The sequence below is a fragment of the Pseudomonas sp. M2(2023) genome, assembly GCF_030263955.1.
In the GTDB taxonomy this organism is placed as follows: domain Bacteria; phylum Pseudomonadota; class Gammaproteobacteria; order Pseudomonadales; family Pseudomonadaceae; genus Aquipseudomonas; species Aquipseudomonas asiatica.
Window position 1 is genome coordinate 2154620 of the sequence record NZ_CP127114.1, and the last position, 56137, is coordinate 2210756.

53 protein-coding genes (1 of these 53 only partly in view) are annotated in these 56137 nt (G+C 64.1%); 31 read left to right on the forward strand and 22 right to left on the reverse strand.

All coding sequences use genetic code 11. The features are described from left to right. Nucleotides 1-606: 606 nt before the first annotated feature. Nucleotides 607-2340: an IlvD/Edd family dehydratase gene (locus QN085_RS10015; RefSeq protein WP_285690703.1), complete on the reverse strand. Its 1734-nt coding sequence runs from the start codon at nt 2338-2340 to the stop codon at nt 607-609. A gap of 184 nt (nt 2341-2524) precedes the next feature. Between QN085_RS10015 and QN085_RS10020 the strand changes: the two genes are divergently transcribed. The 3 genes from QN085_RS10020 (at nt 2525) to QN085_RS10030 (ending at nt 6592) form a co-directional block, all read left to right on the forward strand. Next, nucleotides 2525-3832 (forward strand): MFS transporter, encoded by a 1308-nt coding sequence (locus QN085_RS10020; protein ID WP_013972014.1) that lies wholly within the window; start codon nt 2525-2527, stop codon nt 3830-3832. Nucleotides 3833-3860: 28 nt separating this feature from the next. After that, the gene (araD1, locus tag QN085_RS10025; RefSeq protein ID WP_285690705.1) at nt 3861-4850 is read left to right on the forward strand and encodes an AraD1 family protein; all 990 of its coding nucleotides are present in this window, start codon (nt 3861-3863) and stop codon (nt 4848-4850) included. Between the two features lie 167 nt (nt 4851-5017). Next, nucleotides 5018-6592, forward strand: a complete 1575-nt coding sequence (locus tag QN085_RS10030; RefSeq protein ID WP_285690707.1) for an aldehyde dehydrogenase (NADP(+)) — start codon at nt 5018-5020, stop codon at nt 6590-6592. Nucleotides 6593-6650: 58 nt separating this feature from the next. On the opposite strand, the gene QN085_RS10035 is transcribed toward QN085_RS10030, so the two are convergent. From QN085_RS10035 to QN085_RS10055, 5 genes are all read right to left on the reverse strand, one after another. Further along, a complete protein-coding gene (locus QN085_RS10035) occupies nt 6651-7415 on the reverse strand; it encodes a DUF2182 domain-containing protein (RefSeq protein WP_285690709.1) in 765 nt (254 codons plus the stop codon). Continuing rightward, a complete protein-coding gene (locus QN085_RS10040; RefSeq protein ID WP_285690711.1) occupies nt 7396-8031 on the reverse strand; it encodes a DUF1326 domain-containing protein in 636 nt (211 codons plus the stop codon). The genes QN085_RS10035 and QN085_RS10040 overlap by 20 nt, the downstream gene beginning before the upstream one ends. A 122-nt stretch (nt 8032-8153) precedes the next feature. After that, on the reverse strand, nt 8154-8954 hold the full coding sequence (locus QN085_RS25840) for a DUF6708 domain-containing protein (RefSeq protein ID WP_352230953.1): 801 nt from the start codon (nt 8952-8954) through the stop codon (nt 8154-8156). 104 nt (nt 8955-9058) lie between these two features. Beyond that, on the reverse strand, nt 9059-9859 hold the full coding sequence (locus QN085_RS10050) for a DUF6708 domain-containing protein (protein WP_285690714.1): 801 nt from the start codon (nt 9857-9859) through the stop codon (nt 9059-9061). Between the two features lie 14 nt (nt 9860-9873). Then, nucleotides 9874-13134: a T6SS effector BTH_I2691 family protein gene (locus QN085_RS10055; protein ID WP_285690717.1), complete on the reverse strand. Its 3261-nt coding sequence runs from the start codon at nt 13132-13134 to the stop codon at nt 9874-9876. Nucleotides 13135-13379: 245 nt separating this feature from the next. Between QN085_RS10055 and QN085_RS10060 the strand changes: the two genes are divergently transcribed. Further along, on the forward strand, nt 13380-13547 hold the full coding sequence (locus QN085_RS10060) for a hypothetical protein (RefSeq protein ID WP_023660823.1): 168 nt from the start codon (nt 13380-13382) through the stop codon (nt 13545-13547). A 96-nt stretch (nt 13548-13643) separates the two neighbouring features. Further along, nucleotides 13644-13823: a hypothetical protein gene (locus QN085_RS10065; RefSeq protein ID WP_169775263.1), complete on the forward strand. Its 180-nt coding sequence runs from the start codon at nt 13644-13646 to the stop codon at nt 13821-13823. A gap of 349 nt (nt 13824-14172) precedes the next feature. On the opposite strand, the gene QN085_RS10070 is transcribed toward QN085_RS10065, so the two are convergent. From QN085_RS10070 to QN085_RS10080, 3 genes are all read right to left on the reverse strand, one after another. Next, complete coding sequence (locus tag QN085_RS10070) at nt 14173-14937, reverse strand: hypothetical protein (RefSeq protein ID WP_023660824.1); 765 nt, start codon at nt 14935-14937, stop codon at nt 14173-14175. 64 nt (nt 14938-15001) lie between these two features. Continuing rightward, on the reverse strand, nt 15002-16279 hold the full coding sequence (locus QN085_RS10075; RefSeq protein WP_013972022.1) for a bifunctional O-acetylhomoserine aminocarboxypropyltransferase/cysteine synthase: 1278 nt from the start codon (nt 16277-16279) through the stop codon (nt 15002-15004). A gap of 169 nt (nt 16280-16448) precedes the next feature. Next, nucleotides 16449-18206: an OPT family oligopeptide transporter gene (locus tag QN085_RS10080; RefSeq protein WP_024086756.1), complete on the reverse strand. Its 1758-nt coding sequence runs from the start codon at nt 18204-18206 to the stop codon at nt 16449-16451. 166 nt (nt 18207-18372) lie between these two features. On the opposite strand from QN085_RS10080, the gene QN085_RS10085 reads away from it, so the two are divergent. Together QN085_RS10085 and QN085_RS10090 are read left to right on the forward strand one after the other, a co-directional pair. Then, entirely contained in the window at nt 18373-18819 is a 447-nt protein-coding gene (locus QN085_RS10085; RefSeq protein WP_015269926.1) for a DUF8462 domain-containing protein, read from the forward strand. A gap of 172 nt (nt 18820-18991) precedes the next feature. Continuing rightward, nucleotides 18992-19153, forward strand: a complete 162-nt coding sequence (locus QN085_RS10090; RefSeq protein WP_024086757.1) for a hypothetical protein — start codon at nt 18992-18994, stop codon at nt 19151-19153. 80 nt (nt 19154-19233) lie between these two features. Here the strand turns inward: QN085_RS10090 and QN085_RS10095 are convergent, their stop codons facing one another. After that, on the reverse strand, nt 19234-20205 hold the full coding sequence (locus QN085_RS10095; RefSeq protein ID WP_024086758.1) for a GlxA family transcriptional regulator: 972 nt from the start codon (nt 20203-20205) through the stop codon (nt 19234-19236). 130 nt (nt 20206-20335) lie between these two features. On the opposite strand from QN085_RS10095, the gene QN085_RS10100 reads away from it, so the two are divergent. Continuing rightward, nucleotides 20336-20977 carry an HD domain-containing protein gene (locus tag QN085_RS10100; RefSeq protein WP_013972026.1) on the forward strand — a complete coding sequence of 214 codons (642 nt, stop codon included), beginning with the start codon at nt 20336-20338 and terminating at the stop codon, nt 20975-20977. A 116-nt stretch (nt 20978-21093) separates the two neighbouring features. Here QN085_RS10100 and QN085_RS10105 read toward each other — a convergent pair whose 3' ends face one another. The 3 genes from QN085_RS10105 to QN085_RS10115 all read right to left on the reverse strand — a co-directional run bounded on the left by QN085_RS10105 (nt 21094) and on the right by QN085_RS10115 (nt 23785). After that, nucleotides 21094-22080, reverse strand: coding sequence for a 5'-nucleotidase (locus QN085_RS10105; RefSeq protein ID WP_013972027.1), 987 nt, complete (start codon nt 22078-22080; stop codon nt 21094-21096). An 84-nt stretch (nt 22081-22164) separates the two neighbouring features. After that, complete coding sequence (locus QN085_RS10110) at nt 22165-22656, reverse strand: DUF1543 domain-containing protein (RefSeq protein ID WP_013972028.1); 492 nt, start codon at nt 22654-22656, stop codon at nt 22165-22167. Nucleotides 22657-22870: 214 nt separating this feature from the next. After that, a complete protein-coding gene (locus QN085_RS10115; protein WP_041506093.1) occupies nt 22871-23785 on the reverse strand; it encodes a LysR family transcriptional regulator in 915 nt (304 codons plus the stop codon). 94 nt (nt 23786-23879) lie between these two features. On the opposite strand from QN085_RS10115, the gene QN085_RS10120 reads away from it, so the two are divergent. Continuing rightward, nucleotides 23880-25055, forward strand: a complete 1176-nt coding sequence (locus QN085_RS10120; protein WP_013972030.1) for an MFS transporter — start codon at nt 23880-23882, stop codon at nt 25053-25055. Nucleotides 25056-25208: 153 nt separating this feature from the next. On the opposite strand, the gene QN085_RS10125 is transcribed toward QN085_RS10120, so the two are convergent. Further along, nucleotides 25209-25832 (reverse strand): glutathione S-transferase family protein, encoded by a 624-nt coding sequence (locus tag QN085_RS10125; protein WP_023662501.1) that lies wholly within the window; start codon nt 25830-25832, stop codon nt 25209-25211. A gap of 197 nt (nt 25833-26029) precedes the next feature. Between QN085_RS10125 and QN085_RS10130 the strand changes: the two genes are divergently transcribed. The 3 genes from QN085_RS10130 to QN085_RS10140 all read left to right on the forward strand — a co-directional run bounded on the left by QN085_RS10130 (nt 26030) and on the right by QN085_RS10140 (nt 28165). Continuing rightward, nucleotides 26030-26332, forward strand: a complete 303-nt coding sequence (locus QN085_RS10130) for a DUF3077 domain-containing protein (RefSeq protein WP_031325298.1) — start codon at nt 26030-26032, stop codon at nt 26330-26332. Between the two features lie 78 nt (nt 26333-26410). Continuing rightward, the gene (locus tag QN085_RS10135) at nt 26411-27133 is read left to right on the forward strand and encodes a hypothetical protein (protein WP_023662503.1); all 723 of its coding nucleotides are present in this window, start codon (nt 26411-26413) and stop codon (nt 27131-27133) included. 111 nt (nt 27134-27244) lie between these two features. After that, on the forward strand, nt 27245-28165 hold the full coding sequence (locus tag QN085_RS10140) for a LysR family transcriptional regulator (RefSeq protein ID WP_013972034.1): 921 nt from the start codon (nt 27245-27247) through the stop codon (nt 28163-28165). Nucleotides 28166-29113: 948 nt separating this feature from the next. Here QN085_RS10140 and QN085_RS10145 read toward each other — a convergent pair. Beyond that, nucleotides 29114-30418, reverse strand: coding sequence for an MFS transporter (locus tag QN085_RS10145; RefSeq protein WP_013972035.1), 1305 nt, complete (start codon nt 30416-30418; stop codon nt 29114-29116). Nucleotides 30419-30683: 265 nt separating this feature from the next. On the opposite strand from QN085_RS10145, the gene QN085_RS10150 reads away from it, so the two are divergent. The 3 genes from QN085_RS10150 to QN085_RS10160 are packed head-to-tail and all read left to right on the forward strand — an operon-like array spanning nt 30684 to nt 32993. After that, nucleotides 30684-31847: an iron-containing alcohol dehydrogenase gene (locus QN085_RS10150; protein ID WP_013972036.1), complete on the forward strand. Its 1164-nt coding sequence runs from the start codon at nt 30684-30686 to the stop codon at nt 31845-31847. Nucleotides 31848-31868: 21 nt separating this feature from the next. Further along, a complete protein-coding gene (locus QN085_RS10155; protein ID WP_013972037.1) occupies nt 31869-32183 on the forward strand; it encodes an NIPSNAP family protein in 315 nt (104 codons plus the stop codon). Between the two features lie 33 nt (nt 32184-32216). Further along, nucleotides 32217-32993 (forward strand): SDR family oxidoreductase, encoded by a 777-nt coding sequence (locus QN085_RS10160; protein WP_013972038.1) that lies wholly within the window; start codon nt 32217-32219, stop codon nt 32991-32993. 82 nt (nt 32994-33075) lie between these two features. On the opposite strand, the gene QN085_RS10165 is transcribed toward QN085_RS10160, so the two are convergent. Both QN085_RS10165 and QN085_RS10170 read right to left on the reverse strand, forming a co-directional pair. Beyond that, nucleotides 33076-33618, reverse strand: coding sequence for a WYL domain-containing protein (locus QN085_RS10165; RefSeq protein ID WP_013972039.1), 543 nt, complete (start codon nt 33616-33618; stop codon nt 33076-33078). Between the two features lie 107 nt (nt 33619-33725). Then, nucleotides 33726-34712, reverse strand: a complete 987-nt coding sequence (locus QN085_RS10170; protein WP_013972040.1) for a zinc-binding dehydrogenase — start codon at nt 34710-34712, stop codon at nt 33726-33728. A 362-nt stretch (nt 34713-35074) separates the two neighbouring features. Here QN085_RS10170 and QN085_RS10175 point away from each other — a divergent pair, with 362 nt between their 5' ends. From QN085_RS10175 to QN085_RS10190, 4 genes are all read left to right on the forward strand, one after another. Then, nucleotides 35075-36268 carry an MFS transporter gene (locus tag QN085_RS10175; RefSeq protein WP_023662327.1) on the forward strand — a complete coding sequence of 398 codons (1194 nt, stop codon included), beginning with the start codon at nt 35075-35077 and terminating at the stop codon, nt 36266-36268. A gap of 30 nt (nt 36269-36298) precedes the next feature. Then, entirely contained in the window at nt 36299-37405 is a 1107-nt protein-coding gene (locus QN085_RS10180; protein ID WP_031325095.1) for an alkene reductase, read from the forward strand. A gap of 243 nt (nt 37406-37648) precedes the next feature. Beyond that, nucleotides 37649-37894 carry a type II toxin-antitoxin system Phd/YefM family antitoxin gene (locus QN085_RS10185; RefSeq protein WP_013972043.1) on the forward strand — a complete coding sequence of 82 codons (246 nt, stop codon included), beginning with the start codon at nt 37649-37651 and terminating at the stop codon, nt 37892-37894. After that, a complete protein-coding gene (locus QN085_RS10190) occupies nt 37884-38165 on the forward strand; it encodes a type II toxin-antitoxin system RelE family toxin (RefSeq protein WP_003259987.1) in 282 nt (93 codons plus the stop codon). The genes QN085_RS10185 and QN085_RS10190 overlap by 11 nt, the downstream gene beginning before the upstream one ends. A 38-nt stretch (nt 38166-38203) precedes the next feature. Here QN085_RS10190 and QN085_RS10195 read toward each other — a convergent pair whose 3' ends face one another. Together QN085_RS10195 and QN085_RS10200 are read right to left on the reverse strand one after the other, a co-directional pair. Further along, complete coding sequence (locus QN085_RS10195; protein ID WP_023662326.1) at nt 38204-38599, reverse strand: hypothetical protein; 396 nt, start codon at nt 38597-38599, stop codon at nt 38204-38206. Between the two features lie 88 nt (nt 38600-38687). Continuing rightward, a complete protein-coding gene (locus QN085_RS10200) occupies nt 38688-39596 on the reverse strand; it encodes a LysR family transcriptional regulator (protein WP_013972045.1) in 909 nt (302 codons plus the stop codon). 229 nt (nt 39597-39825) lie between these two features. Here QN085_RS10200 and QN085_RS10205 point away from each other — a divergent pair, with 229 nt between their 5' ends. The 4 genes from QN085_RS10205 to QN085_RS10220 all read left to right on the forward strand — a co-directional run bounded on the left by QN085_RS10205 (nt 39826) and on the right by QN085_RS10220 (nt 44002). After that, on the forward strand, nt 39826-41130 hold the full coding sequence (locus tag QN085_RS10205; protein WP_013972046.1) for an MFS transporter: 1305 nt from the start codon (nt 39826-39828) through the stop codon (nt 41128-41130). 30 nt (nt 41131-41160) lie between these two features. Continuing rightward, on the forward strand, nt 41161-42402 hold the full coding sequence (locus QN085_RS10210; protein ID WP_013972047.1) for a Zn-dependent hydrolase: 1242 nt from the start codon (nt 41161-41163) through the stop codon (nt 42400-42402). Beyond that, the gene (locus tag QN085_RS10215; RefSeq protein ID WP_041506092.1) at nt 42402-43424 is read left to right on the forward strand and encodes a histone deacetylase family protein; all 1023 of its coding nucleotides are present in this window, start codon (nt 42402-42404) and stop codon (nt 43422-43424) included. Before QN085_RS10210 ends, QN085_RS10215 begins: the two co-directional genes overlap by 1 nt. Nucleotides 43425-43669: 245 nt before the next feature. After that, nucleotides 43670-44002 (forward strand): EF-hand domain-containing protein, encoded by a 333-nt coding sequence (locus QN085_RS10220; protein WP_023661945.1) that lies wholly within the window; start codon nt 43670-43672, stop codon nt 44000-44002. Nucleotides 44003-44179: 177 nt separating this feature from the next. Here QN085_RS10220 and QN085_RS10225 read toward each other — a convergent pair whose 3' ends face one another. Continuing rightward, nucleotides 44180-45604 carry an aminotransferase-like domain-containing protein gene (locus QN085_RS10225; RefSeq protein ID WP_015269943.1) on the reverse strand — a complete coding sequence of 475 codons (1425 nt, stop codon included), beginning with the start codon at nt 45602-45604 and terminating at the stop codon, nt 44180-44182. Between the two features lie 197 nt (nt 45605-45801). Here QN085_RS10225 and QN085_RS10230 point away from each other — a divergent pair, with 197 nt between their 5' ends. The 3 genes from QN085_RS10230 to tam all read left to right on the forward strand — a co-directional run bounded on the left by QN085_RS10230 (nt 45802) and on the right by tam (nt 48261). After that, on the forward strand, nt 45802-45927 hold the full coding sequence (locus QN085_RS10230; protein ID WP_023661944.1) for a hypothetical protein: 126 nt from the start codon (nt 45802-45804) through the stop codon (nt 45925-45927). After that, nucleotides 45927-47336 (forward strand): amino acid permease, encoded by a 1410-nt coding sequence (locus tag QN085_RS10235; protein WP_013972050.1) that lies wholly within the window; start codon nt 45927-45929, stop codon nt 47334-47336. Before QN085_RS10230 ends, QN085_RS10235 begins: the two co-directional genes overlap by 1 nt. Before the next feature lie 148 nt (nt 47337-47484). Beyond that, on the forward strand, nt 47485-48261 hold the full coding sequence (gene tam, locus QN085_RS10240) for a trans-aconitate 2-methyltransferase (RefSeq protein ID WP_023661943.1): 777 nt from the start codon (nt 47485-47487) through the stop codon (nt 48259-48261). Here the strand turns inward: tam and QN085_RS10245 are convergent. Together QN085_RS10245 and QN085_RS10250 are read right to left on the reverse strand one after the other, a co-directional pair. Then, nucleotides 48251-48622, reverse strand: a complete 372-nt coding sequence (locus QN085_RS10245; RefSeq protein WP_031324779.1) for a DUF2784 domain-containing protein — start codon at nt 48620-48622, stop codon at nt 48251-48253. The two genes, tam and QN085_RS10245, sit on opposite strands and share 11 nt — an antisense overlap. A gap of 200 nt (nt 48623-48822) precedes the next feature. After that, nucleotides 48823-49692, reverse strand: a complete 870-nt coding sequence (locus QN085_RS10250) for a LysR substrate-binding domain-containing protein (RefSeq protein WP_013972053.1) — start codon at nt 49690-49692, stop codon at nt 48823-48825. A 244-nt stretch (nt 49693-49936) separates the two neighbouring features. Here QN085_RS10250 and QN085_RS10255 point away from each other — a divergent pair, with 244 nt between their 5' ends. From QN085_RS10255 to QN085_RS10275, 5 genes are all read left to right on the forward strand, one after another. After that, on the forward strand, nt 49937-51253 hold the full coding sequence (locus QN085_RS10255; RefSeq protein ID WP_003259277.1) for an MFS transporter: 1317 nt from the start codon (nt 49937-49939) through the stop codon (nt 51251-51253). A 15-nt stretch (nt 51254-51268) separates the two neighbouring features. Continuing rightward, nucleotides 51269-52660 (forward strand): FAD-dependent oxidoreductase, encoded by a 1392-nt coding sequence (locus tag QN085_RS10260; protein ID WP_024086771.1) that lies wholly within the window; start codon nt 51269-51271, stop codon nt 52658-52660. Nucleotides 52661-52757: 97 nt separating this feature from the next. Further along, nucleotides 52758-53468 (forward strand): YebC/PmpR family DNA-binding transcriptional regulator, encoded by a 711-nt coding sequence (locus tag QN085_RS10265; RefSeq protein WP_013972055.1) that lies wholly within the window; start codon nt 52758-52760, stop codon nt 53466-53468. Nucleotides 53469-53611: 143 nt separating this feature from the next. Continuing rightward, complete coding sequence (locus QN085_RS10270) at nt 53612-54556, forward strand: LysR family transcriptional regulator (protein WP_023661576.1); 945 nt, start codon at nt 53612-53614, stop codon at nt 54554-54556. A 181-nt stretch (nt 54557-54737) separates the two neighbouring features. Continuing rightward, nucleotides 54738-56137, forward strand: partial view of a DOPA decarboxylase gene (locus tag QN085_RS10275; RefSeq protein ID WP_023661575.1) — the 5' portion only. Its footprint extends 13 nt past the window's final position; the window shows 1400 of its 1413 coding nt (coding positions 1-1400); it begins with the start codon at nt 54738-54740; its stop codon lies beyond the right edge, outside the window.

Here is a 56137-nt window from a genome sequence, read left to right on the forward strand (position 1 = left end):
CGCGAAGCAGGCGACGCGGTGGATGGCACCGGCTGCGCCGGTGTTCGCGGCTGAAGCCGCTCCTACAGGTACAGCGTGAGCCTGAAGCCTGCGCCGTCCCTGTGGGAGCGGGTTCACCCGCGAAGCAGGCGACGCGGTGGATGGCACCGGCTGCGCCGGTGTTCGCGGCCACGGCCGCTCCCACAGGTACCGCGTGAGCCTGAAGCCTGCGCCGTCCCTGTGGGAGCGGGTTCACCCGCGAAGCAGGCGACGCGGTGGATGGCACCGGCTTTGCCGGTGTTCGCGGCCACGGCCGCTCCCACAGGTACCGCGTGAGCCTGAAGCCTGCGCCGTCCCTGTGGGAGCGGGTTCACCCGCGAAGCAGGCGACGCGGTGCATGGCACCGGCTTTGCCGGTGTTCGCGGCCACGGCCGCTCCCACAGGTACCGCGTGAGCCTGAAGCCTGCGCCGTCCCTGTGGGAGCGGGTTCACCCGCGAAGCAGGCGACGCGGTGGATGGCACCGGCTACGCCGGTGTTCGCGGCTGAAGCCGCTCCCACAGGTGTAGCGTCAACTCGAAGCCAGCGCAGTACCTGCGGGGGCGGGCATGCCCCAATGACATCAGGCCTTAGTGCGAGTGCTTGGGCACCGCCGCCCCTCGGCAACCAACCAGGAAGTCGAAGTCGCAACCCTCATCGGCCTGCATGACGTGGTCCAGGTACAGCCTGGCGTAACCACCGCTGATCAACTGCGGCGGGGCTTGCAGGTCGGCCAGGCGGCCGGCCAGTTCCTCGTCGGAAATGTCCAGGTGCAGCCGGCCTTCCTTGCAATCCAGTTCGATCCAGTCGCCTTCGCGCACGGCAGCCAACGGCCCGCCAGCTGCCGCTTCCGGCGCCACGTGCAGCACCACGGTGCCGTAGGCGGTGCCGCTCATGCGGGCATCGGAAATACGCACCATGTCGGTCACGCCCTGGGCCAGCAGCTTGGCCGGCAGGCCCATGTTGCCGACCTCGGCCATGCCCGGGTAGCCCTTGGGCCCGCAGTGCTTCATCACCAGCACGGAACTGGCATCCACATCCAGCTCGGGGTCGTTGATGCGTGCCTTGTAGTCGTCGAAGTTCTCGAACACCACGGCGCGGCCACGATGCTGCATCAGCGCCGGGGTGGCGGCCGAGGGCTTGAGCACGGCGCCCTTGGGCGCCAGGTTGCCGCGCAGGATGCAGATGCCGCCGTCGGCCACCAGCGGCTTGTCGATCGGGCGGATCACCTCTTCGTCGTACAGCGGTGCGGCCTGGCAGTTGTCCCACAGGCTCTTGCCGTTGGCCGTCAGCGCGGCAGGGTTGGGCAGCAGGCCGTTTTCGCCCAGGCGGCGGATGACCGCAGGCAGGCCGCCGGCGTAGTAGAACTCTTCCATCAGGAAACGGCCCGAAGGCTGCAGGTCGACCAGGGTTGGCGTACCACGGCCGATACGGGTCCAGTCTTCCAGCTGCAGGTCCACGCCGATACGCCCGGCAATGGCCTTCAGGTGGATCACCGCGTTGGTCGAGCCGCCGATGGCGGCGTTGACGCGGATGGCGTTCTCGAAGGCTTCGCGGGTGAGGATTTTCGACAGGCGCAGGTCTTCGCGCACCATGTCGACAATGCGCATGCCCGACAGGTGGGCCAGCACGTAACGGCGTGCATCCACCGCCGGAATGGCGGCGTTGTGCGGCAGCGAGGTGCCCAGCGCTTCGGCCATGCAGGCCATGGTCGAGGCGGTGCCCATGGTGTTGCAGGTGCCTGCCGAGCGTGACATGCCGGCCTCGGCCGAAAGGAACTCGTTGAGGTCGATCTGGCCGGCCTTGTAGGCCTCGTGCATCTGCCAGACGATGGTGCCGGCGCCAATGTCCTTGCCTTTGTGCTTGCCGTTCAGCATCGGCCCGCCGGTAACCACGATCGCCGGCACGTCACAGCTCGCCGCGCCCATCAGCAGCGCCGGGGTGGTCTTGTCGCAGCCGGTCAGCAGCACCACGGCGTCCACCGGGTTGCCACGGATCGCTTCCTCCACATCCATGCTCGCCAGGTTGCGGGTGAGCATGGCGGTGGGGCGCAGGTTGGACTCGCCGCTGGAAAACACCGGGAACTCCACCGGGAAGCCGCCAGCCTCCAGCACGCCCTTTTTGACGTGTTCGGCAATCTTGCGGAAGTGCGCGTTGCACGGGGTCAGCTCCGACCAGGTGTTGCAGATGCCGATGATCGGCTTGCCCTGGAATTCGTGGTCCGGAATACCCTGGTTCTTCATCCAGCTGCGGTACATGAAACCGTTCTTGTCGGCGGTGCCGAACCATTGGGCGGAGCGCAGTGGGCGTTTGCTATCAGACATGGGAACACCTAATTAGTATTACTATTTGTCGTTGTGCGATCGACTGTACTGATAAAAATGGTCTCTGTGAAGGCTTGTTGGCTCAATTAGTAATACTATAAGATCATTCACCCAGGTCAGAGGTCTGCCAAAAAGTCCCCGACCAGGTGCTGTACCCATTACAAGAACAATTGGAGACATCGCCATGATTCAGGAGCAGCGGCTCGTCCGCCTGATCACACTGAAACTCATCCCTTTTCTGGTACTGCTTTACCTGGTGGCCTATGTCGACCGTTCCGCGGTGGGCTTCGCCAAGCTGCACATGGGCGCCGACATCGGCCTGGGTGACGCGGCCTACGGCCTTGGCGCCGGGCTCTTCTTCATTGGTTACTTCCTGTTCGAGGTGCCGAGCAACCTGTTGCTCGACCGCTTTGGCGCGCGCCGCTGGTTCGCCCGCATCCTGGTCACCTGGGGCGCGATCACTGTCGGCATGGCCTTCGTTACCGGGCCCAACGGTTTCTACGTGATGCGCTTTCTGCTGGGGGCGGCCGAGGCGGGCTTCTTTCCGGGCGTGCTGTACTACATCACCCAGTGGTACCCGGTGCGCCATCGCGGCAAGATCCTCGGCTTCTTCATCCTCTCCCAGCCGCTGGCAATGCTGATCACCGGGCCGCTCTCGGGCGCGCTGCTGGGGCTCGATGGCATCTACGGCCTGCATGGCTGGCAATGGCTGTTCATCTGCATCGGTACCCCCGCGGTGCTGCTGGCCTGGCCGACCCTGCGCCTGCTGCCAGACAGCCCGGCCAAGGTGCGCTGGCTCAGCGACGAACAGCGCAGCTGGCTGCAGGAACAACTGGCCAACGACCTGCGCGAGTTCGGCCAGACCCGCCATGGCAATCCGTTGCATGCCCTGAAGGACAGCCGGGTGCTGTTGCTGGCGCTGTTCTACCTGCCGGTGACCCTGAGCATTTACGGCCTGGGCCTTTGGCTGCCCACGCTGATCCACCAGTTTGGTGGCAGTGACCTGGTCACCGGTTTCGTTTCAGCTGTGCCTTACCTTTTCGGCATCATCGGCCTGCTGATCGTGCCGCGCAGCTCCGACCGCCTGAACGACCGCTATGGCCACCTGGGCCTGCTGTATGCCCTGGGTGCGATCGGCCTGTTCTTCAGTGCCTGGCTTAGCGTGCCGGTCATGCAGCTGGCAGCGCTGTGCCTGGTGGCATTCGCGTTGTTCTCCTGCACCGCCATCTTCTGGACCTTGCCGGGCCGGTTCTTCTCCGGGGCCAGCGCCGCAGCGGGCATCGCCTTGATCAACTCGATCGGCAACCTCGGCGGCTACCTGGGCCCGTTCGGTATCGGCGCGCTCAAGGAGCACACTGGGCAACTTTCGTCGGGGCTGTATTTCCTGGCCGTGGTGATGCTGTTCGGGCTGTTGCTCACCGGGGTTGTCTACAACCGCCTGGAGCGCCGCCAGCGCCTGGCTTCCTCGCGGGCAGCCGAAGCCTCCCGCTAATTTTCGCAACCGAGAAGCGAGCACAAACATGCGATTGATCCAATTTGAAACCGCCACCGGCGAGCGCTGCGTGGGCGTGGTGGAAGGCGATTACGCCCTGCAGGTGCAGGGCGCAGCCAGCACCCGCGAGCTGGCCCTGCAAGCCATTGCCGCCGGCCGTGACCTGGCCGCTGAAGTGCAGGCTGCCGGCCTGGGCGAGCGCCACGACTACCTGGCCATGCTGGCCGAAGGCCGCGTGTTGCCGCCACTGGACCACCCGGACCCGGCGCACTGCCTGGTCACCGGCACCGGGCTGACCCACCTGGGCAGCGCCGCAACCCGCGACAAGATGCATCAGCAGCAGGCCGAAGGCGCGGTGACCGACAGCATGCGCATGTTCCAGTGGGGCCTCGATGGCGGTCGGCCGCCGGCAGGCGAGGAGGGCGCGCAGCCGGAGTGGTTCTACAAGGGCGACGGTGGCATCGTCGTGCGCCCTGGCGCCGACCTGCCGCTGCCGGCGTTCGCCGAGGATGCCGGCGAGGAGCCAGAGCTGGTCGGGCTGTACCTGATCGGTGCCGACGGCACGCCTTACCGCCTTGGCTATGCGTTGGGCAACGAGTTTTCCGACCATGTGATGGAGCGGCGCAACTACCTGTACCTGGCCCATTCCAAGCTGCGCGCCTGCAGCTTCGGCCCAGAGCTGCGCCTGGGTGCGCTGCCGGCCCACCTGGAAGGCACCAGCCGCATCCTGCGCGACGGCCAGGAGCTGTGGCGCAAGCCGTTCCTCTCGGGCGAGCAGAACATGTGCCACAGCTTCGAGAACCTTGAATTCCACCACTTCAAGTACACCCAGTTCCTGCGCCCCGGCGATATCCACGTGCATTACTTCGGCACTGCCACGCTGTCGTTCGCCGACGGCATCCAGGCGCGCCCGGGCGACACCTTCGAAGTCAGCCTCGACGCGTTCGGCCAGCCGCTGCGCAACGGCATTGCCGCCGCGCCCGGGCAGGTTCGCCCCGGGGTGGTGAAAAGCCTTTGAGCCCGCTGCCAGCCAGTTGCTGAATCGGGGCCGCTCTGCGCCCCTTCGCGGGCTCGCCCGCTCCCACAGGTACCCTGTAGGAGCTGGCTTGCCTGCGATGGGCTGCGCAGCAGCCCCCTTACCGCCACGAGCATCTGAACCGTCTTTCTCAATTACAGGAGCCAACCATGTCTGGAAGCAACTTCATTGGCGGCCAGCGCAGCGCTGCCGGCAGCGTGCGCCTGCAAAGCCTCGACGCGCGCACCGGCGAAGCCCTTCCGCAGGCCTTTGCCCAAGCCACCCCGGAGGAAGTGGACGCCGCCGCCCAGGCTGCCGAAGCGGCCTTCGCCGAATACAACGCCCTGGCGCCGCAGCGCCGTGCGCAGTTCCTCGATGCCATTGCCGACCAGCTGGATGCGCTGGACGACACCTTTGTCGCCACCGTGTGCCGCGAAACCGCACTGCCGGCCGGGCGCATCCAGGGCGAACGCGCGCGCACCAGCAACCAGATGCGCCTGTTCGCCTCGGTGCTTCGTCGTGGCGACTACCTGGGTGCGCGCATCGACCGCGCCCAACCCCAGCGTCAGCCGCTGCCGCGCCCTGACCTGCGCCAGTACCGCACCGGCGTCGGCCCGGTAGCCGTGTTCGGCGCCAGCAACTTCCCGCTGGCCTTCTCCACTGCTGGGGGGGATACCGCCGCAGCGTTGGCCGCTGGTTGCCCGGTGGTGGTGAAGGCGCACAGCGGCCACATGGCCACTGCCGAACGGGTCGCCGAGGCCATCGAGCGGGCGGTAGTAGCCACCGGCATGCCCGCGGGCGTGTTCAACATGATCTACGGTGCCGGTGTCGGCGAAGCGCTGGTGCGCCACCCGGCGATCCAGGCCGTGGGCTTCACCGGTTCGCTCAAGGGCGGCCGTGCGCTGTGCGAGCTGGCTGCAGCGCGCCCGCAGCCGATTCCGGTGTTCGCCGAAATGAGCAGCATCAACCCGGTGCTGGTCTTGCCTGCGGCCTTGCAGGCCAGGGGCGAGCAGGTAGCCAGGGAGCTGGCCGGTTCGGTGGTGCTGGGCTGCGGGCAGTTCTGCACCAACCCCGGGCTGGTCATCGGTATTGCCGGCGAGGCGTTCAGCAACTTCCTGGCGGCCCTTGGTGCGCAGCTGGCCGACCAGCCCGGGCAGACCATGCTCAATGTCGGTACATTGCGCAGCTATGCCCAGGGCGTGCAACGCCTGCACCAGCACCCGGGCGTGCGTCATCTGGCCGGCGCCGACCAGGCTGGCGACCAGGCGCAGGCGCAGCTGTTCCAGGCGGATGTGAGCCTGCTGCTTGACGGTGATGCGTTGCTTCAGGAGGAGGTGTTCGGGCCGGCCACGGTGGCCGTGGCGGTGGCCGACGAAGCCGAACTGCGCCGCGCGCTGCAAGCCTTGCACGGGCAGCTGACGGCAACGCTGATTGCCGAGCCACAAGACCTGCAGCGCTTCGCCGCGCTGGTGCCGCTGCTGCAGCGCAAGGCCGGGCGCCTGCTGGTCAATGGTTACCCGACCGGTGTCGAAGTGTGCGATGCCATGGTGCATGGCGGGCCATACCCGGCCACGTCCGATGCCCGTGGGACCTCGGTCGGCACCTTGGCCATCGACCGCTTCCTGCGGCCGGTGTGCTACCAGGACTACCCGGATGCGCTGCTGCCCGACGCCCTGAAAAACGCCAACCCGCTGGGCCTGCAACGCCTGGTCGACGGCCAGCACAGCCGCGAGGCGCTGGCCTGACGCCAAGGGCTTTGGCGTGGTACCGCTGGACCCCGCCCGGGTAGGCCCGGGCGGGGTGTCAGATATGCGGCCAGAACGCCAGCAGCAGACCACCAGCGATAAGCAGGGCGCCGCTGTAGCGGCGCCAGGCCGCGCCCAACCGCAACACTTTCTCCGCCAGAACCAGCATCGCCAGCGCGGCCATGCCCCACAGGCTCATGGCGCCAACCACCAGCAGCACCAGCATCAGCGCCCAGCAGCAACCGATGCAGTACAGGCCATGCTGCAACCCCAGCCTCCAGGCACCGCCAAGGCCCGGGCGTACATGGTGCTGAAGAAAGAACAGCGGGCTCTGGCAATGCTCCAGGCAAGCGGCCTTGCCCTGGCTCATCTGGTAGCCACCGGCCAGCAGAAGCAGTAGCGCACCCATGAGCGGTGGCAGGCGCAGGGTCATGGGATCGAGCCAGCCAAGCCATTCGCCAAGGGCCTGCAGCAGGGTCATCAGCAGGGCGAAGCCACACCAGAGCAGCGCATAGGCCGCGCAGAACAGCAGCAGCTTGAATGGGCCGGCGCTGTCGAGCACCAGGCAGCGTCGGTAAAGCAGGAACACCGGCAGGGCGGCCGGCAGCATCATCGCCTGCATCATCGCCAACCACATCAGCAGGGTCAGCGCGCCCTGGCGCGACCACCAGGCGGTGGGTGGCATCTGCATCTCGCCCATCGCCGCCATGGTCGTTGCCTGCTCGACGTGCCACCACCAACCCAGCGCGCTGATCATCAGCACCAGGGCGCCGGTCACCAGCGCGCCCGGGGCTGGCCAGCGGCTAGCCGCGGATGATTCCATTTGGCCCCATATCCAGGTCGTAGAGCATGGCGTTGCGCCCGGCATAGTCCAACTTCACCGCCCCGGAGCAGTTGAAGGTGGCGCTGGCGCAGTCCGTCTCGCCGAACTCGAAGCCCTCTGGCAGCACCAGCCTGGCCCGGTGCACCGATCCGTCCACGGGGTTGCGGATCGGCTCGGCCCGGCCATCCAGCACCCCGGGCACGTGGATGCTGGCGGTCAGTGCGGCACGGTCGGTGTGCACCTCAACCGGCACGAACTGCGGTGCGTGCATGGTCTGCACCGTGCTGGCAAAAATGGCGAAGAAGGCCGTGGGTTCCTGCTCCTGGCCGCTGAGAATGGTCAGCAATGCCTGGCGCTGGGCATCACTGGCGCGTTCATCGATAAAGGCCTGGCATTGCCCACCGCCCTCGTGGATGGGCCCAGGCCAGGCGAAGGTGCAGGCCACATTCAAGCCGGCCAGCGACACCTCGTCGAAGTACCCATCCTCGATGTGATAGCCCACTGCCGCTTCGCAAGTGCCATGGGTGGGCAAGGCATTGAACTGGCAGGGGCAGCCATAATCGCAGTTGCAAAGGTCGACCCCTGCGCCGCGCAATCGCCAATCGACATAAGCCATGATCCTATCCTCGCAAACAAGTGCCACTTGTTAGTTTAGTTCCGGATCATGCCGCCATATTTAGATAGATTCGGCATCTGTCACGGGCCGTATAAAACCACTGCTTCAAAGCATCGGCCTTCTCAGTCAGATGGGGCAGTGCGGGATTCACGGTCAATGTCCTCCGGCCAATGAACCTTGGGTGCCAGGCAATGCATGTGGCTCAGGCCATCGTCATCGTTCCAGTCACGGGGTGGGTGTACGAACGCTGGCAGGGCTTCTGGGCCTTGCTGCATGAATAGCCGGGCGATAGCCCAGTAGGCTTCGCCTTGGTACAGGTCATAGGTGAAGAACACACGGTCGATAACTTCGTTGGTTTCCGGGTTGCGGACCGACAGCATGACGTTTTCGATCAGGCCACCGTGGCCGGGGGCGTAGACTCGGTAGACTTCGGCGGTTACATCGTCCCAGTTGTAGGCGACCGGTTTGACGCCCCAGCGTTTGCGACTGAAGATGAAGATACGGTCATATCGAAACTCATAAATGTATATCTTTTGGCGGAGTCGATTGAAGCGAATTGGCTCATCTCTAGGCGTAACCAGATCAAGTCTGACATAGGGAATCAAAGCCCATAGTATTGCCGGAGGAAAAATTATTGATATGTTTATTAGCCAATCGCGCTGCCAACCGTCATGTAAAAGACCCCAGTAGAAGCAAAGCGTCAATCCTAGAATAAAAATCAAGCCCGGAACCCCAACTAAAAATATGACGCCTCGGAGGACGGTGCTGCTCCGTGGTAACTCGAGATATACATCATCGAAATAATTGGGTGCCGGCTTGACACTCGCCCATACGCTCCGCCATTTTGGCACTTCATCCACCTTGGGAAGGTCATGACTCCAGCCTAAAGCACGTTCGCACAAAACTTCATCATCACGTTTCACTCGTTAATCTTCTTTGCACAAACCCCAATGTACCCACTTGGCATCTAGGCAGAGCGTGTAGCAGCAGGGTGCTTACCGTGCCCTCAGCACCTCGCGCTAAGGTTTTAGACGACTTCATCTGTTGTCGGTGCGCTGCGAGACTCCAAGTCGATTTTCGCTGGCCATCGGACCCTGGGGGCGAGGTATTGCATAGGGTTCAGACCATTGCCAATCTTCTGACCCTGAAAAGGGAGTAGAGAGTCAGGAAGAGCGTCATAGCCACTTTGCATGTACAAACGTGCCAGTGCCCAATACTGCTTGCCTTGCTCTATGTCGTCACACAGGAACAGGCGGTCGATGACTTCCTCGGTGTCTGTTTTACGAACCGATATCATTACATTTTCAATGAGGCCGCCGTAGCCCATTGGGGCGTATACCCTGTAGACCTCGGCAGTTAGGTCGGCCCAGTCATAGGCCACGGGTTTTACCCCCCAACCCTTGCTGCCGAAGGGGTGTAGGCGATCAAACCTGTACTCGTAAAAATAGACTTTTTGGCGTGCTCTATTGAAGCGTATGGGTTCATCGCGAGGAAGTCGTAGGTCCATACGAAACAATGGAAAAAAAGCCCAGGTTGAAAGAGTTACAAGCATGATGCCTATGGTCGTAATTTCAATTCCCGATTGCCAGTCATGGAGGAGGGAAGTGACGATGTCGGGGACGATAAAAGTCATTGTATAAATTAAAATAATCAAGCCTCCAAAAAAAGATATCCCTCGCGCGCTGACCGATGAACGGGAAAATTCGATGAATATACGCCCGGCCCGATTGATCTTTAAATTGGATGCCAAAGACACCTCGCGCTGCGTGGGTGCAGTATCATTCGGGGGAAGATCATATTTCCAGCCAACCCCTCGGCTAGGCAGCATATTTCTTTCTCCTTTCATGCATTCAGTTCTGTGGAAACTACCTGAACATATACGTTAGGCATATTTCGATCAGGCCAAAATAACAAGGATAGCGTCACGGCAGTAATAGTAGGGTTGTCAATGTATGGAGTCAGATCGAATCTTCCAAAACATTGCCTGATACTCACGTTCCCAGCAGTTGTAGCGACTACGCGATCAGTTTCATTCTGCTCAATACTGCTGGTTTCGTAATCCGGATGTTTGAGTGGGTTGTATTGCTCATTCGAACGGCTTATCATTTCCTTCTTGGTGGTCGCGGGCAGATTTGATGCGCTACCTATAATGACTTGGCCTTTGGCGTAGTCGGGGAACAGGCCATCACCTTGGCGGTGAGCTTGCAATTCCCAGTAAAGGCCTGAACTTTTCTCGTTAAAGTAAGGAAGGGTAATTAAATAACTTACACGTTGTTGGACAGTTAAGCCTAGTGTGCTACCCACCGTGGTGTTAGATAGAATGCCTGAAATGTCAGTTTCGAATTTAACGTTTGCAGTGATACCCAATACAGCAGCATTGAGCTCTGCTAAGGCTAGATCCGCATATTCAGGGACGTTCCAGTGGACAACCGGTACCTCGTTAGCCTTCCCGAAGTAACACCGTCTAACCCAACGGTCGAGCGGTGACGACTCGTTCTCCTCGGCCCACTTGCTTAATGCATATGCACCCAAGCCTGACACCAGTGCTATGCCTAACACCCCTAGCAATAAGGGTTTGAAAACTGCAGCAACCGAAGCAACTACACCAATGCCAAATAAAAGACCTGCGTATTTATAGAGTCTCAATGCGCGATCATCACCATTTTTTGCTGAACGGCCTACAGCGCTTATGGCTTGTAAAGCGTCAAAAACGCCAGATCCTGCATTGATAATCGCTCCGATTCTAGCTACCACACGTCCGATTTTTACCAAGTTTGTAATTTTATGTTCAGCAGCAAAAGACAGCGTTCGCATACGCTGGATTTCTGAAGCTCCAGAAATTACAACCAACCCAAGCGCTTCAATGCTTCCGCCCAAGATGCCTATTCGTACGCCATTCAAGGCCATCATGGCTTCCGTGGCTTTGGGCCCGAGTTCCGCTTCAGCTTTCGCTTGGTTCCTATTCAAACTATCACTTTGCAAATAAAGTCCTCCCATCGCCAGCAACAACTCCCAGCTACCCACCACCCCCCGCAATCCGTTAAAGCTGGTCCGTACCAACTGCGTCGCCTGTTGAGAAGTGATCCGCAAACCTTGCAATACCTTGCGTGCATTTGTGTCCAGCGTCCCCGCTGCCACCGAGATATCCACCAAGGCAAGCTGCGCCGCGCTGCTCGCCTGGGTTACCCCCATGCTGGCCTCCTTGAACAACCGCCCATGCACTTCCTCGGCCTTGCCCTCGACCCACACCGTCACGCTGATCATCGAATTGGTGAACTGCGGGTCGAGCACGGCCAGGCTCATCAGCCCGTGCTGGATGATCGGCCGCACCTTGCGCATGGCCTTCATCGAGCCAAACTCGAAGTCATCGATATTGCGGTGCATCCGGTCCCGCGCCTCGGCGATCGACGCGTTGGCCTTATGCTGCAACTCCCGGAGGTGGGCGCTCTGCAAGGCGTAGTACTCGCCCAGCTTCATCTTCACTTCCAGCTCGATCAGGTGGACGCCGTTGTAGAGGAACTGCGTGGCGCTGTTCAGGTGCCGCACGGCCTTCTGAATACCTGGCGACAGACATGGCGCCAGCCGCTGACTGGCCGCATTGAGCGCACCCTGCGTTTCCGCAATGGCCTGCTTGAGGGTATTGCGCATGCGCAAGCCGGCGTCATCGCTGGCGATGATCTTGCTCAGCATGCCGTAGAGCTTGTCGCTGTCGTTCCAGTTGATCGCTTCTGTGGCGGAGAAACTGGGCAGCAGCCCGGCCAGCAGTGCCTGGTCGCGTATCAGCAAGGCGCGGTAGGGCGGGCTGTCAGGGTCCTGCAGCCATTTCAGCCAGAGCAGTTCGCTGGTGCCGGAAGCGGGAACATGCGGTTCAAGACGGGGGACGACAGCTTCCGTAACCCCGCCGCCCAGGCACAGGGCCATGGTCTTGGCGTAGGCCACCCCGGACTCACGATCGTTACCGTCGTAGTCGTATGCCTCGGCCACCTTGAACATGGGCGTATCGAACAAGGCAACGTACGCCTGGGCATCCTTGTCGATGTAACGCTGAAACTCACGCTCCTGCTGCTCATATTCAGCCTGGAACGCGGCCCGCTGCGGTTCGTGGTAGCGCTCTTCAAGCCGCTCGTCACTCTCCTGCTGCGCACGCTCGACCAACAGCTGCCGCTCGACTGCCGGGTCGGTGAACACCGGCGGCCCATCGCCCGTCATCGGTTCCAGCGACGGCACCTTCTGCGCCGCCCATTCCCTGTGCGTGGCACGAATGATCTGCAGGATCTGCGAGGTCTGCAACTGATAGGCCCGCATCGGTTCTTCACGCCAGGCCTGACGCTTCAGTACCCAGTTCAGGCGCTGATGGTTGTACTCCTGAATCAGCCCGACGGTGTCGTCGAGCACCACCGCCAGCACGCCGTTTTCCAGCTGGTGCCGGTTGATCGCATTGACCAGATAGCCGCGCAGGGCGAACCGGCGCAACCAGCGGCTGTGGAAGCCGTGCGCACTGTCGAAGGGGGCGCAGCCATGCTGGGCATACTCGAACACCTGCTGGTCGACCCCAAGCTTATCGGGCGTCATGGCGATGCCCAGCAGTTCGGGATTGCTGCGGGCCTGGATCAGGTCCAGGCCCTCGAAGCGATGCGCAGGCGACGCGCCGCTCTTGTAGGCGTTCAGCACGCTCACCGGCCAGGCGTCACTGGAGAAGGCCAGCCAGGCGCTGGTGTACCTGCCGGTATCGAGGTTGAGAAAGGCCGAAGGAATGTCGTGATCTGCGTTCACGCATTTTTCGGGCAGCGGCGAAGGCGGGCCATCTGGCGGCTCGTAAGGGTTGAAGCGGCGCAGATGACCTTGCTCGCTGACGGCATAGGCATGCCAGACCTGCTGGTCGAGCAGCACATACAGGAAGCCCCTGCGCAAGGTGCGCAAGCCGATCTTTGTCGAGATATGCCGGTTATCCGCCACGGTGGAGACACACTCGGGGCGGGCATCGGGCACCAGGGCGCGGCGCAGCGGCAGGATCGGCAGGCCCTGGCGCTCGCAGAACATGCACTGGTCGTGCGGCAGCCCGGCTTCGGCGATCGCGAGGGCAATACGTTGGCTGATGGTCATGAGCGATCCTAGTGTTGGACAGGTCCTTGTCGACCCCTGAACACTAACGGGGAATCGCTTTCCAGAGAGGCTTTGGGCTTCCCAAAACCTTGTAGGAAACGTCTCTGAATAATGGTTTAGCTCTATATGGGGTCATGATCGGTACCCCGGCCTTTTGCGCCACCTGTCGAGCCCAAGGCACTGCTGGTGTCCGTTTTCCGTCCGATCTGTATGCGCGATCAACGCGCAAACCCAGGAGAACGTCCATGGCAAACGATCAGAATGACCCCGGCCTCGAGCAAACCGAATCCCAGCCCGGCAGCGGTGACGGAGAGGTCCCGCTACCTTCGGATGACGAAGGCCCGATCGAGGAGGAGATGGAGGACGTGCAGGCAAACAATTCGGTTTCTGCCGAGCACCCGCAGCCTCGCTGACGGGATTTGGCCAAAACGAATGCGGTTCACATCTTTCTTGCGAGGTATGCAGCGATGAGCCCCAACCCGAATGCACAAGGCGGCACGAACCCGGAAATGCCCACTTCACCCGACCCGGCCGTTGACCCCGACCGCCCGACCATACCCGACCCTGATGACGACCCGCTCATGAACGAAGAAGAGGGTGGTGATTGGCAGGAGGAAGACAACTTGGCTGATGACGGCCGGCAGAGCGTGGAACAGCCTGCGGTAGACCTGGATCAGCGCAGGGAATGACCATTGATAGGGCAGGCCCCTGTGGGAGCGGGTTTACCCGCGAAGAATCCAACTCGGTGTATGGCACCGGCTGCGCCGGTGTTCGCGGGTGAACCCGCTCCCACAGGTACTGCGGCTGCCTTGAAGGTTGTGGTGATCCTGTGGCTGCCTTGAAGGTTGTGGTGATCCTGTGGGAGCGGGCAAGCCCGCGAAGAATCCAGCGCGGTGGCTGGCACCGGCTACGCCGGTGTTCGCGGGCACGCCAGCTCCCACAGGTACTGCATCTGCCTTGAAGGTTGTAGTGATCCTGTAGGAGCTGGCTTGCCTGCGATGGGCTGCGCAGCAGCCCCCTGGCATGCGCGCCGGTGTATCACCCCCGTCGCAACGCAGCCGCCAGCCCCACGGTCAGGACCACGGCACAAAGCATGGCCAGGCTGATGGTAATTGCGACACCCCAGGCATCGAGCAGCCCTGCCAATACCAGATAAAACGCAATCACCCCCACCGCCCCGATCGCATTGCCCCGCACCATCGCCGCCATTCCTGCACGGCCAGTCTGCACATGGGCGAACACCACTAGCGGCCAGGCAATCACCGGGATCGGCGCCAGCATCCCGCTGGTCGCCGGGCCCAGCCAGTTGGCCAGGCTTGTGGTGACCATCAGCAACGAAGTGGCAGACACCATGCGCAGAGGGATTTCCCAAAATCGATGCCGGGGCCGGACCAGGGTGTCCGGCCTGGGCTCGCGGCCGCTGGCGCGTATCAGCACGCCGATCAGCACCAGCGCCACGGCAATCGACAGGTACAGGTTGCCCCCGTGGGTAAACGCGTAGGCCGCGACGCCATAGAACAGCATCGCCAGCAATACAGCCCAGCCGATGCCGAGCCTGCGTGTGGCGAACAGGTAGAAGGTGTACGTGGCCTGCACCGCCGCCAGGCCGCCCAGCGCGCCGGGCACCGCACCCAGGGCAAAGGCTGTGCCCTGTTCCAGGCACAGGAAGGTCATTACCAAGGCCGAAGTGATCGGCAGGCCGGACAGCAACCCGCCGAGCAGGCCGCCCCAGCGACGGGAGGCGAGGGAGATGGCCCACATCAGGAGCGGGGTGACGATCAGCTTGAGGTAGAACAGGGTCATCGCAGGGCTATCCAGATGTGCGAAAGGTGCGCCCGCCGTAGGCATTGGGTAGGGCGCAGATGAATCAACCGCGGCTGGCCTCCAGCGCCTGGGCCAGGTCGGCGATGATATCGTCGCTGTGCTCGATGCCGATCGACAGGCGCACCATGTCCCGTGGCACGCCGGCCTTTTCCAGCTCCTCGTCATTGAGCTGGCGGTGGGTGGTAGAGGCGGGGTGGCAGGCCAGCGACTTGGCGTCGCCGATGTTCACCAGGCGCACCACCAGCTGCAACGCATCGATGAAGCGCGCACCGGCCGCCTGGCCGCCCTTGATGCCGAACGACAGGATCGACGCTGGTTTGCCGCCGGTGTAGCGCTGGGCCAGTTCATGCTCGGGGTGGTCAGGCAGCCCTGCATATTTCACCCACGCTACCTGCTCGTGGGCTTGCAGGTAACGGGCGACCTTCAGCGCGTTCTCGGTGTGGCGTTCCATGCGCAATGCCAAGGTTTCCAGGCCTTGCAGGATCAGGAAGGCGTTGAACGGCGACAGCGCCGCGCCAGTATTGCGCAATGGCACCACGCGGCAGCGGCCGATGAAGGCGGCGGGGCCGAAGGCTTCGGTGTAAGTGACACCATGGTAGGACGGGTCGGGGGTGTTGAGCAGGGCGAAGCGCTCCTTGTTGTCCGCCCAGGGGAACTTGCCGGAGTCGATGACGATGCCGCCGATGCTGGTGCCATGGCCGCCGATGTACTTGGTCAGCGAGTGCACGACGATATCGGCACCGTGCTCGAACGGCCGGCACAGCACCGGGGTGGCCACGGTGTTGTCGACGATCAGCGGCACACCATGGCGGTGGGCGGCCTCGGCCAGCGCGGCGATGTCGACGATATTGCCGGCAGGGTTGCCGATGGACTCGCAGAACACCGCCTTGGTGCGCGAATCGATCAGCGCTTCGAGGGCGGCGATGTCGTCATGGGCGGCGAAGCGGGTATGGATGCCCATGCGTGGCAGGGTGTGGGCCAGCAGGTTGTAGGTGCCGCCGTACAGCTTGGCCACCGAGACAATGTTGTCGCCGGCCTCGGCGACGGTCTGGATGGCGTAGGTGATGGCCGCCATGCCCGAGGCCACCGCCAGCGCGCCAACCCCGCCCTCCAGGGCGGCCATGCGCTGCTCGAGCACGTCGTTGGTGGGGTTCATGATGCGCGAGTAGATGTTGCCGGCCACCTTCAGGTCGAACAGGTCGGCGCCGTGTTGGGTATCGTCGAAGGCGAAGGAAGTGGTCTGGTAGATCGGTACGGCCACTGCCCGGGTGGTCGGGTCGGGGCTGAAGCCTGCGTGGATAGCGAGGGTTTCCAGCTTCATGCAATCGTTCCTTGAGCGTGGGTGGAGCGATCGAGCATGTGGTGGGTGGAGGGTGTGGGTCAAGGGTGAAACCGCGATGGGCTGCTCGACAACAGCCCATCGCGTTCAAGGGCGCGTTAGAACGTTGTAAATGGCGCGCCGGTGCAGCATGGCCCCGCCATGCCAACCGCTACAGCATTCGCACCATCTCCCAGAACGATGCCGCCACCCCGGTAATGCTTTCCCCGGCAATCAGCCCCGCTGCGGCCGTGATCGCAAACCGCTCTGTAACGCTCGGCCAACGGCAACCGACCAGCCAGGTGACCACCGCGCCGAGCCCCATCATCATGCTGATCGATGCCGGCAGTATGAACGCCAGCCCCAGTGCGCCGGTACTCGGCAGCCAACGCGCTACCCATTGCGGCAGCAGGCTGTCCAGCGTGCCCAGCAGGACGCCTGCCGCGCTGCCGGCCACGATCGCCCAGCGCAGCTCCGGCGACAGCGCCCCCAGCCCCTGCATCAGGGTCTGGGCCACGGCCTTCCAGGTTGCCACGGCCGGTGCGGGCCATTGCTCGGTGAGCAGCAGGGTCTGCGGATCGGGAATCAGCACCAGGTACACCAGCACGCCCACCACGCTGCCGATGAGGATGCCCAGGCACTGTGCAATCAGTTGCTTGTGTGGCGTGGTGCCGATCGCCTGGCCAACCTTGAAGTCGTTCATCAGGTCGGTGGCTTGCCCGGCCGCGCCGCCGGCAGTGTTGGCGCTCATCAGGTTGATGGCCACCTGGCCCGGGGCGACCAGGCCAAAGCTGAGCTGCGACAGCTTGCCGATGGCGCCGATCGGCGCAATACCGGTGGCGCCGACCACGCGCGCGGCGACCACCGCAAGGCATATCGCCAAGGGAATGCTCAACAGCGCCATCCACCAGTCGATGCCGAACAGCAACGCCTGTAACGCCACCACCAGCGTAATGGACAATAACAGCCCGCACGCAGGTGCCAGGGGAAACCGCCCACGGGTGTGCGCTGCCCGACTTGCCAGCGGGGCGGTGGGCCTCTGCCGGGGCATTTGCAACAGGCGGACCGACAATGACGTCAGGGTTGCGCATACCATCAGGCTGACGCCCGGCCACAACAGCCATTCCACCAGGGCGGCGAACTGTGGGCCGCTGGCGTTCGGGGCCAATACCACCAGGGCATGGTCGATCAGCCACGGTGCCAGCCCGCCCCAGGCCAGCGCGGCGCCGAACAGCAGCGTCAGGCCCACGCGGATGCCGATGATGCCGCCGAAGCCGACCAGCATCAGCGAAGGGTCGAGCGTGAAGGTCAGGCGCTCGAGCACAGGCGAGGGTGCCCAGCGCGGTATCGTCCAGACAAACCCGTCAATCCACTTCACCAGCCCCGACAGCAACGCGGCGCTGCACAGCACCTTTATCCGCATCATGGCTTCGTGGCCGTGGCGGTAGATCTGCTGCAATGTCTCCAGGGTCGCCATGCCCTCAGGGAACTTCAGGCCATGGTCATCGAGCAGGGCGGGGCGCAGATACCAGGCGATCCAGATGCCCAGGAAGCTCACGGAGAACACCCAGGCCATCATCGGCAGTGGGTCCAGCTGGTGACCGGTGAGCAGGGTATAGGCGGGGATCGGCGCGACCAGCCCGCCAGAAACGATGGAAGCGGCGGCCGAGGCCACTGTCTGGTTGATGTTGCTTTCGTGCAACGTCCATGCGGGCCGGCCCTTGCTGCGCCCCGCCAGGCCCTGCCACAGGGTGAAGCCGACCAGCAAGGCGATGATCGACATGTTGAACGACCAGCCGATCCGAAGGCCCGCGTATACATTCGAGGGTGTCAGCAGAATGCCCAGCACTACGCCGGTGAGCACCGCCCGCGGGCTTAGTTCACGTTCGATGCGAGCCTGGGGAAGGGCGGTGGAGGGGGCATCTCTCATGGCAATCCCTTGTCGGAGTGGTAAGCGCGCTTTGCACAACTGAGCCACTGCTGCCACAAAGGTTCACTGTCGCTTCTGGTTGTGAAAGGTGTCCGGCAATAGCCCGGAAGTGCTAGCGGTTACACCGGCGGGTCTCAAGAAAAGTGCTGCGCACAGGGGCCCGCTCTTGCTGACACTGCCGAATCAAGAGAGATTAGTGAAGTTATCTAAATTCGATAACTTTCCTAATCTTGGTATAAGTCAGGAGTGGGGCAAGCACTCATGGGATGTAGCCTCGCAGAGCCCCATCACCAGCGCTGATGTCGAAACCGCTTCAGAGCAGGCGATTGCCACACTGGATGAGAGCTTCTTCCGGGTGCGCTTTGACCGCCTTACGCTTGCGGAAAAGAAGTACCTGCGTGGCATGGCGGATCTGGGGGCCGGCCCTCATCGTTCTGGTGATATCGCGGCCAGCCTGGCGCGGAAGGTTTCCACGCTCGCACCACTGCGCAGTGCATTGATCGAGAAAGGGATGATCTACAGCCCGAACCACGGTGATACGGCGTTCACTGTGCCGCTTTTCGATGAGTTCATGCGGCGTATCATGCCGGGCGATGATTGGCGGATGGGCTAGCCTGCTCTACAGGCATGCAAGCCGCAATCACAGGCAACGGTCCTCCCCGATTGCCAGTACGACTGTAAAGATATGCAAAGTATCCCTAGGCCATCACGCTGTCACTCTAGAATCCGCCCGCTGCCGAACCTGGTAATGGCAGGCAGCAGATCTAGCGTTGTGGAGCGTTCCAATGAAGTCGAAACACCTTTTCCGCGCAGCCCTGGTTGCGGCGCTGGTATCGGCCTTGTCAGGCTGCTGGATGTTCATGCCGCCGGGTGGTGGCGGTGGTCATGGTGGTGGCCACGGTGGCGGCGGTGGCTTTGGCGGCCATCAGGGCGGTGGCCCTCGCTAAGCTGACCTAGCGATGGAGCGCACAGCCTCGGCCGGGACGCTAAAGCGTACCCGGCGCGAGCGCACATAACACGGTTCATTTCATCCCGACCGCCCAAACCGCTTGCGATACTCCGCCGGCGTAACCCCCACATGTTTCACGAACGCCCGCCGCAACGTATCTGCATTGGCAAACCCGCACAGCGCCGCCACCTGCTTCGGTGCCTCTCGCCCAGCCTCCAGCCGCGCCCGCGCAGCATTCACCCGCGCCAGCTCCACCCATGCGGCCGGGGTCATGCCCACATCACTCTGAAACACCCGTGCAAAATGCCTCGGGCTCAGCCCAACCCGCGCAGCCAGGCTGGCAACCCCGTGGTCCAGTGCAGGGTTGGCGGCCACGTAACGCTGCAACCCCTGCAATGCCGAACGCCCGACCGGTGATGTCCCACCTTGCCGGCTGAACTGCAGCTGCCCGCCAGGCCGCTTGAAGTACATCACCAGATGCCCGGCAACCTGCTTGGCAATATCCCGCCCCAGGTCTTCTTCCACCAGGGCCAGTGCCAGGTCCAGCCCGGCCGTTACCCCCGCAGCGGTACGCAGGTTGCCGTCATGCACCTGAATGGCATCGGCATCCACCTGTACCCGCGGATAACGCTCGGCCAACGGCTGCGCCACGGCCCAATGGGTGGTCACACGCCGGTCATCCAGCAACCCGGCAGCCGCCAGGGCAAACGCCCCCGTGCACACCGAGCCGTAACGCCGGCAAGCGCCCGCGCGTTGCCGCAGCCAGTCGAGAATGCCGGGGCGCAGGTATTGCTCGGCAGCCTGCGGTGTGCCGGCGACCAGCAAGGTGTCGATGGCTTCCAGGTCTTCGCCGATCCAGCCGTCGGCGACCAGGCGCGTACCGGAAGAGCTCACCAGCGGCCCCGGTTCGCAGGCCAGCAACAGCAGGCGATAGGCTTCACGGCCGGCCTGACGGTTGGCTTCTGCGAATACATCGAGCGGGCCGCAGGCATCCAGCAGTTGTACGCCGGGCATGGCCAGTATGGCGACCGTGATGGGGGCAGAGGGCATGGTGGCTCCGGGCGTTGCGCCGCAAGTCCGTAATCCGCCGACAATGGCAGTATTTGGCTGTACAAGTCAATTGAGGACATTGGCCCACGACCGCAGACTGGGCTCGTCATCAACCCACCCAGGAGCGACCATGTCTTCATCCATCGCCGGTATCCAGGTGCCCGACAGCGCCATGGCTCGGGAAATCACCGAGCTCGTCCGTGACACGGCTTCCCCTTTGCTGTTCCACCACTCCAGCCGGGTGTTCTACTTCGCGGCCCTTGCCGGGCAGCGGCTGGGGCTGCGTTACGACAGTGAACTGTTGTACGCAGGCTGCATGTTCCATGACATGGGCCTGACCCATCAGCACAGCAGCGATTGCTGCCGCTTCGAGGTGGACGGTGCCAATGCGGCGCGCGATTTCCTCCAGCGCCACGGCGTGGACGAGCGCGATGTCGAGCGTGTGTGGACGGCGATCGCGCTGCATACCACGCCGGGCATTCCAGAGCACATGCACCCGCTGATCGCCCTGGTCACGGCGGGGGTAGAGACGGATGTGCTGGGGCTGCACCACGATGGGCTGGGGATTGCCGCGCGGGATGCCGTGGTCCAGGCGCACCCGCGTGGGGAGCGGTTCAAGGAGGCGATCATCCAGGCGTTTTACGACGGCATCCGGCACAAGCCGCAGACCACGTTTGGCAACGTGAAGGCGGATGTGATCGCGGACAAGGAGCCTGCATTCCGGCCTGGGAATTTCTGCAGCGTCATTCGGCAGTCCTGCTGGGCGAGCTGAGTAAAGCGGGCTGGTGCTGCCGGTGTTGGCAGGCCCTGGTGCCTGTCAGCTAAACAGATTGGGGCCGCTTTGCGGCCCTTCGCGGGCGTGCCCGCTCCCACAGGTTGCGCATCAGATCAAACCGGTGCTCTCGAAGTGGGAGCTGGCACGTCGAGCGCAGAGTCCGCCGCCGAGCGCTCGCGATTCGCCACCCCGAACGGCACATGCACCATCGGCAAGTCCCCCGCCGGTGACTGCAGGTGGCTGCGCTGGTCATCAAAGAACACATGTGGCTTCAGTATCGACAGCACCCTGGGTTTCTCCATCCCGCCTAGAAAGAAGCACTCGTCCGGCGATACGCCCCAGTCCTTCAGCGTCGTCACCACCCGCTCATGCGAAGGGGCATTGCGCGCCGTCACGATGGCGATCCGCAAGATGCGCTTGTACGCCGGGTCTTCGGCCAACTTGCGGTCCTCGAGCATGCGAATCAGCGAAAGCTTGCGGTACAGGTCCGCCAAGGGCCCCGGCGAATGCGGGATCCCCTTGCGCACACGTTCATGCTCCTGAAACTCGTCCAGGTTGTCGTCGCGCTTGTACACGCGCTCGGCCTCGTCATCGGCAATCACCCCGTCAAAGTCGAAGGCCACCCGCAATTCGGTGTCGATCTCGTCATCGTAGATGCGTGTCGGCAGCACCCGCCCGGCGGGGTAGTTGGCGTCGATGGCTTTCTGTACATCTTCCTCGTTGGCACTTAGGAACAGCGAGGCATTGAACGCCGGGATGTACTCGTAGGGCGAGCGGCCCGACATGAATGCCGCGCGGGTGATGTCCAGCTGGTAGTGGTTGATCGAGCGAAACACCCGCAGGCCGGTCTCCGGCGAATTGCGCGACAGCAGCACCACCTCCACCGGCAACTGCTCGGGGAAGGCCTGGTTGATGCTCAGGAAGCGGCGAATGAACGGGAACGCCACGCCCTTGGGGAAGGGCTCGTCCAGGTTCTGCTGCTGGTGCTGACGGTAAGCCTCGACGCCCTCGGTCTGGTAGATGTCGTCCGAGACGGTGAGGTCGAACAGCGCACTCGAAGCAACGCCGATGACCAGTTTCTGTTCGATGGGGTAGGGCATGAAACAACTCCTGAGCGTGAGCTGAAGGCAAGTGTACCCGTGCGCTGTGACGAAAGCCCTCAGTACCCACAGGCGCTATCGGCATCAGATGAGGATGTAGTCACTACGCACCATCAGCGGCTCATGCGCCCCTTCGACCAGGTGCACGAACTGCCCTGCCACCTGGTCGATCGCCAGGCAGTCGTCGACATCCAGCAAGGCATCGGTATGCGGCTTCAGCCAGTCCGCCTGCATGCGTTGCTTGCCCAGGGCCTTGGCCTCGGTCTTGCTGTGGGCGGTGACCAGCAGGTAGCGGTGGGCCTCGCCGAATACTTCGCGTTCATAACCACCGAGGTTGATGAAGTACAGGCGCAGCGCACCGGGGGCGGGGGCGTGCGGGCGCAGTTCGATGCGCTGGCCGTCGACACCATGCACTTCCAGCCATGAATCGATGTGCAAACCTTTCGGGCTGCCGAACCAGGCTTGGCGCAACTGCGGGTAGGCCTGTTCGAAGGTGTCGGCCAGGGCGAACACCACATCGTGAACTTCGATCTTGGCGCCTGGGTGGCGGCCTCCGAGCATGACGACGTAAAGCATGGGCGGTCCTTTGCGGGGCTAACGTAAGAATGCGGCATTGTACTGCCTGATTCGCGGATGCCGCTTTCATGGAACTGCACAGGACTCACTGAATTAGCAGGGCCCCTGTGGGAGCGGCTTTAGCCGCGAACACCGGCGCAGCCGGTGCCAGGCACTGTGTTGGATTCTTCGCGGCTAAAGCCGCTCCCACAGGGTACGCGTACCGTTTGCGCATTCAGTTCTCTGCGCGACAGCTCCGGCCTGACAGTTGCTCTACCAGAAAATCCACGAACACCCGCACCCGCGCCGGCATCGCCGGGCCGCCGACGAACACCGCATGGATCGGCTCGCGATCACCGGGGTTGTACGCCTCCAGCAACGGCACCAGCTGCCCGTTGGCCAGGTCATCGGCCACGGTAAAGGTACCGATGCGCGCCACGCCGGCGCCGAGCCTGGCCAACTGCGCCAGGGCCTCGCCGCTGCTGCATTCGATATTGCCCGTCACCTTCAACGAGAATGCCTGCCCGTCGCGACGGAACGGCCAGTCGGGTGCGGCGCGGCGGAAGTTGAAACGCAGGCAGTTGTGCCGGGCCAGGTCCTCTGGCACAAGCGGCGTACCGCAGCGCGCCAGGTACTCGGGCGAGGCGACGATCACCTGGCCGGTTTCGCCAATGGCACGGGCGCTCAACGAGCTGTCTGGCAGGTGGCCGAAGCGCAGCGCCACATCGGCCTGGCCGCCGAGAATGTCGGCCACTTCGTCGCTGAGGGTAAGATCGACCAGCACCTGCGGGTAGCGCGCGCTGAACGCCGCCAGCAGCGGCACCACGGTCAGCCGGCCATGGCCCAGCGCTGCGCTGACCCGCAAGCGCCCGCGGGGCACACCCTGGTCGGTGATGGCCTCTTCCACTTCGAGCATGTCGGCCAGCACCCGCCGTGCACCGCGCAGATACGCTTCGCCCTCGGGCGTGAGGGTGATCGCCCGAGTGGTGCGCAGCAGCAGGCGGGTGCCCAGGCGCTGTTCGGTCCGCGCGAGGATGCGGCTCACCGCCGACGGCGTCAGGCCCAGCGCGCGGGCGGCGGCGGACAGGCTGCCCTGCTGGGCCACCTTGGCAAAGATTTCCATCTCTCCGGATCTTCCACTGAAGTCCATTTGTGCCTCATGAGCAAAGGTGGTTCGCAAAAATGCAGTCTAGTGCGGCTCAGCTTCGGATCGTAGCATTTGCAGCACAGATAAGGAGCTTGCCATGCGTATCAATCCACCTCTTGTCGCGCTCGCCATCGGTGCCTTCGGCATCGGTGTCACCGAGTTTGCCCCCATGGGCATGTTACCCAGCATCGCCACCGACCTGGGCGTCTCCATCCCCGCAGCCGGGCTGTTGGTCAGTGCCTATGCGATCGGTGTGCTTATCGGTGCACCGCTGATGACCCTGGCCACGGTGAAGATCCCGCGGCGTTACCTGCTGATCGGGTTGATGGCCATCTTCACCCTCGGCAACCTGATGTCGGCCCTGGCCAGCGACTATGCCAGCCTGCTGGTCGCCCGTGTGGTCACCTCGCTGAACCACGGTGCGTTCTTCGGCATCGGTTCGATCGTCGCGGCCAGCGTGGTACCGCCCGAGAAGCGCGCCGGGGCCGTGGCCGCCATGTTCATGGGGTTGACCCTGGCCACCATCGGCGGTGTGCCGCTGGCGACCTGGTTCGGTGAAATGCTGGGCTGGCGCACGGCCTTCTGGGGCATCGCCGGGCTCGGCCTGGTGGCAATGACCACCCTTTGGTACGCACTGCCTAATGTGCCGTCGCCCAAGGCTGGTGGGGCCATGGCCGAAATCCGCGTGCTGGGCCGCGGGCCGGTGCTGGCGGCATTGCTGCTGACCGTGGTGGGCTCCAGTGCGATGTTCACGGTATTCACCTATATCGCGCCGATCCTGCAGAGCGAGGCGGCAGCGTCCACCACCTTCGTCACGGCCATGCTGGTGTTGTTCGGTGTCGGCCTGACCTTGGGCAACGTGTGGGGTGGCAAGGCGGCGGACCGCTCGATCGACCGTACCCTGATGCTGTCGCTGGCCGTGCTGATTGCGGTGTTGCTGGTGTTCCCGCTGGTGATGGACTGGCCGCTGCCGACTGCGCTGGCGATCCTGGTATGGGGCGCTGCCAGCTTTGCCCTGGTGCCGCCGCTGCAGATGCGGGTGATGGAGGCGGCCAAGGATGCGCCCAACCTGGCGTCGGCGGTGAATATCGGGGCGTTCAACCTGGGTAACGCGATTGGTGCGGCGCTGGGTGGGGCGGTGATCAATGCGGGGCTTGGGTATTCGGCGGTTTCCCTGGCGGGGGCGGCGATGGCGGCGGTTGGGTTGGTGATGGTATTGATGTTTGCCTGGCGTGGGCGGGCGGTGGCGTTGGGGGATCGGGCAGCAGTGTAAGGGCTTGAGATCCTGGGGGCGCTTTGCGCCCCTTTCGCGACACAAGGCCGCTCCCACAGGGAACGCGCTGGCAGTACTTGTGGGAGCGGCCTTGTGTCGCGATGGGCTGCAAAGCAGCCCCACGGTCTTGCCCCGGTCGTCAATCTGTTGCCATCACGGCGTACCGTTACGGCCATGCAGGTGATAGGCCGGGCGCTCGCTCAGCCGCTCGTAATAATCGCGCACGGCCGGCAGGTGCGGGTGCTCTAACGGCGTTTCGAACCAGCGGTTGACCGACAGGCCAATGGGGATGTCGGCCAAGGTGAACTGGCTGCCGGCCACGTAGGCACCGGTGCTTGCCAGCTGGCGGTCGAGAATATGCATGTAGCGCGCCCAGTCCGCGCAGCCGGCGGCCAGGGCCTGTGGGTCCTGGTGGGCCGGCGAGTGCCTGACCAGCGACATGAACGCGTAGCTCCAGGAACGGTTGAGGTCCGAGGCCTGCCAGTCGATCCACTGGTCGATCCTGGCCCGCGCCTGGGCCTCGCCCGGGTAGAACGCGGTGGCACCATAGCGCGTGGCCAGGTAGCGGATGATGCTGTTGGATTCCCACAGGGTGAAATCGCCATCCTGGATCACCGGGATCATGGCGTTCGGGTTCAACGCAAGGAATTCGGCGCTGTCCGTGGGCTTGAAGCCCGCCCCCCAGTCTTCGCGCTCGAACGCGACCTCGAACTCGGCGCATGCCCACAGGACTTTTCGTACATTGATGGAGGAGGCTCTGCCCAATATCCGTAGCATGGTGTTCATCCTTGTGAGGGGGGATTGATCGTCCGTCACTGCCGCTTGGCGGTCAAGAGCCAGCGTGGTGGCGGAGCGTCCTCTTTGTAGGGTTCTTGTAGTCCATTTCCGAAAGTAAGCCTTTCCACCCCCAAGGTTATTGTGGCGGGGCAGGCAGCGCCCTAGTCTCGGCACCCTCGTAACCCGAGGAAATGGACATGGACAAAGACACTCCGAAAGAAGGCGGCAATCTCAATGTCGTGCGTGCAGCGGGTCGTTTTGGCAACGGCGGTGCCGAACTGGTGCAGATGAACGCGCAGTTGCCGATGCGCACGGCATTGATGGAGGCCTCGAGCATCATGGGCTGCATTACCGAACTCACCCGCAAGGCCATCGACCGGCCCGGTGACCGCAAGGCGATGATGCAGGCCACGTACTACCTGGCAGGCATGGCCAAGGCGCTGATCGACGGCCAGTTGCAGCAGTTGCGCCAGGCTCGGGGAGGCGAGCAGGAGCCTTAGTCAGGCTTGCCTGGGGACCATGAACTTGGCACCCTTGGTCAGTTTGAATCTCTGTATCACGACAGAAGGAAGTTCGCATTGAGCTGGGACAAGGTGGGGAAACTCCTCGTAGCCGTGCTGCTTGGCCTGATGGTCCTGCTGGCCGCCTATGGGTTGCTCAGGGGCAACCCGCGCCTGGAGGCATCGCTGACCTATGCCTATCTCACCTATCCCAGCCAGTTCAGCGAACGCATCACCAAAGCCAGCGAACAGCTCAAGTACGAGCAGTTGCAGGGGCGTATCAATGCCATCAGCGAGGGCGGGCTGAGCCACGATCAGGTCGAGCGGCTGATCGAAATGGCCCAGGCGCCGTATGCCCAGCTGTTCGCCAAGCCCTTCGAGGCCGGGCTGGTCGATCACCGTACCGGTCTGCTCATCGAGCTGCGCAACCGTGGTGATGCGCAGGTACGCCAGGTGAAAATCCGCCTGCCGGCGAAAGGCCTGGTGCAGGTGCGCGATGCAGCTGGCAATGACACCATCGTGGAAACCTCTACCATGCAAGCGGACATCCCCACCATCGAGCCGGGTGGCGTATGCAAGGTATGGGTGTATTTCGATGCAGACTATTCGCAGATCCGCCAGGGCGGGGTCAGCATCAGTCACGCCGATGGCAACGCTGACATACAGGTTTACCGCGAGGTCATCGGTATCCCGGCCTGGGTGGCCCGCTACAGCCGCGAGCTGATGATGTTGCTGGGCGTATTGGCGGCCAGCGTTTTGGGCCTGGGGTATGCCTGCCTGTCGCGTCGCCGCGTGGCGTGAGCTTGCCGGGCGTGTCTTCAGGGCAAAGGACATTTGCCGCAAACTCAACAATCGCCCGTTGACAACCCTCTATAGTGCTCGGCATTACAAGACCCATGCCGAGCCTGCCCGATGATCCCCTCCCTGGACTCCATTTTTTCCCGCCTGCGCCTGCGTCAGTTACGCCTGCTCATCGAACTGGACCGTTGCAGCTCCCTGCACAAGGCGGCGGAGGCCATGGCGATTTCCCAGCCCGGGGCCACCAAGGCCTTGCGCGAGGTGGAGGAGGTGCTGGGTGTGCCGTTGTTCCAGCGCCTGCCCAGCGGCCTGGTGGCCAATGACGTGGGCCGTTGCGTGGTGCGATATGCGCGGTTGATTCACAGTGACCTGGGGCATTTGCGCGAGGAGGTGCTGGGCATCGTCCAGGGCCAGGGTGGGCGGCTGGCGGTGGGTAGCATCATGGGTGCCATGCCGACCCTGGTCGGTGCCCTCGGGCGGTTGCGCCGCAAGCAGCCGCAACTGGCGGTGGAGATCGCCGAGAACACCAGTGCCAACCTGCTGGCCCAGCTTGATGAAGGGCGCCTGGACCTGGCCATCTGCCGGCCAGGGCTGGGCCGCAATGCGGCGGACTACGCCTTTGTCGAACTGGCCCAGGAGCCGCTGGCGGTGGTCGCGCACCCGCAGCACCCGCTGGCCGGGGCGGCGACGCTGGAAGTTGGTGACCTGAGCCAGTACCGCTGGATTGTCTACCCGGCCAACATGCCCATGCGCCAGGCGCTGGAGCGTGAGTTGAGCGAGGCGGGGGTGGAGGTGCCACGCTACCCGCTGGAAACCTTCTCCACCTTTGCCACCTTCATGCTGCTGGAAGGCGACCCGACACTGGTGGCGGTGATCCCCAGCGCCGTGGCGGCCTTTGCCGAGCAGCGCGGGTTGCTGGTGTCGCTGGCAGTGAAGCTGCGGGCACTGAGCGAGCCGTTCGGGATCGTGCACCGGGTGGCAGCGCCGCTATCGCCGGCGGCGCGGTTGCTGGTGGAGGAACTTACGGCCGGTTGAGCCCTGTTGCGACCCCTATGGTAGCGGGCAAGCCAGCGAAGCAAGCGACGCGGTGGATGGCACCGGCTACGCCGGTGTTCGCGGCCACGGCCGCTCCCACAGGTACAGCGCGAGCCCGAAGCCTGCGCCGTACCTGTGGGAGCGGGCAAGCCCGCGAAGCAGGCGACGCGGTGGATGGCACCGGCTACGCCGGTGTTCGCGGCTGAAGCCGCTCCCACAGGTACAGCGTGAACCCGAAGCCTGCGCCGTACCTGTGGGAGCGGGCAAGCCCGCGAAGCAAGCGACGCGGTAGATGGCACCGGCTACGCCGGTGTTCGCGGCCACGGCCGCTCCCACAGGTACAGCGCGAGCCCGAAGCCTGCGCCGTACCTGTGGGAGCGGGCAAGCCCGCGAAGCAAGCGACGCGGTGGATGGCACTGGCTACGCCGGTGTTCGCGGCCACGGCCGCTCCCACAGGTACAGCGCGAGCCCGAAGCCTGCGCTGTACCTGTGGGGGGCGGGCAAGCCCGCGAAGCAGGCGACGCAGTGGATGGCACCGGCTGCGCCGGTGTTCGCGGCTGAAGCCGCTCCCACAGGTACAGCGCGAGCCCGAAGCCTGCGCCGTACCTGTGGGAGCGGGCAAGCCCGCGAAGCAGGCGACGCGGTGGATGGCACCGGCTGCGCCGGTGTTCGCGGCTGAAGCCGCCCCCACAGGTACAGCGCGAGCCCGAAGCCTGCGCTGTACCTGTGGGGGGCGGGCAAGCCCGCGAAGCAGGCGACGCAGTGGATGGCACCGGCTGCGCCGGTGTTCGCGGCTGAAGCCGCTCCCACAGGTACAGCGCGAGCCCGAAGCCTGCGCCGTACCTGTGGGAGCGGGTTCACCCGCGAAGCAGGCGACGCGGTGATGGCACCGGCTGCGCCGGTGTTCGCGGCTGAAGCCGCTGCCACAGGGATCTCGCAATCCCTGCCTCAGAACTGCCGCTCGCGGTAATCGATCAAACTGGAAAACACCGCAATCAACACCGCAGCCACCACAAAGAAGATCAGCGCAAAGAAGTAATCCCCGGTGAACTGCACGATCAGCCCGATCACGATCGGCACCAGCACCCCGGCCATGTTGCCGCAGAAGTTCATGGTGCCACCCAGCACGCCGGTGCGCGACGGCCCGCCGATGATCGCCGGCAGGCACCAGTACATCCCGCACCAACGGATGAAGAACATCGCCACGCACAGCAGGCTGATCACCGCGACGGTCTCGCCCACATAGGCTGCCGCCAGGATGCACAGCGCCGCCACCAGAGCCGAACCGCTGAACATGGTGCGCATCACCAGGTTCGGCGAGGCGCCGCTAGCCCGCCAGCGGTCACCGATCCAGCCGCCGATCAGTTCGCCGACAAACCCGCACATGAAGATCAGGAAGGTCGCCCCGCCCATGGCCGAGATGTTCAGACCGTGGGCCTTGTGCAGGTAGCTCGGCATCCAGGTCAGCAGGCCGTAGAACACCGCCAGGATGCAGCTGTAGCCGGCGAACATGGCAAAGATCGAACGGTCCTTGAGCAGCTCGCGCAGCGGCAGGCTGGCCTTGGCTGCCGCTGCGTGGGCGCTGGCGTTGCCTTCGGTGATGTGGCGCAGTTCGGCCTCGTTGACCCCCGGATGCTCGCTGGGGTGGTTGCGGATGTACTTCCACGCCAGGATGCCGGCCAATACGGTGCCGACCCCTGCCACCACGAAGGCCAACCGCCACGAACCCAGCCAGGCAATCAGCCCGGAAATCAGGATCGCCCCCAGGGCGCTGCCCAGCGGCGCTCCGCCATCCACCAGCACCGCGCCACGGCCACGTTCGTTAGGCGTCAGCCAGGCGCCATTGAGCTTGGCCCCGGCGGGCATGATCGGCGACTCGGCCACGCCCAGGCCGATGCGCGTCAGCAGCAGTACCAGCCAGTTGTGCGAGGCCGCGCCCAGTGCCTGGAACAGGCCCCAGGCCACGGTTGCCGCGCCAATGATGCCGCGGGTGTGGAAGCGGTCCAGCAGCATGCCGCCTGGGATCTGCATCAAGGCATAGGACCAGAAGAACGCACTGAGCATCAGCCCTTCCATGGCCGGCGTCAGGTTGAATTCAGGGGCGATCAGCGGCAGCGCCACCGACAGCGAGGCGCGGTCGATGTAGTTGATTGCGGTCAGCAGCAACAGGATCAGGAAGATGCGCCAGCGCACCGTGGTCATCGGGGCCGCAGCGGGCAGCGCCAGGTCGGCCGGGGAGGGGATGGTCTTCATCGCAGGAGCTCGTTGTTGTGATTATCGGGAGGCGTAGCAACTACGCAGGCCGATTGTTGGAGCGCTGCCGGCAGTGCAGGTAATGAAAAGAGCTGATCCGCCAATAACGCCTGCTTATTACCCGGCGGGGGATAAGCAGTGGTTATTGGCGGATCAGCTCTTTTCATTATCGGCGGCCCTGGCCCGCGCTCTAGATTGGCTCGGCACGGCCCGCCAGCGTCACGGCGGGCACAACAAGAACAACGCAGTAGCCTGAGGACCCCTCATGAGCCAATTCCAGTTCCATTTCCCCACCATTGCCAAATGTGGCGCGGGCCTGGCCGACCAGGCCGGTGCGCTACTCAAGCCGTACGTGGACGGCACCCTGCTGGTGGTCACCGACCAGGGCCTGATCGATGCAGGCATCCTGGCCGGCTTCTTCGCCTCGCTGGAGCAGGCGGGCATCGACTACCAGCTGTTCTGCGCCGTTGAAGCCAACCCCAGCACCGACGTGCTGGACGCTGCCGTGGCGCTGCTGAAAGAGCGCGACTGCACCGCCGTGATCGGCGTGGGCGGCGGCAGCAGCATCGACACCGCCAAGGGCGTGGCGGCGATGGCCACCAACCCTGGCAACATCCTCGACTACGAGGGCTACGACAAACTGACCCAGCCGCCGCTGCCGATCTTCGCCATCCCGACCACCTCCGGTACCGGCAGCGAATGCACCGCGTCGACCGTGTTCACCAACAAGCGCACGCTGTTCAAGACGGTGATTGTCAGCCCGCGGCTGTTCCCGCGCCTGGCCATCCTCGACCCGGCACTGACCCTGAAGCTGCCTGCGGCCATTACCGCCGCCACCGGCATGGACGCCCTGACCCACGCCATCGAGTCGTATGTGTCGCGCCAGGCCAACCCGATCAGCCAGGCCATGGCCCTGCAAGCCATTCGCATGATTGCCGGCAGCCTGGAAAAAACCTACTTCGTCGGCACCGACATGGCGGCCCGTGAGCAGATGCTGCTGGGCTCGTTCCTGGCCGGGGTGGCGTTCTCGCAATCCAAGCTGGGCAACGTGCATGCCATTTCCCACACCTTCGGCGGGGTGTTCAACATTCCCCATGGCATCGCCAACGCCGCCCTGCTGCCTTACGTGATCAAGTTCAACCTGCCGGCCTGCCCGGAGCGCTTCCGTGACATCGCCATTGCCCTGGGCGCCGATGTGACCGGGCTCAGCGTGGAGCAGGCCGCGGCGCGCACGGTGGATGCGGTGGTGGCCCTGAACCAGGCCATCGGCATTCCCGCGACCATCCGTGAACTGGGCGTGGACCTGGAGTTCCTGCCGCAGATGGTCAGCGACTCGATGCGCAGCGGCAACGTGCTGGTCAACCCACGCCTGACCACCGCGCGCGATGTCGAGCGCCTGATCACCGATGCCTACCACGGCAGCCTCTGAACCTTTAACGGAACCACTACCATGTTCTATGAAATGCGTACCTACACCCTGCACATCGGCAAGATGAAGCAATACCTGGAGCACTTCGAAAAGGAAGGCTTGCCGGTGATCTCGCGCTACGCCAAGCTGGTGGGCTGGTGGTACACCGAGATCGGCGAACTGAACCAGGTGGTGCACATCTGGGCCTACGAGAGCCTTGACGACCGCATCGAGCGCCGCGCCGCCCTGTACCGCGATGCGGACTGGCTGGAGCGCTTCATCCCGGTGGCCTTCCCGATGCTGGTGCGGATGGAATCGAAGCTGTTGATGCCTGCCGCGTTTTCGCCGATCCAGTGACCCTGTAACAGCATTGCATCAAGGAGCAACCCAATGGATCTAGGCATTACCGGCCGCTGGGCCATCGTCTGCGCGGCCAGCCAGGGTCTGGGCAAAGGCTGCGCCGAAGCGCTGGGCAAAGAAGGCGTCAACCTGGTCATCAATGCCCGCACCCAGGCCACCCTGGAGCAGACCGCCGCCGAGTTGCGCGCGGCCTGCCCGGGCATCGAGGTGCGCACCGTGGCCGGTGATGTCGCCGACGCCGAGGTGCGCCAGGCGCTGCTGGCAGCCTGCCCGCAGGTGGATATCCTGGTCAACAATGCCGGTGGCCCGCCCCCGGGCGACTTCCGCGACTGGGGCCGCGAGGACTGGCTGAAGGCACTGGACGCCAACATGCTTACCCCCATCGAGCTGATCAAGGCGGTGGTCGATGGCATGGCCGAGCGCGGGTTTGGCCGGGTGGTGAACATCACCTCCGGTGCGGTGAAGGCGCCGATCGATATTCTTGGCTTGTCCAATGGTGCGCGCAGTGGCCTTACCGGCTTCATCGCCGGCCTGGCCCGTCAGCAGCGCCTGGCGGGCCGCAACGTGACGTTGAATAACCTGCTGCCTGGGGCGTTCGACACGGCGCGCCTGCAGAAGACCCTGAAAGCGGCAGGTGGCGATGTGGAAGCCACCGCCCAGTCGCGGCGCAAGGCCATCCCGGCGGCACGCTTTGGCGGCGCGGGTGAGTTCGGCGCTTACTGCGCGTTCCTGTGCAGTGCGCATGCCGGCTACATCACCGGGCAGAACCTGTTGATCGATGGCGGGGCGTTCCCCGGCACGTTCTGACGGCCCCAACGCTGCTCCTACAGGTCAGTGCCCATTGGCACTGATAGTCAGTGAATCGCCACGGGGTTGGTGTTCTTGCCGGTCAACAACCACCCTCGTGCAGCGCCAGGCTCTGGCGCAACTGCACGAGCATGGCCTGTCGCAATGCCTGCGGCGCCTGCACGCGGATCGAGCCGGCCTGGGACAGCAGCCAGCCCATCAGCGAGCGGTTGTCGTCGACGGTAGCTACCAGGGTGGCACCACCTTCCGCCTGCAGCGTCAGTTGCATATCTGCCGACAGTGGCGACGCCTCAAGGCGCCGGGCAAGGGCATCATCGACCCAGGCGTGCAACTCGACCTGTTCCGCAGGTGAGAGCGCATCGGGCTGCAGCTGTTGCGCTTCGCCAGGGTTCAGGCCCGCTTGCCAGTACCAGCCGTAGGGCATGCCTTTGCTGTTGCACTGCAGCGGGAACAGTGCCGCGAGTTCGACCAGGTCGCGTTCGACCGTGCGTTTGCTGGTGATATAGCCAACGGTGGTCAGGGCGGCCTGCAACTGGGTGGAACTCATCCCCGGGTGACGGCCTGGCAGCAGCTTTAGCAGCTGCCACTGGCGGGCGATGGTGTGGCGGGTAGGGTGGCTGGGCAAAGGGCTCGTCCTTGAAGGCAGGCACGAAGCCTGCCTAAGTAGTGGCGTTTAGCTATTGCTCAGCATACCTTGTAGCAGAATGGGATCCAAGTTTTCGCATTTGGCGTTCAGTCCAGGCGCGTCACCCATTTGCCTGTGCCTTGGCCCTCTTTCAGCTGCCGCAGAGCCTGTGGCAAAGCCGAGAAGGTGAACTCGCGGCGCTGTGGCGCGATCAGGCGACCATCGGCAATGGCCTGCAGCAATTTTTCACCGGCCACGCGCAGGGCTTGGCGGTCTGCCAATTGGCCGTAGGCATGAATGCTGTTGAGCGCCACTTCATGCAGCGAGATCGCCGTGCTGAAAGCGGGCGTTGGTGCGGTTTCCTGGCGGTCCTGGATGCACACGAGGTGGCCGTTGTAGCCGAGCAGGTGGGCCAGGCTGCCGGCATGGGCGCCGCTGACGGTGTCGAACAGGGCATGCAGCGGGCGCTCGCCCAGGGCGGCCTGCAGTTGGTTCTGCCAGTCGGCGTCGTGGTAGTCGAACACCCCGCTCACACCGAGGGCCTTGAGCGAGGCGTGGTGGTGTTGGCCGGCACTGGCCCACACGCGCAGGCCACGCTGCGCGGCCAGCTGCGCGAGGTAGAAGCCCACCGCGCCACCGGCGCCGATCACCAGCACGTCGCGGCTGGCACCTTCGGGTACCTTGGCCAGGGCCTGCCAGGCGGTCAGGGCGGGGCAGGGCACGGCGGCCGCGGCAGTGTCGCTGAGCGCGCTGGGGATGTGCATGACCAGGCTTGCATCGAGCAGGCAGTGCTCGGCAAAACTGCCGTCACGCGCCAGCGATTGGTGGTAGGCGACGCGGCTGCCCAACGGCATGTCGACGCCTGCGCCAACGGCGACTACCACACCGGCGCCATCCACGCCCGGGACCGTGCCCTGCTGCCAGGCCGGGTGGCCCCACTCGCAGATTTTCCAGTCCACCGGGTTGAGGGCAATGGCGCGGTTGGCCACCAGCACCTCACCGGGGCCGGGTTGTGGCAGGGGTTTACGCAGCAGTTGCAGGCCGTCGAGGCCGGCGTTCGGGGTCCAGGCCCAGGCTTGATGATGGGTTGGCATGGTGCGGGTCCTTACGAGACGGGTGTGGGCGGCAGGCTAGCGGGGATCGGGCGTGGGAAAAAGGTGCGGTGAGGGCAAGGTGTTTTGACTGGAGGACAAAAAAGCGGGGCCGCTGGGCGGCCCATCGCAGGCAAGCCAGCTCCTACAGGTACAGCACCAGCCCGGAGCCTGTGCAATTCCGGTGGGAGCGGGCGTGCCCGCGAATGCGTCTGTCAGGCAACACAAAAGATTGACCCTTTCGCAACAGCCCCATCGCAACCTTTGCTTCCAGATCAAAACTCATTGTCCCGCGCCCATCTTTTTCCCGTCCCCACGTCCCCCCGAGAATCCATCCATCCCAACCTTCCACAGGTGATTCTCAAATGCCTCTCGCCTTGTTAGCCCTGACCCTGGCGGCTTTCGCCATCGGCACCACGGAGTTCGTGATCGTCGGCCTCATCCCGACCATCGCCAATGATCTGGCAGTGACACTGCCTTCGGCCGGCCTGCTGGTAAGCCTTTACGCCCTCAGCGTCGCCATCGGCGCGCCCTTGCTCACCGCCATGACCGGCCGCGTCCCGCGCAAGCTGCTGCTGGTCGGCCTGATGGCGCTGTTCACCGCCGGTAACCTGGTGGCCTGGCAGGCGCCCAGCTACGAATCGCTGATCATGGCGCGCATCCTCACCGGCCTGGCCCACGGGGTGTTCTTCTCGGTCGGCTCGATCATCGCCACCAGCCTGGTGCCGAAAGAAAAAGCCGCCAGCGCCATCGCCACCATGTTCAGTGGCATGACCGTGGCCTTCGTCACCGGTATCCCGCTGGGTACCTTCATCGGCCAGCACTTCGGCTGGCGCGTGACCTTCCTGGTGGTGGCTGCCTTCGGCCTGGTAGCGCTGCTCGGCGCACTGCTGTTCGTGCCCAAGCGCATCCAGCACAGCCAGCCGGCACCGCTGCTGCGCCAACTGCGGGTGATGCTGCAACCGCGCCTGCTGCTGGTGTATGCCATGACTGCCGTGGGTTACGGCGGCTCGCTGATCGCCTTTACCTTCCTTGCCCCGATCCTGCAGGACATCGCCGGCTTCGGCGCCAACAGCGTCGCCCTGGTGCTGCTCGCCTACGGCGTTTCGGTTGCCCTGGGCAACATCTGGGGCGGCCGCCTGGCCGACCGCAAAGGCCCGGTCAAGGCACTGTCGATCATCTTCCTGCTGCTGGCCGTGGTGCTGCTGGCGCTGACCTTCACCGCGCCGCATCCGGTGCTGGTGGTAATCACCGTACTGGCCTGGGGCGCGGTGGCCTTCGGCAATGTGCCGGGCCTGCAGGTGTACGTGGTGCAGCAGGCGGAAAAGGTCGCCCCCGACGCAGTCGACGTGGCGGCCGGTTTCAACATCGCCGCCTTCAACCTGGGTGTGGCCGGTGGCTCCTGGGGCGGTGCCCAGGTGGTGCAACAACTCGGCCTCGGGCACACCCCATGGACTGCCGCGCTGGTCACCCTCGGTGCCCTGGCCCTGACCCTGTACAGCGGCCGCCTCGACCGCCGCGTACCTGCCCAGTCACAACCTGTCGTCAGCCGCGCCTGACCCCTGATTCGCCTTACGGAGATGCTCGCAATGGCTCAAGATCCACTGTTCCAACCCCTGCAATTCGGCGCCCTCAACCTGCCCAACCGCGTGCTGATGCCACCGATGACCCGCTCCCGCGCTGCCCAGCCTGGCGATGTACCGACCGCGCTGATGGCCGAGTACTACGCACAACGCGCCAGTGCCGGGCTGATCGTCAGTGAAGGCACCTGGATCTCGCCACTGGGCAAGGGTTACGCCCGCACCCCGGGTATCCACACCCAGGCGCAGATCGACGGCTGGCGCCTGGTCACCGAGGCTGTGCATGCCGCGGGCGGGCGCATGTTCGCCCAGCTCTGGCACGTCGGCCGCCTCAGCCACAGCAGCCTGCTTGGTGGCCAGGCACCGGTGTCGTCCTCGGCGATGCAGGCTGAAGGCGTGAATGTGTTCATCGACAATGCCGACGGCACGCCAGGCTTTGTCCAGGCTTCCAAGCCGCGCGCGTTGAGCGAAGCGGAAATTGCCGAGATCATCGAGCAATACCGCCAGGCTGCGCGCAACGCCATGGCCGCCGGTTTTGACGGTGTCGAGTTGCACGCGGCCAACGGTTACCTGGTCAACCAGTTCCTCGATTCCGGCGCCAACGACCGCACCGACCGCTTCGGCGGTTCGCTGGAAAACCGCCTGCGTTTCCTCGACCTGGTCACCCGTGCGCTGGTCGAAGGTACCGGCGACGCCCAGCGTGTAGGCGTACGCCTGGCGCCGCTGACCACGCTCAATGGCTGTGTCGACGCCGACCCGGTCACCACCTATACCGCAGCGGCCAAGCGCCTGGGCGAAATCGGCATCGGCTACCTGCACATTGCCGAAGCCGACTGGGATGACGCGCCGGACATGCCGGTGGACTTCAAGCAACAGCTGCGGGCGGTGTTCCCCGGGGTGATGGTGTATGCCGGCAAATACACCGGCGAACGTGCACGGCGCGCGCTGGAGGAGGGCTGGGCTGACCTGGTCGGCTTCGGCCGGCCATTCGTGGCCAACCCGGACCTGCCGGCGCGGCTGAAGCTGAATGCGCCCCTGGCCGAGCACGAACGGGCCACGCTGTTCGGTGGTGATGCCCATGGCCTGACCGACTACCCGGCACTGGCAACAGCCTGACCCCGATCGCTCCTCATGGAACTGCAAATGACTCATTGAGTTAGCAGGGACCCTGTGGGAGCGGCTTTAGCCGCGAACACCGGCGCAGCCGGTGCCATGCACCGCGTTGGATTCAGAGGGCTGGGCGATCTCCCAAAAAGACGGCATTTCGCCTGTCGTGTCTCACCTCTGTGCTTGAGCAGTGACGACTTGTTTGTGTCCTATATATGGACCAAAATATGGCTCTCTTTTGAGGGTGAAAACATGCAAAACATATTCGCTGACGTGGCCGTAAGCGTGTCGGAACTGAAAAAGAACCCATCCGCGGTGATGACCGGCGCTGCGGGTATGCCCGTCGCCGTGCTCAATCACAACCGCGTGATGGGTTACATGGTGCCGGCCGAACTGTACGAGGCCATGATGGAACGCTTGGAAGATCTCGAATTGAGCGAACTGGCCAAGTCGAGGTTGGGTGAAAAAGGCGTACCGGTATCCCTGGATGACCTATAAACTCGAATTCCTGCCTTCGGCACTGAAAGAGTGGGGCAAGCTAGGCCACACCGTGCGCGAACAGATCAAGAAAAAACTCGCCGAGCGCCTGCAGTCACCCAAGGTACAGGCCGACGCGCTGCGTGACCTGCCGAACCACTACAAAATCAAGCTCAAGGCCTCTGGATATCGCCTCGTCTATCGAGTCGAGGACGAGCGGATCGTTGTAGTGGTGGTATCGGTTGGCAAACGCGAGCGTAGCGAGGTGTATCGATCCGCTCAGAAGCGGTAAACATCATCACGGTGTAGCCATCCCTCTGTTCCTCGTTGCTATTCCATCAGCATCACAGCGTTGGCGTATTTTTCCTGGTCCGGTGTGAACGTTGTCAGCATGCCGGTGTGATTACAGGTCAGGGTGAGCTCTGTTCGCGTATCGATGAACAGATCCTCGCCGCGAAGGCCCTGCCATTGCGCCAGGTACTTGAACGAACCGTACTTCATCGGTTTCTTCAATGCGCGATCATGGCCACCTTTCCAACCTAGCACCGGGAGTGCGCCATCGGCGCAGTGCCGGGCAAGTTCTGGCTGGGCCAGAGCCCGCTCACGGCCAATCTCCCAGCAGCGGATCAAGCCCTCGTCGGGCCCCTTCCATGCTTCTTCCCAAGTGATCAAGGGGCGGATGGGGTGATGAATAGGGCGTCGAATGACCCCGGTAGCTCGATCCATGACTGAGATTGTCCGTAATGTTCAGTTGGGCTGGATGCTACTAATTGGCCACTATCGTGTCCAGTGCTCGTCGACCCCAGCTCTGCGTTCAGTCAAGGCTGTGCTGCAACGCCTCGATAAACACCTCTTCCGCGCGGCTGAAGCGCTGCTCCCTGTTCCACAACAGGTGGATATCCACATCGGCAATCCCTTCCTGCGGCGGCAGCTTCCACAGCAACCCGGCGTCTACATCCGGCGCTACCACATGCTCGGGCAGGCAACCTATGCCAAACCCGGCAATCACCAGCCGGCGTACCTCCTCAAGGCTTGGTGACGAGGCCACGATCCGCCCGGCAAACCCCTGCTGGTCGCGGAAAATGGTCAGTGGCGACAGCATTCCGCCAATCTGGTCACTGGTGAAACTGACGAAATTCTCCCGCTGCAGGTCGCCTTCGTCCTGGCCGAACAGGGCATGGTGCTTGCCACAGAAGAACGCATAGCGCTGGCGCAGGAACAACCGTTGCTCCAGCCGTGGCTGCGCACGCCGGTTAAGGCTGAGGCCCGCCGTGGCGGTTTTCTCCTGCAGGGCGGCAACGATGTCGGAGCTGCGCATCACGTCGATCTCCAGCTCCACCCGCGGGTGCTGGCGGTGGAAGTCGGCGAGGAAGTCGTCGAAGTGTTCGTTGACGATACGGCTGATCATCAGCAGGCGTACCTTGCCCACCAGTTCGTCCGCCGGTTGCTCCAGCAAGCCGCCGATCTGCGACATCTGCCCATAGACCTCGCCAGCCAGCTGGAACAGCTGCTCGCCCATTTCCGTCAGCACGAAGCGCGGCCCGCGGCGGGCGATCAGTTGGCGGCCAAGCTGTTCTTCAAGGCGCTTGAGCGCCTGGCTCACTGCCGGCTGGGTGAGGTGCAGGCGGGCGGCAGCACGGCTGATGGACAGCTCCTGGCCGATGACCCGGAAGGTGCGCAGCAGGTTCCAGTCGAGGCGGTCGTTGAGCAGACGGTCGGGCATGGCAGGGCTCGATAATAAGCAAGGCTAATATTTCGAATAATAAATAGAAAATTGACTAATCATAGCCCCGGGCCGATAAATCGCAGATATCGAGGCCTGCCGAATCGGTGTTGGCTTCTTCGCGGGTAAACCCGCGAAGAAGCTGACACCAGACCAACAGGCCAAGCGCCACAAGAGCGCCCCCGTGCCCCTGACAACTCCTGCCAGAACAACAAGCAAAGGAGCCCCCATGAAGCCCACCGCTTCCCCCCAGCCACGCCGTGCCGCCGCCGCCGCGTTCATCGGTACCATGATCGAGTGGTACGACTTCTACATCTACGCCACCGCCGCCGCCCTGGTGTTCGGCGCGCTGTTCTTCCCCTCCGACAACAGCCTGTTCAGCACCATGGCCGCGTTCGGTACCTTCGCCGTCGGCTTCTTCGCCCGGCCGCTGGGGGGCATCGTTTTCGGCCACGTGGGCGACCGTATCGGCCGCAAGAAGTCGCTGGTCATCACCTTGCTGATGATGGGCATCGTCACCGTGGGCATCGGCCTGCTGCCGACCTACGCACAAATCGGCGCCACCGCGCCGGTACTGCTGATCCTGCTGCGCATCGTCCAGGGTATTGCCGTGGGCGGTGAGTGGGGCGGGGCGGTGCTGATGGCCGGTGAGCATGCACCCAAGGGCCGGCGCAACTTCTTCGCTTCGTTCGCCCAGCTGGGCAGCCCGGCGGGCCTGATCCTGTCGCTGCTGGCCTTCGGCGCGGTCACCCGCCTGCCGGAAGAAGACCTGATGAACTGGGGCTGGCGCGTGCCGTTCCTGGCCAGCGCGCTGTTGCTGCTGGTGGGCCTGGCGATTCGCCTGGGGGTGAATGAGTCACCCGAGTTCATCGCCAGCCGCGAGCAGGCGGAAAAGGCCCGGCGCAAGGAGCAGGCCCCGGTATTCGAAGTGTTGCGCACGGCCTGGCGCCCGCTGTTGCTGTGCATCGGTGCCAATACCCTGGGTATTGCCGGGGTCTACTTCACCAACACCTTCATGATCAGCTACACCACCACGCAATTGCACCTGGAGCGCTCCTTGATCCTGGAGTGTCTGTTCTTCGTGGCGATCATCCAGTTCTGCGTGCAGCCGTTGGCCGCCTGGCTATCGGAAAAAATCGGCGCCACCCGCTTCCTGGCCCTGGTCGCGTTGCTGGCGATGGCCTCGCCTTACCCGATGTTCGTGCTGGTCAGCTCGGGCCAGGGCCCGTTGATCGTGCTCGGCATCGCCCTGGCAGCCGCGTGCATGGCGTCGTTCTACGCGGTGATCGCCGGCTATGTCAGCGGCATGTTCGACACCCGCGTGCGCTACACCGCCATTTCCCTGGCCTACCAGATCTGCGGCGCCATCGCGGGCGGCCTGACCCCGCTGATCGGTACGTGGCTGGCCCACACCTTCACCGGCCAATGGTGGCCGATGGCGGTGTTCTACACCTTGATCGCAACCATTTCGCTGGTCTGCGTGCTCGCCCTGGCGCGCCAGTACGCCCGCAGCCAGCGCCTGGAACTGGCCTGATCGAACCGCTTTTTTCTGGAGTACCCGCACATGTTGAAAAGCAATGGCGAACGCCTGTGGGCGAGCCTGATGGCCATGGCCGAAATCGGCGCTACCGCCCGTGGCGGCAGCTGCCGCCTGGCCCTGAGCGACGAGGACAAGGCTGGCCGTGAACTGTTCAGCCACTGGTGCCGCGAAGCCGGCCTGACGCTGACTGTGGATGCCATCGGCAACCTGTTCGCCCGCCGCGCTGGCAGCGACCCCGATGCAGCGCCGGTGATGATGGGCAGCCACCTCGACACCCAACCTGAGGGCGGCCGTTTCGATGGCGTTTACGGTGTGCTGGCAGGCCTTGAAGTGGTGCGCCGGCTCAATGATCTGAACATCCAGACGCGCAAACCGCTGGAAATCGCCGTATGGACCAACGAGGAGGGCGCCCGCTTCACCCCGGCCATGTTCGGCTCGGCGGTGTTCACCGGCACCCTGGCACTGGACGAAGCGCTGGCCATTCGCGATGCCAATGGCATCAGCGTCGCCGACGAACTGCAACGCATTGGTTACGCCGGCCGGCGCTCGCTTGGCGGCCAGGTCGATGCCTATTTCGAGGCGCATATCGAGCAAGGTCCGATCCTTGAAGACAACGCCAAGGCCATTGGCGTGGTCAGCGGCGGGCAGGCTCTCCGATGGCTCGACGTCACGGTCGAAGGCATGGCCGCACATGCCGGCACCACGCCGATGCCGCTGCGCAAGGATGCCCTGTTCGGCACCGCACGGATGATCCAGGCGGTCGAGCAACTGGCTGCCGATTTTGTCCCTGAAGGCCTGACCACGGTGGGTGAACTGTCCATTGCCAAGTCCTCGCGCAACACCATTCCGGGGCTGCTGCAGTTCACCGTCGACCTGCGTCATCACCGGGATGAAGCCATCGAGGCGATGGAACGCGACCTGAGGTTGAAGCTGCAAGCCATCGCCAATCAGCGCGGGTTGCAGGTGCGTATCGAGCGCCACTGGACAAGCCCGGCCACGCCATTCGATGCCGATTGCGTAGCCGCCGTGCAGCAGGCGGTGGATGGCCTCGGCTATGCCCAGCAGTCGATCGTCAGCGGCGCCGGCCACGACGCCATCCTGCTGGCCCGCTACTGCCCGACCGCCATGGTGTTCATTCCCTGTGTCGGCGGCCTGAGCCACAACGAAGCCGAAGACGTGTTGCCCGACGACGCCCGCCAGGGTGCCGATGTACTGCTCAATGCCGTGCTGGCCCGCGCGGGCCGTATCGAACAGGGAGATGCCTGATGCGTTGTTACTTCCACCCCGAACAACTGCTGCACCACCCACGCAGCTACTACTCGCGCGGCGCCATGCGCACCCCGCAGGAAGTCCCCGAACGCGCCCAGCGCCTGCTGCAGGCGGCCAAGGATCTGGGCTTCGACATCCGTCAGCCTGAGGACGCCGGCCTCGAACCGCTCAAGGCAGTGCATGGCGAGGCCTACCTGGCCTTCCTCGAAGAGGCCCATGCGCGCTGGAAGGAAGTGCCCGAGGACTGGGGCGACGAGGTCATGTCCAACATCTTCGTGCGTGAACCCAACGCCTTGCGCGGCATCCTCGCCCAGGCCGGGCGCTACCTGGCTGACGGCAGCTGCCCTGTAGGCGAACACACCTGGCGCTCGGCCTATTGGTCTGCGCAAAGCGCAGTGGCCGGTGCCAAGGCCATTCTCGACGGCGAGCCGGCGGCCTATGCCCTGTGCCGGCCGCCAGGCCACCATGCGCGCTTCGATGCGGCCGGTGGTTTCTGCTACATCAACAACGCCGCTGTCGCTGCCCAGGCCTTGCGCAGCCGCTACAGCCGCGTGGCCATCCTCGATACCGACATGCACCACGGGCAGGGGATTCAGGACATCTTCTACGACCGCCGGGATGTGCTGTATGTGTCGGTGCATGGTGACCCCACCAACTTCTACCCGGGTGTGGCCGGGTTCGCGGACGAGCGTGGCAGCGGTGCGGGGGAGGGGTACAACCTCAACTTGCCGATGGCGCATGGGGCTAGCGAAGCGGACTTCATGGGCCAGCTGGAGATCGCGCTGGCGGCGGTGAAGGACTTTGGCGCCGAGGTGCTGGTGTTGTCGCTGGGGTTCGATATCTACGAACTCGACCCGCAGAGCAAGGTGGCGGTGACGACTGAAGGGTTTGCGGTATTGGGCGAGCGGATTCGGGCGATGCGCTTGCCGTGCCTGATCGTGCAGGAAGGGGGGTATCACCTGGAGAGCCTGGAGGCGAACGCGCAGGCGTTTTTTGCCGACAAGGCGGACTGGCGATAAGTGCGAGGGGCCGGCAGCTGAGGAATGGCTGCCGGCCTCTTCGCGGGTGAACCCGCTCCCACGGGTACGCCATCGCCTTCGAGTGGTTGTTTACCGGTTAGCGGGTCGGGGCAGCCGAGGGCAATGCCATTAGTCCAGAATAAATACACGGGGCAACTGATATTTTTGTCAGTTGTCCGGCTTCGGAGAGCGTGTGAGTCTGTCGCCGCAGTACAGGGAATTCACTGTTCTTTCGGAGATTGATCATGGGAAGTGTAAAAGTCGCCAACACCAATTTGCTCGACCTGCCGATCCTGCTGGATTATGCGGAGGTGGACTCGAATCTGGATGGCAAAGTTTCCTACGCTGAGGTGTCGCGGTATTTCAATGGGCAGCTCGAGCGTCTGCATTTTGAACGCGCTTACCTCGATGAGCAGCACAGGCTGCTGGAGGAAAAGCTCAAGCAGGTTGCCCAGAAGTTCACGTACTTACAGAAAAAATGCTTGGCTTTTAATGATACCAATCGTGATGGCTATATTTCGTTCGATGAGTTCAAGGCAGCACTGTCGAAAATTCCTGTTGCAGTAGAGTTGGAGTAAAGGCTTGGTAGGCTTCGAGCCTGACAGCTGGTTGTGCATATCGCTGGGCTGCTTTGCAGCCCATTCGCGAGATTGGCCCGAACAGATGTAGGAGCAGCCTTGTGCTGCAAAGCGCCGCGCGCGCGGCGCTCAATCTCATAGGCACTGAAGGTGTTGTGGCGAACACCCCGCAATCCGTTACACCCCACCCCGCCGCACATGCTTCACCAACACCTTCTCCAGCAACTCCCACATCGCCGGCTCGGTACTGAACGCCACGTTGAACCGCATCCACCCGGTCGCTTTGGCATCGACCATGAACAACTGCCCAGGCCCGAGCATGATGCCTTTCTCCAGCGCATCATCCAGCAACGCCGCACTGTCTGGAATCGCCGGGTGGCGGGTCCAGATATACATCCCTTCATCCGACTCGATGAACAGCTCGAAGCCCAACCGATGCAGATGCCGGCCAACTTCCTGGTGCGCCTCGGCCAAACGCTGGCGCAGGCGCTTGAGGTGCTTGCGCCAACGCCCGTCGATGATCGCGGCATACACCACGCGCTCCATCACCTGCGAAGTGGTCAGGCCAGAGCGCATCTTCAGGTGCAGCAGCTTCTGCATCAGCTCGGGGTTGGCCAGCATGTAGCCGACCCGCACATTGGGCGAAATGCTCTTGGAGTAGCTGCCCACGTACACCACCTGCTGCAGGTGGTCGAGGCTGGCCAGGCACGGCTGCGGTTCGGCGACCATGTCGGCGTACAGGTTGTTCTCCACCAGGCGGAAGCCGTGCTGGCTGGCCAGTTGCAGCAGGCGGTGCAGCTGCGGTAGCGGCGTGCGCGAGCAGGTCGGGCTGTGCAGGTGCGGCTGGGTGAAGAATGCAGTGGGGCGGTGATGGGTGAGCAACTGTTCCAGCTGGTTCAGGTCGTAGCCGGCCGGTGTGCGCGGCACGCCGACAAGGGTCGCGCCCTGGGTGCGCAGGATGCTCATCAGGTTGGGGTAGCCGGGGTCGTCCACCAGCACCACGTCGCCCGGGCGCACCAGGGTGCGCGCGGCCAGGTCCAGGGCCTGGCTGGCGCCATGGGTAAGCATCAGCTGCGCCGGGTTGGCAACGATCGACAGTTCCTGCTGCAGGTTCTGTGCGGTCAGTGCACGCAGCTCCATCAGGCCCATGGGGTCGCCGTAGCCCGACAGCTCCAGCGGGCTGCCGGCCACCTGGCGCAGGCCGCGGCGCAGGCCGTCTTCATACATCCAGTCGTTGGGCAGCCAGCCGCACCCGGGCTTGAACGGCAATTGGCGGATTTCGAAGATCTGCTGCAGGTACCACTCGGAGTTGAACGTTGGTCGACTGGTGTCGGCCTCGGCGTTGTGCGGGTCGAGCAATTCGCCCGCCGCGCGGTTGACGAAGAACCCCGCATTGCCCCGGCTCACCAGCAGGCCCTGGGCGACCAGACGGTCGTAGGCCTCGACCACGGTGAAGGTGCTCACCGAATAGCTCGCGGCAAAGGCGCGGATCGAGGGGACCTTGGCGCCTGGCTTGAGGGTCTGGTTGTCGATCAGCTCGCGCAGCCCGTCGATGATCTGGTTCACCAGCGGGGTCGAGGAGTCTGGATGTAATTCGAACATTTGGGCCTTCAGGTTGCGTATCGCCCGGCGTTTGCAAGGTGTATTGCAAGGGCGACCTGTACAGTGCAGTGCGAGTTTCATGCCACTGTGCATGGCTCTCTGCGTCGGACATTTTTACATTAGGTGTCAGATATCGCCACCTAAAGCATGTTCAGTTCGCTCCAGGCGCCTGCCTTGGGGCGCGTCAGCAGGCCGCCATGGAAGGCCTGCGTGTGTTCGCTCACACCATCCTGCGCGCATTAGCACTGATGTACGTGAAACCGCCAGCCATCGGGGTTTCACAGTTTTCCTTGGATAAAAAGAAGCACGGGGTACACAACTGATGGACGCAACATCCACAACCACCACCGCGAAAAGCGGGCATGAGAGCAAGCTCAGTGCCTCGCTCAAGTCGCGCCACCTGACGATGATGTCGATCGCCGGGGTTATCGGCGGCGCCTTGTTCGTCGGTTCCGGCAGCGTGATTCACAGCGCCGGCCCAGCTGCTGTGCTGGCCTACCTGGCAGGCGGCATCCTGGTGGTACTGATCATGCGCATGCTGGGTGAAATGGCGACTTCCTCGCCAGACACCGGTTCGTTCTCCACCTACGCCGATCGCGCCATCGGCCGTTGGGCCGGTTTCACCATCGGCTGGCTGTACTGGTGGTACTGGGTCATCCTCATGGCCTGGGAAGCTTATGTGGCGGGCAAGATCCTGCATGGTTTCTTCCCCGACGTCAGCGTCAACGTGTTCGTGCTGGCCACGACCCTGTTGCTGATCACCGTCAACTTCTTCAACGTCAAGCACTACGGTGAGTTCGAGTTCTGGTTCGCCTTGATCAAGGTGATCGCGATTGTCTGCTTCCTGATCGTGTGTACCGCTGCCGTGCTGAACATCTGGCAGTTCGGTGAAGTGCGTGGCATCAGCCACCTCACCGCCGAAGGCTTCATGCCCAATGGCATCACTACAGTGATCGGTGCCTTGCTCGGGGTGATGTTCGCCTTCCTCGGTGCGGAAATCGTCACCATCGCCGCTTCCGAAGCCAAGGACCCGGCTGCGCAGATCGTCAAGGCGACCAACTCGGTGGTCTGGCGTGTGTGCCTGTTCTACGTGGGTTCGATCTTCCTGATCGTCTGCCTGGTACCGTGGAACGATCCGCACCTGGGCGTTTCCGGCTATGGCGCCTACCGCCGCACCCTGGAACTGCTGGGCGTGCCGTATGCCGAGCTGCTGATGAACTTCGTGGTGCTGACCTCGGTGAGCAGCTGCCTGATCTCGGGCCACTACACTGCTTCGCGCATGCTGTTCTCCCTGGCCCAGCGTGGCGACGCGCCGTCGTTCTTCAAGATCACCCGCGCCGGCACCGGTGTACCGGTGTACGCGATCATGGGTTCGTGCGCCGTGGCCGTGGTGTGTGCGCTGATCAACTTCAGCGAGACCCTGCGCCCGAAAGACGTGCTGGAAACCCTGATGAACACCACCGGCATGATCGCCCTGCTGGTGTACCTGGTGATTGCTTTCTCGCAGCTGCGCATGCGCCGCAAGCTGGTTGCCGAAGGCAAGGAAGTACGCCTGAAGATGTGGCTGTTCCCATGGCTGACCTACCTGGTGATCGCGTTCATCGTGGCTGCTCTGGTGACCATGGCCTTCATGCCTGACTACCAGATCCTGGTGATTTCCACCGGTATCGCCGCGGCAATCGTGGTGGCGATGGGTGTAGTGCACCAGATCCGTACTGGCAAGCAGCACTAAGCGTCACTCGCTTCTCGAAACGGCCGGCTCCCTGGGGGACCCGGCCGTTTTGCGTTATTGGGCCAGGTTTTGTGGGAGCGCGTCAGACCTATCAGAACAGTGCAGATGGCAATATGCTGAACACATTGCCCGCCCAAAGGAGCTTCACATGGCCTGGTCCGCCACCCAGTATTCGCTGTTCGAAGACGAGCGTACCCGCGCCGTGCGCGACCTGCTCGCCGCTGTGCCACCACGCCCGGTACGCCACGCCACCGACCTGGGCTGTGGCCCTGGCAATTCCACCGAGGTGCTGCTGCAACGTTATCCGGATGCCCAGGTGACTGCCCTGGACAGCGACCCGGACATGATCGACAAGGCCCGCGAGCGCAAACGGCTGTGCATCCCCCGCGTGCGCACAGTCATCGCTGACATTGCCGGCTGGACCGCCCCCGAGCCGCAGGACCTGATCCTGGCCAATGCCTCGCTGCAATGGGTACCCGACCACGCCTCGCTGTACACGCACCTGGTGCGCCAGCTGAGCGAAGGTGCCAGCCTGGCCGTGCAGACCCCGGACAACCTGGATGAGCCGGCCCACCGGCAACTGCGCGAAATCGCCAGCCAGGGCCCTTGGGCGGCGAAGTTCGCCGATTTCCAACTACCGCCTCGGCACAACGCGGCGTTCTATTACGATCTGCTCAGCCCGTTGTGCGCGCGGGTGGATGTGTGGCGTACCACCTACCACCACCCTTTGGCCGGCGGTGCCGAAGCCGTGGTGGAATGGTTCAAGGGATCGGCCTTGCGACCGTACCTGGGGCGGTTGGAGGAGCAGGAGCAGGCGGATTTCCTGCAGATGTACCTGCAAGCGATGCAGCGCGACTACCCGCCGGCCACCGATGGCAAGGTGCTGTTGCCGTTCCCGCGGCTGTTCGTGATCGCTACCCGCTAGGGCGGCGCCAGCGGCAGGCCACGTAGCTGTAGATGCCGAGATTGAGCAGCAGCACGAACGTGCCCAGCAGCAGCTGGATGTGCGGTGTCAGCCCGGCGGGGTAGATCAACGGCCAGATATAGTGTTCGACGAAGCCGCCCTGATAGCCCGCGTCACCAGCCGCGCTGCGCATGCGGTTTTCCCAGGTGGTCAGCGGGCAGCCCAGGTGCAGGCATTCCACCGCCAGGCCCCAGGCCATCGCCGGCAGGTGCAGCAGCAGGGCAGGGCGCCAGCGCAGTACCAGCAGGCCGCCGAACAGCACCAGCAGGATGAAGAGCAGGTGCAGCAGGACCAGGGTGTCGGCGGCAAGGCGGTAGAGCATGGGTTGTGTGCCGAGGGTTGAGGTTATCCCAGCATAGTTGGGTTGCCTGTGCTGGCCTCTTCGCGGGTGAACCCGCTCCCACAGGTACTCCACAGAGCTTGAGAGCTGCCTGCATTGGTCTCCCACAGGTACCGTGCCAATCTGAGCCTTAGTGCGGCCCCTGTGGGAGCGGGTTCACCCGCGAAGAGGCCGGCACAGGCTTACAACCCTTCCTCCACCATCTGCAGGAAGGTCGCCACCACCCGCCGCGTGCGCTGCTCGCTCAGGCACACCAGTGTCTCGGTCAGGTGCCGCTGGCAATCGACGATCGGCAACGCGCACACCCGCGCATCCGCACCAAACTCAGCCGCCGACACCACCCCCACACCAATCCCCACCACCACCGCCTCCCGCGCCGCTTCCCGGCCTTCCACCTGGATCGCCGGGCGAATCCGCAGCCCGGCCCGTTGCATTTCTTCTTCCAGCGTCTGCCGCGTCACCGACCCGGGCTCGCGCAGCACCAGCGGCGTATCGTCCAGATCCGCCAGGCTGATCGCGCCGCGGCTGGCCCAGGGGTGCTGGTGCGAGACAAACGCCACCATCGGGTCGCGGCGCAGCGGCAGGCAGTGCAGCCGCTCATCGTCGACGTCCCGCCCCAGCAGGGCCAGGTCGGCCTGGTAGCTGAACAGCCGGGCCAGCGACTCGTCGGTGTTGCCGGTCTCGATCTTTACCTGGATGCCCGGGTAGCGCTGGCAGAAGCGGGCGATCTGCGGCAGCACGTGCACCGGCGCGTCCACCGCCAGCACCAGGCTGCCGGTGTGCAGCGCACGCGAATCCTGCAGCAGTTCATGGGCCTCGGCCTCGCAGGCGAACAGGCGCTGGCTGATGCCCAGCAGGCGTTCGCCGAGGTCTGTGAGCTGCACCGAACGCTTGTTGCGGTGGAACAGCAAGACGCCGAAGCGCTCCTCCAGTTTGCGCACCTGGTCCGACACCGCGGGCTGGGTAAGAAACAGCTTTTCGGCGGCGCGGGTAAAGCTGCCGTGCACCGCCACGGCGTGGAAGGCCTTGAGTTGTGCGTGGGAAACCGACATGACGACCTCAGTAACAAGCTGGGCTTATGTGTGAAATACGATAAATCGATTTTATTTATCTTAGCGCAACTGTTTCCATGCATGTCAGCCCGACGCTGGCACCACAAGTGCTGACCAGGGCCATGGCACCCAAACGGCGCCATCTGACCCGATGACAGCCTCGTCATCGCTGTGCGTAACACAAGAACAAGACAGGCGTTTCTTCACATTCTGCCGGCACACTCAAGCAAGAGGTCAGACTTACATGAACCAATCCCTAGCCGCGTTCAAACGCTGGCGTATCCAGATTTTCGCCATTACCTGGCTGGCCTACGCCGCCTTCTACTTCACCCGCAAGGCCTTCTCGGTGGCCAAGCTGGGCATCGGTGAAGACCCCGACTTCATGCTCGACAAGGCCGCCATGGCCAACCTCGACGCCATCTACCTGGCCGCCTACGCCGTGGGCCAGTTCACCTGGGGCATGCTTGCCGACCGCTTTGGCCCACGCGTGGTGGTGCTCGGCGGCCTGCTGATTTCTGCTGTTGCGGCGGTGGTGATGGGCAGTTACGCCACATTCCCGATCTTCGCCACCTGCATGCTGGTGCAGGGCCTGGCGCAATCCACCGGCTGGGCCGGGTTGTGCAAGAACATCGGCAGCTTCTTCCCGGCGTCGCAGCGTGGGCGGGTGCTGGGCCTGTGGAGCTCCTGCTATGCCTTCGGCGGCCTGGTGGCCTCGCCGTTCGCCGGCTGGTGGGCCTATACCCTGGTCGGTACCTGGCACGCGGCGTTCTTCTCCAGTGCCGCGGTGGTGGCGCTGGTGGCCGTGCTGTTCTTCTTCCTGCAGCGCAACAAGCCTGAAGACGTCGGCCTGCCGGCGGTGGAGCCCGAGCCGCAGAGCATGGCCCCGGCCGGCAACCTGTGCAGCGTGTGGGCGCCCCTGAAGGAGATCATGCGCAACCGCACGGTGCTGACCCTGGGGCTGGCGTACTTCCTGTTGAAACCGGCGCGCTACGCCATCCTGCTGTGGGGGCCGGTGATCGTCTTCGAGCAGATGCCCTCGGTGGGCAAGGTGGGGGCAGCGATCATCCCGACAGCCTTCGAACTTGCCGGGCTGCTCGGCCCGATCATCATCGGCCTGGCCTCCGACAAGCTGTTCGGCGCCCGGCGCATGCCGGCCTGTGTCATCAGCCTGGTGCTGCTGACCGTGGCGCTGGCGGCATTCATGGCGGCCATGCACACCGGCAGCGTGATCCTGGTGGTGGCCCTGCTGTTCGTCATGGGCCTGACCCTGTACGGGCCGGATTCGATGATCAGCGGTGCTGCGGCCATCGACTTCGGCACCGCCAAGGCCGGTGCCACCGCAGCAGGTTTCGTCAACGGCTGCGGCTCGGTGGGGGCGGTGCTGGGCGGGCTGCTGCCGGGGTACTTCGATGGCGTCACGGTGTTCATCGTGTTTGCCGGCTGCGCGCTGTTCTCGGCGCTGGTGCTGCTGCCGCACTGGAACAGCCGCCCAGCCAGCGCTGCGCAAAGCACCGACGTGGCACCGAATACCAGCATGGCAATCAAGCCACTGCGTACCTGAAAGGAAAGCGAGCGAATGAGACCCTTCTGGCTGCAACAGGCCCTGGATTCGGCGCAAGAGGCGGTGTGCCCGCCGCTGCAAGGCGATGCCCGTTGCGATGTATGCATCGTCGGCGGCGGCTATACCGGGCTGTGGACCGCACTGATGCTCAAGGAAGCGGTGCCGGCCCTGGATATCGTGCTGATCGAGGCCGATATCTGCGGTGCCGGTGCCAGTGGCCGCAATGGTGGCTGTGCGTTGTCGTGGTCGGCCAAGTACTTCACCCTCGAGCGGTTGTTCGGGGTGGCCGAGGCGGTGCGCCTGGTGCGTGAGTCGGAGCGCAGCATCGGTGAGATCGGCGCGTTCTGCGCGGCCAATGGCATCGACTGCGACTACCGCCTGGATGGCACGCTGTACACCGCCACCAACGCCGCGCAGGTCGGCGCCACCGACGCGGTGATCGCCGCGCTGGAGCAAAAGGGGATCAATTCGTTTCGCCGCCTGCCGCTGCAGCAGCTGCAGCGCCTGGCGGGTTCGGCGCGGCACCTGGAAGGCTGGTTCTCGCCGGCCGCGGCCACGGTGCAGCCGGGCAAGCTGGTGCGCGGCCTGCGCCGGGTGGCCTTGCAGCGTGGCGTGCGCATCCATGAGGGCACCGCCATGACCGGCCTGGAACACGGCGCCCCGGTGCAGGTGCGCACGGCCCATGGCACGGTGCGCGCCGACCGCGTGGTATTGGGCCTGAATGCCTGGATGGCGCGAGCTTTCCCGCAGTTCGAGCGCAGCGTGGCGATTGTTTCCAGCGACATGGTGATCACCGAACCTTGCCCTGAGCTGCTGCACCAGATCGGCCTGGACAGTGGCATCAGCGTGCTCGATTCGCGGATATTCGTGCATTACTACCACAACACCTCCGATGGTCGGCTGATGCTCGGCAAGGGCGGCAATACCTTCGCCTATGGCGGGCGCATGTTGCCGGTGTTCGACCAGCCGTCGCCGTACCGGCCGCTGCTGCGTGAAAGCCTGGGCGGGTTCTTCCCGGCACTGGCGCAAGTGCCGCTGGCGGCCAGCTGGAACGGGCCGTCCGACCGCTCGGTGACCGGTTTGCCGTTCTTTGGCCGGCTGAACGGGCAGGGCAACGTATTCTACGGCTTTGGTTACTCCGGCAGCGGCGTCGGGCCGTGCCACATGGGCGGGCAGATTCTGTCGTCGCTGGCGCTGGGGCTGGACAACCCATGGACCCGTTCGCCGCTGGTCAAGGGGCCGCTGGGGCTGTTCCCGCCCGAGCCGATTCGCTACCTGGGCTCGCTGATGGTACGCAATGCCATCCGCCGCAAGGAGCGGGCAGAGGACCGTGGGCAGCGGCCGCGGAGGCTGGATGTGCGGTTGGCGCGGTTCGCGGCGGCGGCGGGCAAAGCCGATAAAGGCTGATGAGATTTCTTGTCGAATACAGGCCAGAGGGCGTATAAACTGCACCCACTTTTGGCCGGTCGCTTCCTGAACCGGCCGCTGAAACAAGAGAGTCGACATGGGCGCACAGTGGAAAGCCAAACATAAAGAAGCCGCGGCCAACGCCAAAGGCAAGATCATGGGCAAGCTGTCCAAAGAGATCCAGATCGCCGCCAAGTCCGGCGCCGACCCGGACATGAACCCACGCCTGCGCCTGGCCATCGAGCAGGCCAAGAAGGCCTCGATGACCCGCGAGACCCTGGAGCGCGCAATCCGCAAGGGCGCGGGCCTGGACGGCGATGCCGTGCAGTACTCGGCGGTAAGCTACGAAGGTTTCGCCCCGCACCAGGTGCCGCTGATCGTCGAGTGCCTGACTGACAACGTCAACCGCACCGTCGCGCAGATCCGCGTGCTGTTCCGCAAGGGCCAGCTGGGTGCCAGCGGTTCGGTGGCCTGGGACTTCAACCATGTCGGCCTGATCGAAGCCACCCCGAACGGCGACGCCGACCCGGAAATGGCGGCCATCGAAGCCGGCGCCCAGGACTTCGAGGAAGGCGACGAAGAGGGTTCGACCCTGTTCATCACCGACACCACCGACCTGGACGCCGTGCAGAAGGCCCTGCCGGAGCACGGCTTCACCGTGACCTCGGCGAAGATTGGCTACACCCCGAAGAACCCGGTGAGCGCGGCCAGCCTGAGTGCCGAAGCGCTGGCCGAGGTGGAAGCGTTCCTCGAGGCGATCGACGAGAACGATGACGTGCAGAACGTTTATGTCGGCCTGACTGACTGATCTGCTTCTCTGGGGCCGCTTTGCGGCCCAATCGCCGGCAAGCCAGCTCCCACAGGTACAGCACAAGCCCCGATGGTTGTGGTGACCCTGTGGGAGCTGGCTTGCCGGCGATTGGACCGGTCGATCCTTAGACGGGAGCCTGTATGAACCCCGCTTTCGCCTCCCTCAGCCTCGCCCACCTGCGCACCCTCGACCACCTGCTGCAGCTGAAGAACCTCAGCCACGCCGCCGAGCGCCTGGGCGTCAGCCAGTCCGCCCTCAGCCGCCAGCTGGCCCATTTGCGCGAAGCCTTCGACGACCCCTTGCTGGTACGCCAGGGCCGCGGTTACGTGCTCAGCGAACACGCCGAGGCCCTGGTCGAACCCCTGCGCCAGGTTCTCGAGGAGCTGCACGCCCTGCGCCAACCCGCGGTGTTCGACCCGGGGCGCTGCGAGCGGCGTTTCTGCTTGGCCGCTTCGGACTACGTGGCCGAGCATATGCTGCCGCTGCTGGTGGCGGCGCTGGAGCGCGAAGCGCCGGGTGTATCGCTGGAGTACCGCACCTGGCAGGCCGGCCAGTACGCCTTGCTGGCCAGCGGCGAGATCGACCTGGCCACCACGTTGTTCGACGAGTCGCCACCCAACCTGCACGGTCGGCTGTTGGGCGAGGACCGGGCAGTGTGCCTGATGCGCAACGACCACCCGCTGGCTGCCCACGGTGCGCTCAGCCAGGCCGACTACCTGGGCCACAAGCATGTGCGTATTTCCGGCGGAGGCGACAAGGACAGCTTCATCGACCGCCACTTGCGCGCCCAGGGCCTGCAACGGCGGGTCAGCCTGGAAGTGCCGTTCTTCTCGGCCACCGTGCAGGTGATTGCCAACAGCCAGGCGCTGGCCACCGTGCCCGAGCACATCGCCCGGCAGCTGTGCCGCCTGCATGACCTGGCCTGGCGGCCTTTGGGTTTCATCGACCACAGCCAGCGCTACTGGGTGGTGTGGCACCAGCGCCTGCAGGCCTCGGCCGAACACCGCTGGTTGCGCAACCGGGTGTTCGAGTTGTGGCGCCAGTCGCAGTTCGGTGTGCAGGGCGGGCATGCGGGTTTGCCATAGCAGGTATGCGCGAGGTGGGGTTATTCACTTCGGGATAGGTGCCTAGACTGGGGCATTGTGTTGCCTGTACCGGCCTCTTCGCGGGTAAACCCGCTCCTACAAACGATGCAATACCTGTGGGAGCGGGCGTGCCCGCGAAGAGGCCAGCACAGGCAGCGAAAAAACCCACAGGAGACCCCAGGTGACCCCCGAACAATTCCGCCAGTACGGCCACCAACTGATCGACCTGATCGCCGACTACCGCCAATCCGTCGGCGAGCGCCCGGTCATGGCCCAGGTCGAGCCCGGCTATCTCAAGGCCGCCTTGCCCGCTCAGGCCCCCCGGCAAGGCGAACCTTTCGCAGCGATCCTCGACGACGTCAACCAGTTGGTCATGCCCGGCCTGTCCCATTGGCAGCACCCGGACTTCTACGGCTACTTCCCCTCCAATGGCACCCTTTCGTCGGTCCTCGGTGACTTCCTCAGCACTGGCCTGGGCGTGCTGGGCCTTTCCTGGCAGTCCAGCCCGGCCCTGAGCGAGCTGGAGGAAACCACCCTCGACTGGCTGCGTCAGCTGCTCGGCCTGTCTGGCCAATGGAGCGGGGTGATCCAGGACACCGCATCCACCAGCACCCTGGTGGCGCTGATCTGCGCACGGGAACGCGCCAGCGATTACGCACTGGTACGCGGCGGCCTGCAAGCCCAGGCCAAGCCGCTGATCGTCTATGTCAGCGCCCATGCCCACAGCTCGGTGGACAAAGCCGCATTGCTGGCCGGTTTTGGCCGCGACAACATACGCCTGATCCCGACCGACGAACGCTACGCTCTGCGCCCGGAGGCCCTCCAGGTTGCGATCGAGCAGGATTTGGCCGCTGGCAACCAGCCTTGCGCGGTGGTCGCGACCACCGGCACCACCGCCACCACGGCCCTCGACCCACTGCGGCCGATCGGCGAGATCGCCCAGGCCCATGGCCTGTGGCTGCATGTGGACTCGGCCATGGCCGGCTCTGCGATGATCCTGCCGGAATGCCGCTGGATGTGGGACGGTATCGAGCTGGCCGATTCGCTGGTGGTCAACGCGCACAAGTGGCTGGGCGTGGCCTTCGATTGCTCGATCTACTACGTGCGCGACCCGCAGCACCTGATCCGGGTCATGAGCACCAACCCCAGCTACCTGCAGTCGGCGGTGGACGGCGAGGTGAAGAACCTGCGTGACTGGGGTATCCCGCTGGGCCGCCGGTTCCGTGCGTTGAAGCTGTGGTTCATGCTGCGCAGCGAGGGGGTCGAGGCGTTGCAGGCGCGGCTGCGGCGTGACCTGGACAATGCCCAGTGGCTGGCCGGGCAGATCGGCGCGGCGGCGGAGTGGGAGGTGCTGGCGCCGGTGCAGTTGCAGACATTGTGCATTCGCCATCGGCCGGCGGGGCTGGAAGGGGAGGCGCTGGATGCGCATACCAAGGGCTGGGCCGAACGGCTGAATGCGTCCGGGGATGCCTATGTGACGCCGGCGACGCTGGATGGGCGGTGGATGGTGCGGGTGTCGATTGGCGCATTGCCGACCGAGCGGGAGCATGTCGAACAGCTCTGGGCGCGCTTGCAGGAAGT

What these genes read in the sequence shown, in the direction of transcription:
- QN085_RS10105 (WP_013972027.1), bottom strand. Translation starts at nt 22,080, where the DNA reads ATGCCCTACCCCATCGAACAGAAACTGGTCATCGGCGTTGCTTCGAGT.
- QN085_RS10215 (WP_041506092.1), top strand. Translation starts at nt 42,402, where the DNA reads ATGCGTTGTTACTTCCACCCCGAACAACTGCTGCACCACCCACGCAGC.
- QN085_RS10125 (WP_023662501.1), bottom strand. Translation starts at nt 25,832, where the DNA reads ATGCTACGGATATTGGGCAGAGCCTCCTCCATCAATGTACGAAAAGTC.
- QN085_RS10190 (WP_003259987.1), top strand. Translation starts at nt 37,884, where the DNA reads ATGACCTATAAACTCGAATTCCTGCCTTCGGCACTGAAAGAGTGGGGC.
- QN085_RS10110 (WP_013972028.1), bottom strand. Translation starts at nt 22,656, where the DNA reads ATGCTTTACGTCGTCATGCTCGGAGGCCGCCACCCAGGCGCCAAGATC.
- QN085_RS10020 (WP_013972014.1), top strand. Translation starts at nt 2,525, where the DNA reads ATGATTCAGGAGCAGCGGCTCGTCCGCCTGATCACACTGAAACTCATC.
- QN085_RS10060 (WP_023660823.1), top strand. Translation starts at nt 13,380, where the DNA reads ATGGCAAACGATCAGAATGACCCCGGCCTCGAGCAAACCGAATCCCAG.
- QN085_RS10155 (WP_013972037.1), top strand. Translation starts at nt 31,869, where the DNA reads ATGTTCTATGAAATGCGTACCTACACCCTGCACATCGGCAAGATGAAG.
- QN085_RS10225 (WP_015269943.1), bottom strand. Translation starts at nt 45,604, where the DNA reads ATGTTCGAATTACATCCAGACTCCTCGACCCCGCTGGTGAACCAGATC.
- QN085_RS10250 (WP_013972053.1), bottom strand. Translation starts at nt 49,692, where the DNA reads ATGTCGGTTTCCCACGCACAACTCAAGGCCTTCCACGCCGTGGCGGTG.
- QN085_RS10040 (WP_285690711.1), bottom strand. Translation starts at nt 8,031, where the DNA reads ATGGCTTATGTCGATTGGCGATTGCGCGGCGCAGGGGTCGACCTTTGC.
- QN085_RS10120 (WP_013972030.1), top strand. Translation starts at nt 23,880, where the DNA reads ATGCGTATCAATCCACCTCTTGTCGCGCTCGCCATCGGTGCCTTCGGC.
- QN085_RS10090 (WP_024086757.1), top strand. Translation starts at nt 18,992, where the DNA reads ATGAAGTCGAAACACCTTTTCCGCGCAGCCCTGGTTGCGGCGCTGGTA.
- QN085_RS10210 (WP_013972047.1), top strand. Translation starts at nt 41,161, where the DNA reads ATGTTGAAAAGCAATGGCGAACGCCTGTGGGCGAGCCTGATGGCCATG.
- araD1 (WP_285690705.1), top strand. Translation starts at nt 3,861, where the DNA reads ATGCGATTGATCCAATTTGAAACCGCCACCGGCGAGCGCTGCGTGGGC.
- QN085_RS10140 (WP_013972034.1), top strand. Translation starts at nt 27,245, where the DNA reads ATGATCCCCTCCCTGGACTCCATTTTTTCCCGCCTGCGCCTGCGTCAG.
- QN085_RS10050 (WP_285690714.1), bottom strand. Translation starts at nt 9,859, where the DNA reads ATGCTGCCTAGCCGAGGGGTTGGCTGGAAATATGATCTTCCCCCGAAT.
- QN085_RS10270 (WP_023661576.1), top strand. Translation starts at nt 53,612, where the DNA reads ATGAACCCCGCTTTCGCCTCCCTCAGCCTCGCCCACCTGCGCACCCTC.
- QN085_RS10180 (WP_031325095.1), top strand. Translation starts at nt 36,299, where the DNA reads ATGGCTCAAGATCCACTGTTCCAACCCCTGCAATTCGGCGCCCTCAAC.
- QN085_RS10160 (WP_013972038.1), top strand. Translation starts at nt 32,217, where the DNA reads ATGGATCTAGGCATTACCGGCCGCTGGGCCATCGTCTGCGCGGCCAGC.
- QN085_RS10065 (WP_169775263.1), top strand. Translation starts at nt 13,644, where the DNA reads ATGCCCACTTCACCCGACCCGGCCGTTGACCCCGACCGCCCGACCATA.
- QN085_RS10235 (WP_013972050.1), top strand. Translation starts at nt 45,927, where the DNA reads ATGGACGCAACATCCACAACCACCACCGCGAAAAGCGGGCATGAGAGC.
- QN085_RS10245 (WP_031324779.1), bottom strand. Translation starts at nt 48,622, where the DNA reads ATGCTCTACCGCCTTGCCGCCGACACCCTGGTCCTGCTGCACCTGCTC.
- QN085_RS10035 (WP_285690709.1), bottom strand. Translation starts at nt 7,415, where the DNA reads ATGGAATCATCCGCGGCTAGCCGCTGGCCAGCCCCGGGCGCGCTGGTG.
- QN085_RS10150 (WP_013972036.1), top strand. Translation starts at nt 30,684, where the DNA reads ATGAGCCAATTCCAGTTCCATTTCCCCACCATTGCCAAATGTGGCGCG.
- QN085_RS10185 (WP_013972043.1), top strand. Translation starts at nt 37,649, where the DNA reads ATGCAAAACATATTCGCTGACGTGGCCGTAAGCGTGTCGGAACTGAAA.
- QN085_RS10095 (WP_024086758.1), bottom strand. Translation starts at nt 20,205, where the DNA reads ATGCCCTCTGCCCCCATCACGGTCGCCATACTGGCCATGCCCGGCGTA.
- QN085_RS10030 (WP_285690707.1), top strand. Translation starts at nt 5,018, where the DNA reads ATGTCTGGAAGCAACTTCATTGGCGGCCAGCGCAGCGCTGCCGGCAGC.
- QN085_RS10220 (WP_023661945.1), top strand. Translation starts at nt 43,670, where the DNA reads ATGGGAAGTGTAAAAGTCGCCAACACCAATTTGCTCGACCTGCCGATC.
- QN085_RS10205 (WP_013972046.1), top strand. Translation starts at nt 39,826, where the DNA reads ATGAAGCCCACCGCTTCCCCCCAGCCACGCCGTGCCGCCGCCGCCGCG.
- QN085_RS10015 (WP_285690703.1), bottom strand. Translation starts at nt 2,340, where the DNA reads ATGTCTGATAGCAAACGCCCACTGCGCTCCGCCCAATGGTTCGGCACC.
- QN085_RS10070 (WP_023660824.1), bottom strand. Translation starts at nt 14,937, where the DNA reads ATGACCCTGTTCTACCTCAAGCTGATCGTCACCCCGCTCCTGATGTGG.
- QN085_RS10130 (WP_031325298.1), top strand. Translation starts at nt 26,030, where the DNA reads ATGGACAAAGACACTCCGAAAGAAGGCGGCAATCTCAATGTCGTGCGT.
- QN085_RS10200 (WP_013972045.1), bottom strand. Translation starts at nt 39,596, where the DNA reads ATGCCCGACCGTCTGCTCAACGACCGCCTCGACTGGAACCTGCTGCGC.
- QN085_RS10260 (WP_024086771.1), top strand. Translation starts at nt 51,269, where the DNA reads ATGAGACCCTTCTGGCTGCAACAGGCCCTGGATTCGGCGCAAGAGGCG.
- QN085_RS10100 (WP_013972026.1), top strand. Translation starts at nt 20,336, where the DNA reads ATGTCTTCATCCATCGCCGGTATCCAGGTGCCCGACAGCGCCATGGCT.
- QN085_RS10255 (WP_003259277.1), top strand. Translation starts at nt 49,937, where the DNA reads ATGAACCAATCCCTAGCCGCGTTCAAACGCTGGCGTATCCAGATTTTC.
- QN085_RS10115 (WP_041506093.1), bottom strand. Translation starts at nt 23,785, where the DNA reads ATGGACTTCAGTGGAAGATCCGGAGAGATGGAAATCTTTGCCAAGGTG.
- QN085_RS10175 (WP_023662327.1), top strand. Translation starts at nt 35,075, where the DNA reads ATGCCTCTCGCCTTGTTAGCCCTGACCCTGGCGGCTTTCGCCATCGGC.
- QN085_RS10055 (WP_285690717.1), bottom strand. Translation starts at nt 13,134, where the DNA reads ATGACCATCAGCCAACGTATTGCCCTCGCGATCGCCGAAGCCGGGCTG.
- QN085_RS10080 (WP_024086756.1), bottom strand. Translation starts at nt 18,206, where the DNA reads ATGAGAGATGCCCCCTCCACCGCCCTTCCCCAGGCTCGCATCGAACGT.
- tam (WP_023661943.1), top strand. Translation starts at nt 47,485, where the DNA reads ATGGCCTGGTCCGCCACCCAGTATTCGCTGTTCGAAGACGAGCGTACC.
- QN085_RS10145 (WP_013972035.1), bottom strand. Translation starts at nt 30,418, where the DNA reads ATGAAGACCATCCCCTCCCCGGCCGACCTGGCGCTGCCCGCTGCGGCC.
- QN085_RS10170 (WP_013972040.1), bottom strand. Translation starts at nt 34,712, where the DNA reads ATGCCAACCCATCATCAAGCCTGGGCCTGGACCCCGAACGCCGGCCTC.
- QN085_RS10265 (WP_013972055.1), top strand. Translation starts at nt 52,758, where the DNA reads ATGGGCGCACAGTGGAAAGCCAAACATAAAGAAGCCGCGGCCAACGCC.
- QN085_RS10075 (WP_013972022.1), bottom strand. Translation starts at nt 16,279, where the DNA reads ATGAAGCTGGAAACCCTCGCTATCCACGCAGGCTTCAGCCCCGACCCG.
- QN085_RS10195 (WP_023662326.1), bottom strand. Translation starts at nt 38,599, where the DNA reads ATGGATCGAGCTACCGGGGTCATTCGACGCCCTATTCATCACCCCATC.
- QN085_RS10230 (WP_023661944.1), top strand. Translation starts at nt 45,802, where the DNA reads ATGGAAGGCCTGCGTGTGTTCGCTCACACCATCCTGCGCGCATTAGCA.